This window comes from Bradyrhizobium ferriligni, assembly GCF_056837965.1.
In genome coordinates this window covers 1-44,849 of sequence record NZ_JBXEJO010000083.1, presented here as the reverse complement: position 1 = coordinate 44,849, position 44,849 = coordinate 1, and the positions used below count along the sequence as shown (strand labels likewise).

The window sequence follows — 44,849 nt, the reverse complement described above, 5'->3', positions numbered from 1 at the left end:
AGATGGGTATAAGAGACAGGTCTTTCCACGAGTCGTATCGCTGAGATAGCCCCCACCCGGATCGCATCTTCGATGCGATCCGGCCTCCCCCGCAAGCGGGAGAGGCCAACCGAATTCGCGGATAGACCCGCGCGCTTCATATGCGATTCCTCTCCCCGCAAGGGAAGGAACAGACCGAGTTCTCGTCATGCCTCTCCGCCTGATCTTCATGGGCACGCCCGATTTCGCGGTGCCGACGCTGCTGGAGCTCGTAGCCCATGGGCATGAGGTCGTGGCGGCCTACACCCGCGCGCCGAAGCCGGGCGGGCGGCGTGGCCTGCAGCTGCAGCCGACGCCGGTCGAGCAGGAGGCGCGCCGCCTCGGCATTCCCGTGCTAACGCCGAAGACGCTCAAGACGCCGGAAGCGCTCGAAGAGTTTCGCGCGCATGACGCAGACGCCGCCGTCGTCGTCGCCTATGGCATGATCCTGCCGCAGGCTATTCTCGACGCGCCGAAGCTCGGCTGCTTCAACCTGCATGCTTCGCTGCTGCCGCGCTGGCGCGGCGCCGCGCCGATCAACCGCGCCATCATGGCGGGCGATGCCGAGAGCGGCGTGATGGTGATGAAGATGGATGTCGGCCTCGACACCGGCGACGTCGCGATGGCCGAGCGGTTGCCGATCACCGACAGCATGACGGCATCCGATCTGCACGACGCGCTGGCGCCGCTCGGTGCCGACCTGATGGTGCGCGCGATGGGCGCGTTACAGCGCGGCGGCTTGCAGCTTAAGAAGCAGAGCGAGGACGGCGTCACCTACGCCGCCAAGATCGAGAAGGCCGAGGCGCGGATCGACTGGAAGCAGCCGGCGCATGCAGTGTTGCGGCACATTCACGGGCTCTCGCCGTTCCCCGGCGCCTGGTGCGAGCTTGCGGGCGAAAGCGAGCCGGTGCGGCTGAAAATCCTGCGCTGCGAACTGGCCAAGGGTTCGGGCGCACCTGGCGATGTGCTCGACGACAATTTTGCGATCGCCTGCGGCGTCGGCGCGATCCGGATCCTCGAACTGCAGCGCGCCGGCAAGGCGCCGATGAAGGCGGCGGACTTCTTGCGCGGCACGCCGTTGAAGCCGCCTGCGCGGCTTAGCTGATGCCCCGCTACAAGCTCACCATCGAATATGACGGCACGCCGTTCTCCGGCTGGCAGATCCAGGACACTGCGCCGACCGTGCAGGGCGCGCTGGAGGCGGCGGTCAAGGCGATCTGCGGCGAGGACGTGCGCGTCCATGGCGCCGGCCGTACCGACGCCGGCGTGCACGCGCGCGGCCAGGTCGCGCATTGCGACATCGCCAAGCATTTTCCGCCCGGCCGCTTTCGCGACGGGCTGAACGCGCATCTGCGGCCCAATCCGATCGGCGTGCTCGCGGCTGACATCGTGCCCGATGATTTCGAGGCGCGGTTCTCCGCGACCAGGCGGCACTATCTCTATCGCATCACCAACACGCGCGCGAACCTCGCGCTCGACGTCGGCCGGGTCTGGCGTGTGCCGCGCGCGCTCGATGCTGACGCGATGCACGCCGCCGCGCAGCGCCTGCTCGGCAAGCACGATTTCACCACCTTCCGCGACACCGAGTGCCAGGCCAAGTCGCCGGAGAAGACGCTCGATCAGCTCGACGTCACGCGCGAGGGCGACGCCGTCAACATCGTGACGTCGGCGCGCTCGTTCCTGCACAGCCAGGTGCGTTCGATGGTGGGCTCGCTGGTCTGGGTCGGCGAGGGCCGCTGGAGCGCCGACGACCTCGCGGGTGTGCTCGCCGCCCGCAACCGCGCCGCCTGCGGCCCCGTGGCGCCGCCGGACGGGCTCTATCTGATGCGGGTGGATTACTAGGCGGTGTGAATGATCTCGTAGGATGGGTAGAGCCAACGGGTCCGCGCAACGCGCGGCCCGATGATAAACTCCGCGAAACCCAGCACTTCGAATCCGCGGCGCCAATGATGGGTTTCGCTGCGCTCTACCCATCCTACGGATGTGAGCCTACCCGAAATACCACGCTGTATCTGGTGCGGGTGGATGGCTCGTAGCCCCAATCCCTACTGTGCATGGGGTTGTTTTCGCTGTTTTTGTCCAGCCGGCCGGCTGGCCTACCCGAAATACCGCTCCAACACACCCCGATAGATCCGCGTCAGCTTCTCCAGATCGGCCACCGGCGTGCGCTCATCGACCTGGTGCATGGTCTGGCCGACCAGGCCGAATTCGATCACCGGGCAATAGCTCGAGATGAAGCGCGCGTCCGAGGTGCCGCCGGAAGTCGACAGCTCCGGCCTGCGGCCGGTGACCTCCTCGATCGCGGCGACCGCGAGGTCGGTGAACGGGCCGGGCTGGGTGACGAACACGTTCGAGTTCGACGGTTGCCAATCGATATGGGCGCGGATCCGGTTGCCGCAGGCTTTCACCAGCCGTTCGTCGACCAGCTGGCGCAGGCTCTCCTGGGTGTGGTTGTCGTTGTAGCGGATGTTGAATTTTGCCCGCGCCTGGCCGGGGATCACGTTGCTCGCGGTGTTGCCGACATCGACCGTGGTGAATTCGAGGTTGCTGACCTGGAACTGCGCGCTGCCGAGATCGAGCGGCTCGTCGCTCAGCGCCACGATCAGCCGCGAGATGTCAGGCACCGGATTGGAGGCGCGGTGCGGATAGGCGACGTGGCCCTGCACGCCGTCGACGACCAGCGTGCCGGATTGCGAGCCGCGCCGGCCGATCTTGATCATGTCGCCCAGCACTTCGACATTCGAGGGCTCGCCGAGCACGCAATGATCGAATTTCTCGCCACGCTCGGCGCACCATTTCAACAGCTTGACGGTGCCGTTGATCGAGACGTCTTCCTCGTCGCCGGTGATCAGGAAGGAGATCGAGCCGTTGCCACTCTCTTGCGGCTTGCCGCCATGGTCCTGCAGATATTGCAGCACAGCGGCGACGCTGCAGGCGATGCCGCCCTTCATGTCGACGGCGCCGCGGCCGTAGAGATAGCCGTCCTTCACCTCGCCGGAGAACGCGCCGAGCGTCCACGCGGCTTCATCGCCGGGCGGCACCACGTCGGTGTGGCCGGCGAAGGTGATATGCGGCGCCGAAGAACCGGTGCGCGCATAGAGGTTGTCGATATCGGCGGTGCCGGGCTCGGAGAAGGTCACGCGGTGGACCTCGAAGCCTGCGGTTTTCAGCAGCCTTTCGAGCACGCCAAGCGCGCCGGCGTCGGCCGGGGTGACGGAGGGGCAGCGAACGAGATCGCGGGTAATCGAGACGGCATCACTCATGCGCCTCGCTTAACACGTCACACGGCGGGTGGACCAGCTTTGTGCGGCACGGTATCGAGCTCGCTCTGCTGATCCCAGCCGTGCACGGAGCGCGACCCGCTGTCGCTGCCTTGCCGCACATGGGATTTTCCAAGCGGATTGGGGCCGTAGCGATTGGGGTAGCGCGTGCCAGGCAGGAAGGCGAGCTCGATGAAGCCCCAGACATAGAGCACGAAGACGATCGTTCCCGCGGCCACCACCCAATAGGATTCATCGGGGAGCCGATCCGAGAACTGGCTCATGAGACCCGGGATCGCGAAAAACGGGACCATCCACCAGCTGCTCTTGTCGCGGTCGTGCAGGCGCTTGATCGAGACCGCGACATAGACCCAAACGAACAAGAACGTTCCGCAGGCCTTGACCAGCAATGCCGGCAATCCGGCCCAGCTCAGCGACTTGTAGCTGTCGGGGTCGAAGGCCCGGAAGATGTCGTCGACGTTGAAGCTGAACCCGTTCTTGCCGCCGAGGCCGGCCGAGACCGCCAGCAAAGCCAGGAACATCATCCAGCAGACGATGATCAGCCCTGCGAGCCAGAATTTGGCCCGGTTGACGCGGCCCTTGAAGCCGAACAGGTAATTGGCCCAGTCCATGAAAATGAACTCCGGGCTGCGGCAATTCTTCGCGGCCCGGAGATATGTCGGCGTCGGATCGAAATTGGTTCGATCAGTCCAGACCCGTCATCCTGAGGTGCGAGCCTTGCGGCGCAATTGCGCCGCTGGGCGAGCCTCGAAGGATGCACGGCCCCGCTGGTGGCCGTCGACCCTTCGAGACGCCTGCTTCGCAGGCTCCTCAGGGTGACGGTGACGGACTGATCTCGCGGCGCAAGAGCGATCAGTCCCGCAGCAGCTCGTTGATGCTGGTCTTGGCGCGGGTGCGCTCGTCGACGCGCTTGACGATCACGGCGCAGGCGGTGGCAGGTCCCGGCTGGCCGTTCTTCAGCGGCTTGGCCGGCAGCGTGCCGGGCACCACGACGGTATATTCCGGGACCTCGCCGACGAAGATCTCGCCGGTCTCGCGGTCGACGATCTTGGTCGAGGCGCCGAGGAATACGCCCATCGACAGCACCGCGCCCTTGCGCACGATCACGCCCTCGGCGACCTCCGAGCGCGCGCCGATGAAGCAATCGTCCTCGACGATCACGGGCTCGGCCTGCAGCGGCTCGAGCACGCCGCCGATGCCGACGCCGCCGGAGATGTGCACGCGCTTGCCGATCTGGGCGCAGGAGCCGACCGTCGACCAGGTGTCGATCATGGTGGCTTCATCGACATAGGCGCCGAGATTGACGAAGGAGGGCATCAGCACGACGTTGCGGGCGATGAAGGCCGAGCGGCGCACGATCGCGCCCGGCACGGCGCGGAAGCCGGCGTCGCGGAAACGGTTCTCGCCCCAGCCCTCGAACTTCGACGGCACCTTGTCCCACCACGATGCCTTGCCCGGGCCGCCCGCGATCTGGCCCATGTCGTTGAGGCGGAACGACAGCAGCACGGCCTTCTTCAGCCACTGGTTGACCTTCCACTTGCCGCTCGCCTCGCGCTCGGCGACGCGCGCCTCGCCCTTGTCGAGCAGCTCCAGCGCGTGGTCGACCGCCTCGCGGACCTCACCCTTGGTCGAGGTCGAAATGCCTTCGCGGGCGTCGAACGCGGTGTTGACGGTGGTTTCGAGGGCGGACAGCGACATCAGGACAATCCTTGGGCGTATCGGGGATATGGCGGGAATTTGCAGGGCTTTTTCGGAATTTGGGGCAGGAGAGTCAAGGCAAACTCACTGTCGTCCCGGCGAAGGCCGGGACCCATTACCACGTATGCCAGTGATGCGGCACGATGGGGCCACAGCGCGTCGCCACACAGGGATTGGTGGTTATGGGTCCGGCTTTCGCCGGGACGACACCTGTCGAGAGGCTACGGCTTCAGCCGCTGCAGGAATCCGGTGAGATCATCCGTGACATGGTCGACATAAGCGGCGTCGCGGCCTTCGAGCTCCCAGGTCTCGCGCACCACCTCCTGGCTGCCGTCGGGCACGACCAGCACGGTGGTCATGCCGAGCTCATGCGGCACCACCAAATTGCGCGCGAGGTCCTCGAACATCGCAGCCCTCGCCGGATCGACGTCGTGCAGCCTGAGGAACTTCTGGTAGGTCTGCGGCGCCGGCTTCGGCTCGAGATCGGCGGCGATGATGTCGAACACGCTGTCGAAATGGTTGCTGATGCCGAGCCGGCCCAGCACCGCATCGACATGGTCGACCGAACCGTTGGTCAGGATCAGCTTGCGCCCCGGCAGTTTTGCGATCGCGGCTCCCATCGCCGGATTGGGTTGTAGCGGCGAGTGGTCGATCTTGTGCACATAAGCGAGATAGTCGTCGGCCTGCACGTCGTGCTCGGTCATCATGCCGCGCATCGTGGTGCCGTAGCGCAGATAGTAGTCCTTCTGCAGCCGCCGTGCTTCCTCGGGCGAGATCTTCAGCCAGTTGCTGACGAACTCGCCGATCCGCGCATCGACCTGCTGCCACAGATTGACGTGATGCGGGTACAGCGTGTTGTCGAGGTCGAACACCCAGGTCTCGACATGGCCGAAGCTGCGGGCAGTTTTAGTCATGGCTTTCTCCGCGTGTCGGCGCGATCGCCCAGTCTTCCGCCGTCGTCCTGGCGAAAGCCAGGACCCATACCGCGGAATCTATCAATGTGGCACGATGCTCGTCGTTCTTCGCCAAACGCAATCCTGTGGTTATGGGTCCTGGCTTTCGCCAGGACGACGGTGATGTATGTAGCGCCGTTGTCTTCATCACGGCATCGCAAAGCGCAGCGTCTTGCCGCCGCTGGTCATGTCGACGGTGGTGAAGCCGAGCGCGGTGAGGCCGCGGCTGGCGCAGTCGCCCTGCTCGTTGACCTCGAACTTGCTGTCGCGGGTGCAGAGCTGCACCGCGCCGCCCCAGTTCAGCGGCTTGTCCTTGATGCGGATGGCGCGGTTGTCGTTGTCGACCGCTTCGGCAAACGAATAGATCTGCTTCGGCGTGCCCGACACGTCGGGATGCAGGCACTTGCCGGGGTCGATGCGATACCAGCCGCGGCTGGTCACCACCTTGCCGTCGTCGGTTGCAACCGCGGCCATCACCTTGTGCGGCGTGTCGTTGCACCAGGTCAGCCCCGATGGCGACGGCTTCTGCACGGCATCGATCATGGTGGCGAAGAAATTCGGCGACTGCACGATGTCGCCGGCGAGCCCGCGACTCCTGAGGAACGCCGACAGCGCACTCTGGGTCTTCGGCCCGTCGACGCCGTCGATCGGCGCCGCATCGTAGCCCGCGATCACCAAGAGGCGCTGGATGCCGGCGAGGCGCGCCTGCTCGTCGTCATATTCGCTGTCTTCGGCGAGATAGGCGACCAGATTGCCGTCGTCGGTCTTCGTCGGCGTGATCTGGGTGAATTGCGCGGGCATCTGGCCGGAGCGGCATTGCCGCGCGGCGGCGATCACAAAATTGTCCTGCGCCACGCAGAGCGTGTCGGTGCCGTTCTGCGGGATCGGCGATGCGCCGTAGACGCCGAGCGCCCGCGCATTGAGCAGCACGCGATCGGCTGTGAGCGCCCCCTGCACCACGACCCGGCAGGTTGCCGGATCGATGCGAAACCAGCCGCGTGTCGCGGTCGCGGCCTTGTCGTCGATGCCGATCGCGGCCTCGATCACATAGCTCATGCGGTTGCAGAGCTTGAGATCGGCATGCGCCGGCGCCGACGAGAACAGGAACGACACCAGCGCGGCCGGCAGCGCCATCGCGAGCCGCGCCGCCGGCGACCGGCGAGGGATCCTCGCCGTGTGTCCCGCGTCTGCCATTACTTATGGATCAGCGTGCCGGTGCCCTGGTTGGTGAAGAGCTCGAGCAGCACCGCGTGCTGCGTCTTGCCGTCGATGATCACGACGCCCTGCACGCCCTGTTCGAGCGCGTAGATGCAGGTCTCGACCTTCGGGATCATGCCGCCGGAAATCGTGCCGTCGGCGATCAGCTTGCGGGCTTCCTTGATCGACAGATCCGGAATCAGCTTCTTGGACTTGTCGAGCACGCCCGGCACGTCGGTCAGCAGCAGCAGGCGCTTGGCCTTCAGCGCGCCCGCGATCGCGCCGGCGAAGGTGTCGGCGTTGATGTTCAGGGTCTGGCCGTCCTGCGAGGTCGCAAGCGGCGCCAGCACCGGGATCAGCTCATAGCCGATCAGCTGATTGAGCAGCGTGAGGTCGACCTTTTCGGGATCGCCGACGAAGCCGAGATCGATGGCCTTCTCGATGTTGGAATCCGGATCGACCATGGTGCGCGTCGTCTTCGACGCCTTCACCATGTTGCCGTCCTTGCCGGAGAGGCCCACGGCCTTGCCGCCGGCTTCGTTGATATAGCCGACGATCTGCTTGTTGACCGAGCCCGCCAGCACCATCTCGACGATCTCGATGGTCGCGGCGTCGGTGATGCGCAGGCCCGCGGCGAATTCCGACTGGATGCCGAGGCGCTTCAGCATGGTTGCGATCTGCGGCCCGCCGCCATGCACGACCACCGGATTGATCGCGGTCTGCTCGAGCAGCACGATGTCGCGCGCGAACGCCTTCGCGGTGTCCTCGGCGCCCATGGCATGGCCACCGTATTTGATGACGATGGTTTCCTCGTCATATTCCTGCATGTGCGGCAGCGCCTCGGACAGGATGCGGGCCTGATCGAGCGGGCTGATGTGCTGGTCGGTCATGGGGCTGGTCTCGTCGTCAGCGGAGGGGTGGCGCGGTTCTATCTGATTGCCGGGCAGGGCGCAAAGCGGTCTTGACCCTCTCCCCTTGTGGGAGAGGGTGGCTTCGATGCGACGGCATCGAAGCCGGGTGAGGGGTCTGTCTCCGCGGATAGAGACCCCTCATCCGGCGCGGATTGCATCCGCGCCACCTTCTCCCACAAGGGGAGAAGGAAGTATGGCGGTCATCACCGCTTCGGCCACACCGCCGCGACCGCCAGTACCAGCCAGCTCAGGATCAACAGCGTTCCGCCGGCAGGCGCAGCCATCGGAAACAATCCATGGCCGGCATATTGGCGCAGCACGAGGTCGCCCGCGAACAATGACGCCGCGATGACGAATCCGGGCGCCGCCGCGACTGCGAGCTTCGCATGGATGATCGCGCGATCCGCGACCGCGATGGTCGCGACGACGGCGGGTGCATGGAACAGCAGCATCGAGGATGCCGCCGCCAGCCGCGTGGCGTCAGGCAGATGGGCCGCGGCCGCCGCCAGCATTACGCCGCAGGCGCCCATGATGGCGGCAAGGCCGATCAGGAGGCGGGATGCGCCGCTCATCAGCGCCGTTCCTCGATCAGGCGCACCATGGCGGCACGCAGCTCCGGCATGCCGTCGCCGGTGCGCGACGAGGTCACCAGCATTTCGGGGAAGGCGGCGGGATGCTTTGCGAGCGTTGCTGACGTGTCGGCGATGACGGTCTTGAGTTCGCCGGCCTTCACCTGGTCGGCCTTGGTCAGCACGACCTGATAGCTGACCGCGGACTTGTCCAGCGTCTTCAGCACGTCGAGATCGACGTCCTTGATGCCGTGGCGCGCGTCGATCAGCACGTAGACCCGCGCCAGTGTCGCGCGCCCGAGCAGGAATTTGTGGATCAGCGCCGTCCATGACGCCACCTTGGTCTTCGGCGCCGAGGCGTAGCCGTAGCCGGGCATGTCGACCAGACGGAAGCCCGCCTTCTCCGGTCCCTCGAAGAAGATCAGCTCCTGGGTTCGCCCCGGCGTGTGCGAGGTGCGCGCCAGGTTGCTGCGGCCGGTCAGCGCGTTGATCAGGCTCGACTTGCCGACATTGGAGCGGCCGGCAAAGGCGACCTCGAGGCCGGCCATCGGCGGCAGCGTCTCGATCGAGGGCGAGGCCCAGATGAAGCGCCAGTCGCCGGCGAACAGTTTTCGGCCTTGCTCGATCAGCGCCGCATCGGGTTCGGTGCTCATGCGAAGGATTCCATCTCGTGGCGGCCGGGCAAAGGCCCAAGGCGGGTCCTTGGCGTAGGACGACCCGGCCATCCAGGTCAACGTCTGGAGCCTCGGTTCTGATTGAATCGAAGCTCCAGCTGCTTGTCTTGACGCGTTTTCTTCCCGCGAACCGTCGCCCGCTTCGCTCGGAAACGCGCTGGCCGCCCTCCAATACGTCGATGCCCGGCACAAGGCCGGGCATGACATGGTGACGAAGCGCTGTTGCTGGAAGCTACGTCGCCTTCTTTGTCTCAGTCGTCACGCTTTTTTTTTGAAACGTCGACTTCAGATTGTCGAACAGCTCCACCTTCACGCCGTTGCGCCGCATGATGTAGCTCTGCTGCGCCACCGAGAGCGTGTTGTTCCAGGCCCAGTAGATCACGAGACCCGCCGGGAAGCCTGCCAGCATGAAGGTGAAGATCAGCGGCATCCAGTCGAAGATCATCTTCTGGGTCGGATCCGGCGGCGCCGGATTGAGCTTCATCTGGACCCACATCGTGATGCCCATGATGATCGGCCAGATGCCCATCACCAGATAGGAGCCGAAATGCGGTCCGAGCAGCGCGATCGGATCGAACGGAATGAGGCCGAACAGCGTGAACAGATTGGTCGGATCGGGCGCCGAGAGGTCCTTGATCCAGCCGAAGAACGGCGCGTGCCGCATTTCGATGGTGATGAACAGCACCTTGTAGAGCGAGAAGAACACCGGGATCTGCAAGGCGACGGGAAGACAGCCCGCGATCGGGTTGATCTTCTCCTTCTTGTAGATCTCCATCATCTCCTGCTGCTGCTTCACGCGGTCGTCAGGATAGCGTTCCTTCAGCGCCTGCAGCTGCGGCTGCACCGACTTCATCTTCGCCATCGAGGCGTAGGACTTGTTGGCGAGCGGGAAGAACAACAGCTTCACGATCACGGTCACCAAGAGGATCGCGATGCCGAAATTGCCGACCAGGCGATAGAACCAGTCGAGCGCCAGGAACATCGGCTTGGTGATGAAGTAGAAGTGGCCCCAGTCGATCAGGAGATCGAAATGGTTGAGGCCGAGCTGCTTGTTGTAGCCGCCGAACCCGACCAGCGGGAAGTTGAGGCCGACCGTGGCGGCCTCCTTCGCGCCGGCGAACAGCCGCCCGTTGGCGACGCCGGTGCCGCCGATCGGAATGGTCTGCGCGCCGAGCATGTAGTCGGTCTGGTAGCGCTTGTCGCCGGTGGTGAAGCGGGCGCTTTCGAGCGTTGCGGTGGTCTCCGGCAGCAGTGCCGTGGCCCAGTATTTGTCGGTGATGCCGAGCCAGCCGTCGGTGACCTTCGTGAACACGATGCCGCGCGAATTTCCGCCGGTCGAGGTCTTGGCCTCGTCGATGTTCTTGTAGCTGAATTCCTGCAGGCCGTGTTCGCCGAGATAGCCGATCGGGCCTTCGTGCAGGATCGCGTAGCCGGAGACCGGCGGCTTGCCGCCGCGCGAGATCAACCCGAACGGATACAGCGTCACCGGCGCGCTGCCTTGATTGATGACCTCGTCCTTGATGCTGAAGAGGTAGCGATCGTCGATCGAGATGGTGCGGCGGAAGGTCAGGCCCTGGCCGTTCTCGTATTTCAGAATCACCGGGGTGCTCGGCGACAGGCTGTTCGATCCCTCCTGCTGCCAGACGGTTTCGGCGTTCGGCGTCTTCACCGATGAGCCGTTGGCGGTCAGCCACAGGAACTCGGCATAATAAGGCTCGGCCGTGCCCGACGGCGAAAGCAGTACGACAGCCGGCGATTTGGGATCGACCGTCTCGCGGAACTGAACCAGCGCCAGGTCGTCGATCCGGGCGCCCTTCAGCGCGATGCTGCCGGTGACGCGCGGGGTCTCGATCTTGATGCGCGGGCCGGAGGCAAGCACCGTTTCGCGGCTTGCTACCGGAGCGTCAGCAGCAGGCGCGCCAGGGGCCGGAGAGGGGGTCGCCGCGGTTCCTGGAGCGGCGCCAGGAGTAGCACCCGGAGTCGCCTGCGGCGCCGGCTTCTGCAACTCCGCCTGGCGCTGCGCGTCGCGCTGCTTCTCCATCTGCGGCACATTGTAGAAGTATTGCCAGGCGATCAGGACGAGGCCGGACAGAATGACGGCAAGGATCGTGTTGCGGTTGTCGGACATCTCTTAGGGTCTCGTCATTCCATTCGGATTGGGCGCGCTCTTGTTACCCGCCTTGTTGGTACCCGTCTTGTTGTTACCCGTCTTGGGCGCAGGCCGGTCGAGGCGGCGCAGCGCCGACCGCAGGTCGTCAAGCATGGTCGCAAAGTCGCGGGTCAGCGCGTCACGACGGCCCACTAGCACATAATCATGGTGCGGCCGCATGAATACGGCGTCGACCTGTCTCATCACTTCGCGAAGCCGGCGGCGGATGCGGTTGCGCTCGGTCGCGGTGCCGTTCTTCTTGGTGACGGTATAGCCGACGCGGATCGGGCCTTGATCGTCGCGGCGGCAGCCCTGCAGCACAAAAGCTGTGGTATTCGCCCGTGCGCCATTGGCAACGGCGAGGAAATCCGCCCGCTGCCTCAGCCGATCCATAATGGGTATCTCCGGAGAGGAGACGTCCGGGCTCAGGCGCTCAGGCGCTTGCGGCCACGCGCGCGGCGCGCAGCGAGGACCTTACGGCCGCCGGCCGTGGCGAGGCGGGCGCGGAAGCCGTGACGGCGCTTGCGCACCAGTTTGCTGGGTTGATAAGTCCGCTTCACGGGTAATTCTCCGCCGACCGGGCAATTTGCCGTTGTATTGAGATGGAGTCCGGTGATGCTGGCGGGCCCAAACGAGCCGTTGACGGCCCCAAAGAGCCGCCCCCGGGTCAAGAACCGGGCCATCGCGGACAGTTGGCGCGGCTTATAAGGGAGCGCCCTGTTTTCGTCAATGTCACAGGCCGTCGCAAAAAGGCTTCTTCGAAACGTCGCAATTGGGGCGAATATATCTGATTTCGCGGGGTATTTGACGGTATGGAGACGCTTTGGGGCGTTCGGGGAACCGCCCACATTAGCGATCCGTAATTTGACCGGCTTGGGGGCCGGGCCCCATCTTCCGACCCCTAAGCCAAACAAGGCCTTATCTTGTGGCTCTAACTGACGATCAGGCGACCGCGCAGAAGCAGCGGCCCAAGCCGTCCCCCCGGCTCGGGCTGTCGGGCAAGCTTTTGTTGCTGACGATTCCCCTGGTGATGATCGCCGGGCTCCTGATCTACGTCCCGGCGATCGCCAACTTCCGCATGAACCGGCTCAACGACCGCCTGGCCGCCGCCAATACCGCGGCGCTGGTGCTCGATGCCGCCCCGTCCGGCCTGGTGCCGGATTCGCTGGCGCGGCAGATCCTGACCAGTATCGGCGCCCGTGCCGTTGCCATCAAATTGGGACAGCAGCGCCGGCTGCTCGCCAGCGCCGACCTGCCGGCCGCGATCGACCATGACGTCGACATGCGGACCATGACGGTCTGGTCGGCGATCGTCGATGCCTTCGAGATCATGCTGGAGCATGGCGACCAGACCATCCGCGTGGTCGGACCCGCGCCGGGCCAGGCGCAATTCATCGAGGTCGTGATCGACGAGAAGCCGCTGCGGCAGGCGATGTACCGCTTCTCGCGCAACGTCCTGGTCGTCGCGCTGTTGATTGCCGGCCTGACCGCCGGCCTGGTCTATCTGGCGCTGCATTATCTGTTCGTGCGCCCGATGCGGCGGCTGACCGCGAGCCTGGTCGGCTTCCACGAGAATCCGGAGAGTTCGGCGCGAATCATCGTGCCGAGCCAGCGCGGCGACGAGATCGGCGTTGCCGAGCGCGAGCTGTCGGACATGCAGCGCGACCTCGTCTCGATGCTGCATCAGAAGAGCCGGCTCGCCGCGCTCGGGCTTGCCGTCTCCAAGATCAACCATGATTTGCGCAACCTGCTGGCGTCCTCGCAATTGCTGTCGGATCAGCTCGCCAGCGTGCCCGACCCGCGGGTGCAGCGCTTTGCGCCGAAATTGTTGCGCTCCCTGGAGCGCGCCATCGCCTTCTGCCAGTCGACACTCTCCTATGGCCGCGCGCAGGAGGCGGCGCCTGATCGCCGCGTGATCATGGTGGAGCCCGCGGTTGCCGAGGTGCGGGAGTCGGCCGGGCTTGCGACCGATGTCTCGATCACCTGGATCAGCGCGATCGAGCGCGGCCTGACCATCGACGCCGACCCGGACCAGCTGTTCCGAGTGCTGCTCAACCTGGTGCGCAACGCAACGCAGGCGCTGGAAAGCCGGCCGGCCAGCGACGGCGGCGCGCAGCAGATCCGCATCACCGGCCGCCGCGAGGGGACGGTTGCGATCATCGAGGTCTCCGACACCGGTCCGGGCGTTCCGGCCAAGGCGCGCGAGCACCTGTTCGAGGCGTTTCAGACCTCCGGCCGCCCCGGCGGCAGCGGACTCGGCCTTGCGATTGCCGCCGAGCTGATCCGGGCTCACGGCGGCCACATCCATCTGGTCGAGGGCACCATCGGCGCCACCTTCCGGATTTCGATCCCGGATCGTCCGGTGGAACTGCTGTCGGTCCGCAGCGAGCGGGCGAGGGCGTAGGGGCCCTTCCGGTACTCCGGGGCGGCTAAAGCCGCGCCGAAATTGGCACTTCCAGACCTTGCCAACCGGACCCGGAGCCTGTAGCTAGAGCGCTCTTTCGCGACGTTCCGGGGCTCCCGGAGCCATGCGGGCTCAAGCCCACCCGCGAAAATGCGCCCGTAGCTCAGCTGGATAGAGCATCAGACTACGAATCTGAGGGTCGGACGTTCGAATCGTTCCGGGCGCGCCATTTTCGTTCAAAATCACGAACATTTCCGTTCTCGACCCGGTCGCCTGCGATGGTGGTCTGAGTCGAGGCGCCGGATCGCAAGCCGACGTTAAAGGATGGCCAGGACGTGGGGTGAGACCGGGCCGGGAATCGACTGTCGGTATCGGGCCCTTCAAGAGGATCTATTCGGGCATGCCGGACAGTCGCCAGGCCGCTGCGACCTTCTCGACATCCTCGCTGCGCACAAAGGGCGTCGTTCTCTTGTATTCCGCGATCGTCAAGCCCGGGCTCAATCGACGGACCTGATCGCTGCATCTGGCAGCTTCGTCTATCCGGCCCAGCATCGCGAGAGCCGCCATCATCTGACGATGGAGTTGAACAAAGTCAGGCCAACGCCGGACACCGTCGGACGCCCATACCAAAGCCTCGTCGTATCGTCCTGCCTGGAAGTGTGCACTCGCCAACCCTTGATAGGCGAGGAAAGTTCGTGGATCGAGCGGGCTCAATCGCAATGCAAGGTGCAACTGTTCGATCGCCTCATCATACTCGCCGAGGAAATTCTTGGCTCCGCCGAGCCATAATCGCGCCGTCGCAAGATTAGGGTCCAGATTGACTGCGCGCGAGAGGAGTGCCTCGCCTTCCGCAACCTTCCTCACGACATAGTTCAAGACTTGACCTGCTACAGCGAGCACTCGCGGATCGTCATCGCCCAGCCGCAATGCTTCGCGCGCGATTCGCTCGGCATGCTCTATCTCGACGCATCCGATGCTGACCCAGTCGAAGGCCTTGGCCGTGATGTACCATCCAGCTTGAACTGCGTGCGCAAGTGCAAAGCCCGGATCGAGTTCGGTGGCGCGCACAAAAAGAGGCAAGGCCCGGCGATGCGCCTCTCTTGTAAACAGATAAAAGGACGAGAGGCCGCGAAGGTAGTGGTCATAGGCGGTGAGGTTCGCAGGCGGCTTGCGAATCGCAAGCGCAATCTCCGCCTTTTCGATGCTGGGAAGGATCGCTCCGATTACGCTTGATGCAACCGTGTCTTGCAGCACGAAAATGTCGTTTAGATATCCGTCGAAGCGATCCGCCCAGATATGGGCCTGGTTTGTCACCTCGATCAATTGTCCCGTTATTCTTATTCGGTCGGCCGACCTTCGCACGCTACCCTCGAGGACGTAGCGCACTCCGAGCTCCCGTCCGACACGGCCTATGTCGATGGCCCTTCCCTTGTAAGTAAACGCAGAGTTGCGAGCGACGACAAAAAGGGCGCGACTGCGCGATAGTGCCGTCGTGATCTCCTCAACCATCCCGTCGGCAAAATACTCCTGCTCGGGATCGCCGCTCATGTTCTGAAACGGCAACACCGCGATCGAAGGTTTGTCAGGAAGAGTGAGCGGCTGCGGATGGGCCGCAGCCGAAGCTGACCTTTCGTCGGATGGCGTTTGAGTGCTCAACCGGGGTCGCCAAGCCTGAATTGGTTCGGCGATATTCTTCAGAGACTGCAGTCCCATATCTTCAAAGACAATGTCGACCTTGCTTCTGATCTGTCTGTAAGCGTCGTCGGATACGCAGATCCCGCCTGGTTCGGCGATGCTTTCGAGTCGAGCGGCGATGTTGACGGCATCCCCGAAAATATCGTCTCGATCGATGATGATGTCGCCGGCATGAATGCCGATGCGAAATTCTATCTTTTCATCCAGCGGCACGGCGATCGTCCGCGCCGCCAACGTGTTTTGAATTTCAACGGCACTGCGTATCGCGTCGACGACGCTCGCAAACTCGACGAGCAGGCCATCTCCCGTTGTCTTGACGACACGGCCCCGATGGGCGGCTATTGCCGGATTAACGATGGTCCCTACAAGGGTCTTCAGGCAAGTCAGCGTGCCTTCCTCGTCCCGTCCCATCAGCCGGCTGTACCCAGCGACGTCGGCCGCTAGCACTGCAGCCAATCGCCGCTCGATGCGATCGGAGGCCAAGGCATGCCCTCAAAATATTCTCAAAATAATGCCAGCGATCAAAGCACGGCGGGCTCCGCCTGAGCCAGCGAAAACTTGCGAAATGGGTCGAAAGGCGACACCGGTCGGCTTCCTCAGACCAGAAATGGGCGCCAGCGCCGTCTGGATGCAACCTGTCCCGGGGCCCCCACTCGGACCCGCCCCCCGTAAAAACCCTGCTTGCCCCCGCCGGAACGTTGAGAAAAAATAAGCTTTTTTAGCTTATAGGCACACAAATGTTTTTATTCTTATTGTCTGTCCTTTTGAACCGGCGAGTCATCCCTCATGCAGAGTGACATCGCAAACGCCGTATTTTATGCGGCCGTATTCCTGGGCATCGTCTACACCAGTCGCATCCTGGAAAAAAGATGGCCGATCGCGGACGTTCCCTACGGCGAGTTTCGTGATGATTGGCTCGCGGTGATCGTGAGCCTCGGGTTGTCGTCCATGCTCGCTCCGATCGCGGCGATCAGCGCGGGGAAAATTGCCAGCTATACCGGTCTCGGCTGGATCAAACTGCCGACCGACGGTTACTGGTGGTACATCTCTCTCGCAATCATCGTGGTCGCATTCGATCTCTACAAGTACGCATATCATCGCCTTCAACATGCGATCCCCTTTCTATGGGCGATGCATTCCTTCCATCACAGCGCGAACGGCGTGACGTTCATTACCGGCGGCCGGCATTTCTGGCTGGAGCGGGTGTTGTCCGACGCCTTTCTTCCGATCATGGCGATCCTGTTCCGCATCCCGCCGGACATGGTGATAGCGGTGGGATTTATCTTCTTCATGCCCGATGCGTGTGCCCATCTCAATGTCCGCATTCCGCTCGGTCGGTACGTGACATGGATCAACAATCCGCAATGGCACCGGATCCATCACTCGGTCCTTCCCGAGCACAGGGACAAAAACTTCGCTGCCTGCTTTCCGCTCCTCGACATTCTGTTCGGCACGGCCTGGATACCGAAGCCGGACGAATATCCTGCAACGGGCCTCGTGCCTGCCGAGCGCGTGGACATCATCAATAGTGTGATCTGGCCAATCCGGCATCTTCGGCATTACTGGCATCGGGAGTCTCGGAATGAATTGGGTTAAGGGTCTTCTGGTGCTCCTCGCCCTGCTGCTGGGTTACGCCGACCTCGTGTCGACGAATGTGATCCTGAGTCTCGGATTGGGTGAGTTGAACCCGTTCATGCATCTGGCGCAGACATGGTTCGGCGTATGGTGGCTGGTGCCCAAGCTTGGCCTGACGTTCGTGATCACGTGGCTGCTTTGGCGGAGCAACAACGTTTACAACATCGCTCTCGTCGTCGCCTTCTGCTCCACGCCTGTCCTGAACAATCTCGTCATCATCGCGGGCACGAACTGAATCGATCCCTTCGCCGGTTGCCGCAACGGGCGAAATCAGGAGGATCAGTGATGTCGGACAGGTTCGTCGTCGCCTGCATGGTCTGGTGTGCCCTGATCCTGGGGACTCCGGGGGCGACCGTGCGCGCGCAGACGCCGTCGAACTGCAAGGAGCCGCAGACCGGCACCAGCCGCGTCCCGATGCTGTCGCCGCCGCTGGCCAATGTGGTGACGGGCACGGGACGGCTGCAATTCTACTCGGCGCCGAACCTGCACTGTCCGATCCGCGGGGTGTTCGTCATTCCAAATGACGCACTGATCGCGTATGCGCAAACCAATGATGGCTGGTCGTCGGTGATGTACCTCAATCCGGGGACGGGCAACGATGTCTCGGGTTGGGTGAGGTCGGCGAGACTGAAGGTGACTGGAACGGTCGGACCAAAGTAGCACGCGACCGGGATCGCAGCAGGCGGCTTCCCGCACCGCACCTGCTTGAGCGATGCCTGCACGAATGCGCTGCGTGCGGCGAGCTGGCCGTGACGCACGTCCGCTGCGACATCAATGAATCGCCGCGTACATGATCTTCTCCTCGGTGGCTTCGAGCGCGGAGAATTCCTCGACCACCTTGCCCTGGCGCGAGACCAGGATGCGGTCGGACAGCGCCATGATCTCGGGCAGATAGGACGAGATCACCACCACCGCCTTGCCCTCGTCGGCGAGCTGGTTGATCAGCTCGTGGATCTCGACGATGGCGCCGACGTCGACGCCGCGGGCCGGCTCATCGAAGATGATCAGCTCGGGCTCCTGCACCAGCGATTTGGCGATCACCACCTTCTGCTGGTTGCCGCCTGACAGCTCGACCACCTTGGCCTCGTCGCCGATGGCGCGAACCTTGAGGCGCTGGGTCCAGGTCTTGCCGACCGAATTGGTCTCGCGCCGCGACAACATCATGCGACCCCCGGGAAACTTGGAAAGCAGGCCGAGATAGATGTTGCGGGCGATCGAGGCGGTCTCGAAGAAGCCCTCGACCTTGCGATCCTCGGTCACATAGGCGATGCCGGCCTTGACCGCCGGCGCCGGAACCCGGTAGCGCACCGGCTTGTCGTGCAGCAGGATCTCGCCGCCGTGGAAGAAGTCGCGTTTCAACACGCCGGATACGATCTTGAAGGTCTCGGTGCGGCCCGCGCCGACCAGGCCGAACACGCCGGTGATCTGCCCGGCGAACACCGACAGCGAATTGTTCTTCACCATCGGCGCCATCTTGAGGTTTTGCACCGTGAGCACGCGCGCCCCTGCCGGCCGGACGCTGGTCTTCCGCGCGCCATAGAGCGTGTTGGAGAGGTCGCGCCCGACCATCGCCTGCACAATCGCAGCGCGATCGAATTTCGCGGCGTCGTCGGTGATGACGTGCTTGCCGTCGCGCAACACGGTGATGCGGTCGGCGAGCAGCAGAGCCTCTTCCAGCGCGTGCGAGATGAAGATGATCGAGACGCCGCGCTTCTTGAGGTCCCGGACCAGGTCGAAGAAATACTTCTTCTCTTCCGGCGTCAGCGACGCGGTCGGCTCGTCGAAGATGATGACCTTGGCCTTGTGCAGAACCGCGCGCGCGATCTCCACCATCTGCTTCTTTGCGGCGCCGAGTCCGCTGACGGTCGCGGTCGGCGTCACGTCGAAATTCAGCGATTGCAGGAATTGCTGGGCGGCGATGTAGATGCCGCGCAGCCGGTTGTAGAATTTCTCCTGCCCGAGAAACAGATTCTGCGCGACCGTCATGGTCGGCACCAGGCTGTTCTCCTGGAACACCATGGCGATGCCGAGATTGCGGGCCTCGAGCGGCGTCCGCGGCGCGACCTCCGCGCCATCGACACTCATGCCGCCGGACGTCAACGTCACGACGCCGGCCATCACCTTGGTCAGCGTCGACTTGCCGGCGCCGTTCTCGCCGACCAGCGCGTGGATCTCGCCGCGGCGCAGATCGAAGTCGACGCCCTCGATGGCGGGCACGCCGGCGTAAAGCTTGGTGGCCTTGCGCAGGGAAAGCACGGTGTCGCTCATGAGCCGACCTCCTCTGCGAGCCCGCCGAGGGGCAGTTTCAGCACGCGACCCGGTCCCTTGGCGATCAGCACAAGGTCGCCGCCCAGCTCGAGCGCCGCGACGATGCCGTGATTGACGCCGTCGACCCGGCTGTGCAGCGAATATAGCGGCTTGCCGTCCTCGCTCAGCCGGATGACGAGGCCATAGGAGCGCGGCGGCGCCCACGGCTTGATCACGCCCATCGTCTTGATGTGGGCGCCCTGCATCGGCTCCTTGAACGAGAACCCCGAGCGCAGCCGCGGCGCCACCCAATAGGTCGGGTCGATCTCGGCCATCATGCGACGCCGGTAGGCCGGCTCGCGCAGCACGAACTCGATCAGCTGGGTGCGCGCGGTGAATGCGGTGAGCCAATAGCCTCCGCCCGCGGCCTTCGACAGCCGCGACGGATAGACGGGCAAATGACCGAGCACGACCTGCGGCGGCCTTCCATTGGAGACGAGGACGAGACGATGCCGCCAGCTCTCGCTGACCAACACGCCGTCGCCGCGTGCGCAGGCGCCGAAGGCGTAGCCGAGCTTCGAGGCCAGCGGCTGCACCGACCTGGTCCTGGGGTCGAGCCGGAACACGCGGCCGCTCCGGTTGAGCTCCATCAGGTCGCGGACCCAATCATCGATGCCGCAGGTCGCCGAGCCGTCGGTTGCGATCAGGGTCCCGTCGCCGGCCTGCGTCAGCGCGTTGATCGCGTTGAAGGCGGCGTCGCTGAACGTCACGCTCGGCTCGCCCGACGAGGGATTAGTATAGAGGCGCACCTCGCGGCCGCCGAGCGCGACCGCGATGCCGCCGCCGGTGAGCGCGCAGAGCGCCGAAATCGGCTGCTCGAAGCGGCGCAGCTCGGCCGCCCCGCCGCCGTCGAGGCGCAGCAGGCGCCGGCCGTCGGCGACATAGAGGTTGCGGCCGTCGGTTGCGAGATCCTCTAGTGCCTCGCATTCCAGCAAGGTGGTCGCCGTCTCCAGTTTTTGATTCGGCTTGAGCGCGCCGTCGAACGACGGCACGGTGATGGTGGCCTCGCCGCGGCCGAGAAAGCGGTTGGCGAATTCCCTGACGGCCGCGATCACGACAGCTTCCCCCAGCGTTTGTCATACTGCACGAAGTTCGGGTCCGCGTTCTCCAGCTTGTAGCGGCCGATCCGGTTGTTCATGATGCCGCCGAGATAGAGATAACCGCGATGCTCGCGCATCGAGGTGATCATTGGATGGTTCTCGCCGCGCAGGTCCCAGAACGATTCAAGGATCTTGCCCTGTTCGTTGAACTTGACCACGCAGCCGGTGTTGATGTTCGGGAACAGCCATTCGTCGACCGGGACGCGCTTGGCCATGCGGCGGCGGAAGCCCGGCATCTTCCAGGCAAGGTCGAGCGAGGGGCTGCGCATGCCGACCAGCGCCAGCCAGTAATTGCCGTCGGAGGCGAGGTTGATGTTATCAGGATAGCCCGGCAGATTGTCCATCACCACCTCGACCTGGCCCTTCTTCGGCCCCGCGAACCACAGCCGCTTGATCGAGCAGCCGAAGGTCTCGGCGAACAGGATCGACACCCCGTCGCTGGCGACGCAGATGCCGTTGGGAAATTTGAGGCCCCGCAGCGCCGTATGCGTCGCGCCGGTCTTGGTGTCGTAGCAGATGATGCGGCCGTTGCCGCGCGCCTCGAGGCCGTCGATCGGCCATTCGTCCATCTCGTAGCGCACGGTGGCTTCCGAGAAGAAGATCAGGCCATCGTCGGTGATGTCGAGGTCGTCGGCCAGTCGCAGGCGGCTGTCGTCGTTCACCGAATGCATGCTGCGGTTGGTCTCGTCGGTCGCCTTCTCCACGGTGCCGTCGGGCGTGATGCGGTAAAGGCCCATGCCGCCGATGCAGACATAGAGATTGTCCTGCCGGTCGAACGCCATGCCGAGCGGCTGACCTCCGATATGGGCGAACACCTCCATGCGCTGATAATCGGGCGCATGGAAGCGGATGATGTCGCCATGGCGCGAGCCGGCGTAGAGATTGTTGTTGCGATCGAGGATCACGTCCTCCGGCGCCTCGATGCGGCCGAGGCCGATCAGTTCGACGTCGCGCAGCTTGTCGTTCTGCTCGAACGGGCCGCCCTGGCCGATCTCGGTGGCCGGCGGCGGCGGCAGCGCGTGATAGGTCGGCGCGACATAGACCTTGCTGATGATGCGGGTGCGGTTCTTCTGCCAGCGGATGTCGACCATCGCGGCGACCAGCAGGATGCCCGCCAGCGCCATGCGGTTGATGCCGCCGCGTGCGTTGAGCGTGGTCAGGCCGTTGGTGATCAGGAGCACGATCAGCACGCCGACCAGCGATTTGGCGACCGAGCCCTTGCCGCCGCCGAGCGTGATGCCGCCCAGCACGGTCGCGGTCAGCACGATCACCTCGAGGCCGACGCCGATGTCGCCGCCGACGGTGCCGAGCCGGGCCGCGAAGAACAGCGCGGCGATGCTGGTCAGCACGCCGCTTGCGACATAGCAGAGCGCGATAGTGCGGCGGACCGGAATGCCGGAATTGTAGGCCGAACGGCGCGAGCCGCCGATCGCGGTGATGTGCCAGCCCGGGCGCAGCCGCGTCATGAAGATATGGCCGAAGATCGCGATCGCGATGTAGACCAAGGCGACGCTCGGAATGCCGAACACGTCGCCGCCGCCGATGAAATTCCAGGACGGGATGTCGGGGAAGGCCGCGGCGATCGAATTGGAGTAGCGCTGGATCAACAGATCGAACGCCGAGCGGTAGATGATCAGGGTGATCAGCGTGGTGATGAAGGCGCGGAGCCGCAAATAGCCGATCAGGACGCCGTTGACGGCGCCGAGCAGTGCACCGCAGATGAGGGTGGCGACCACCACTGCGGGAACCGGCCAGTTCAGCACGTCGAGCAGATAAAGCGCGCAGAAATCCGTCAGCGCGAAGATCGAGCCGACCGACAGATCGATGCCGCCGACGATGACGACCAGCGCCATGCCGAGGCCGATGAAGCCGATCTCGCCGGCCTGCCGCGCGGTGTCGGCGAGGCTCGACGGCGACAGGAAGTGATCGATGGAACGGCTGAGCGCGAAGCCGACGATCAAAAGCAGGATCACCGGTATTGCGGTCTCGGTCCAACGCTTGGACAGGATCTCGCCGAGAAGATGATCCGGCCAGTAGCGGTAACGCAGGCTCGTCAGGGTGTCGCGCATCGGCATTCCAGCAAGGCGTTCGATTTGGGAAGATCGACGTCCCGGGGTGAAATCGCCCGGGACGTCGAGCGGGAATGGCCGGACTATTTCTTCAGGTCGCTGAGATTCCAGCACGCGGTCTGGCTGTCCGCATTCTCCTTGGTGATCGGTATCAGCGTCGTGTATTCCGAACCCTTGATCGAGCCGGCCTTGGCGCCCGACGACAGCAGCCATTTGATCGTGCCGGCCATCTGCGCGGCCTGGGTCGGCACGTCGTAGCTCATGTTGAGATCGAACGCGCCCGACTTCACGAGCTCGCAGGCGCCCTTGCGCTCGCCGCCGCCGGAGGTCGCGACGAACACCTTGCCGGTCAGGCCGGCTTCCTTCACCGCAGCGGCGGTGCCGATGTCCATGCCGTCCCAGAAGCCGACGATGCCGCAAAGATCGGGATTCTGCTTCAGCACGGTCTGGGTGATCGCCTTGGCCTTCGCGGCGTCCCAGTCGGCCGCCTGGCTCGAGACCACCTTGATCTCCGGATGCTTGGCGAGCACGTTCTCGACGCCCTTGAGCGTGTAGGCGCTGGCGGCCGCCGAGAGCGCGCCCTGCACGATGGCGATCTTGTTCGACTTGCCCTGGCAGGCCTTCACCACGGCCTCGGTGTCCCGCTCGCCGATCTCGATCCAGTTGGCGCCGACGAAGGCCGAAGAGCGATAGGCCGACCCCATGTTGATCTGGATGACGTAGATGCCTTCGTTCTCGGCGCGCTGCAGCAACTTGGCGTAGGTCTGCACGTCCGGATTGTGGATCACCATCACAGCCGGCTTCTCCGAGATCAGCGAGGTCACCGCCTGCGCGCCGGCATTGGTGTTCCAGTTGGGATCGCGGATCTCGAACTTCACGCCGAAGGGCTCGAGCTCCTTCTTCATGCCGGCGTACCAGCCTTCGGTGAGATCGAAGTTCATGGCGACCGGAACGTAGGCCACCGTCTTGCCGGCGAGGGCTTCCCTGAACGGCTTCTGGAACGGCTCGTCCAGGCCCTGCTGGGCCAGAGCCGGGGCGGCGATGGCGGCAAGCCCGAGCGTTGCGGCGATCACCTTTGCAGTCCTGACAGCGTATTTCATTGCTTCCTCCTTGGTCGTGATTGAATGTTCTTGTGGCTTGGTTCAGATGTCGCCCTGCTGTGCCGTTTCTTCGTTGCGCGGATTCAGGAACGAATCCGTGATGACGGCGAGCAGCAGGACGACACCCTTGACGAGGTTTTGTCCGGCGTAGGAAATGTCCATGATGGTCATGCCGTTCAGCATGGTGCCGATCAGCAGCGTGCCGATGATGACGTTGTGCACGCCGCCGCGGCCGCCCGACAGGCCGATGCCGCCGAGCACGACGACGAGGATGACGTCGTAGATCAGGGTCGAATTGAAGATGCGGGTCGGCATCGAGTTGACCGATGCCGCCATCACCAGGCCCGCGAAGCAGCCGATCAGCGCCGCGACGACATATTGCAGCACGATGATCGGGCGCGAGGGGATGCCGGTGACGCGGGCCGCGTAGGGATTATCGCCGATCGCGTAGATATAGGCGCCCCAGCGTGTCTGGCGCAGCAGGAACGCGACCACGACGCAGGCGATCGCGAACATCACGATCGAGGTCGGTATGCCTGAAATGGTGCCTTGTCCGAGTCGCTCGAAGCCCTTCATGCCGTCGCTCCACTGCACGACGTCGAGCTGAAACAGCGCGGCCTGCCCGAGGCCGGCGAGCAGCAGGCCGGTCGCCAGCGTCGCAAACAGCGAAGGGACCTCGGCATAGGCGATCAGCCAGCCATTGACGAGGCCGAAGGCGATCGTGAGCAGCACGGCCGTCATCAGCGCGGTCGGCAGCGAGTGGCCGTTCTGCACCATCTGCAGCACGAGCCCCGGCGGCACCGCGAGCGCTGCGATCAGCGAGATGTCGATGCCGCGCCCGATCACGACGATCGCCATCGCAAGCCCGAGGATGCCGAGCACCGCGACGTTCTGCAGCAGCGTGAGCATGTTCTCCGGCGTCAGGAAGCCGCGCAGGAAAATCGAGAACGCCAGGAACAGCACGGCAAAGACGGCGAAGACGATCTCCTGTTGATTGAACCGCAATCGCTTCATTGCCTCGTCCTTCCTGCGGCTATGGGTGCGCCGTCTGCCTGGATCTTGTGCGGGCGCCGGTCACGACGCGGCCGGGCCGCGTCCTGGCTGCGACCGCGGCATCGACGAACGCGCCGACGACGTTGATGTAGGTTTCGATCGAGGTGCCGCGTCTGCGGTACTTCGCGCGTTTGACGTACCAGTCCTGCAGTAGCGGCTTGATCAGCGATGCCGTCAGCGTGACCTGGTCGATCGCAAAGACGCCGCTGGCGACACCCTGCTTGAGGACGCCGGCGATGATCTTCTCGGTCATCACCTCCATCTCGATGGCGCGCTGGCGCTCCGCGGGTGGAAACGACTTCGCTTCCATGAAGCAGAACACGAACCAGGGCTGCATCGCCTCGCTCATCCGGACATGGGTCGCGATGATCCAGTGCAGATGCTTGCGCGCATCCTGCTTCACGTCGGCGGGCGGCGAGTTGAGGACCTCCGCCACCGTCTCGGCGACCTCGCCGAGGATCATCGACAGCAGCGTCGGCTTGCTGTCGAAATACGTATAAAGGCCGCCCATGCTGAGGCCCGAGGCCTCCGCGAGCTGGCGCAGCGTGGTGGCGTGAAAGCCGTGCTTGTTGGAAAGCGTGAGTGTGGCGCCGATGATGCGCGTGAGATTCGGAACGGCGAGATGGGTTTTCTGGACCCGGATGGAATCGCGGTGACGTTCGAGGATGCGTGCGCAAAGCACGTCCATCGCGAACGCATTCGCCGTCCCCGGTCGCTGACGCGCGAGACCCACGTTGCCTCCCTGGCTATGCTCCCGGACCATTTCATTTTGTTGCTGGTCCGGGCTGGGCTTTACGCCCTTGCGTAATTCCTAGCCCACGAAATGGCGCCCGGAAAAGGGGGATGATGAAATTTTCTGAGAGAGCGCTCGCTCGTTTTTTGGGTTCGCGGCCGTGTTGCCAGCTTGGGCTCGGCGTCGTTCCGGCCATCGTCGGGAACTTTTCGCGCTGAAAGCACAGCACAAATTCCCGGCGCTCTCGTCGACCAGCACGCCGGTTAGACGGCCGTCACATTTCCGATCATGGGCGTGTGGGAAACTCGAGAGCGCAACGGCTTGCTGATTCGATGCGAAAATCTGACGTGACGTGCCCCCATTGCCAGGCCGGCTATCGCCGGATCGAATTGACGTCGAAGGGCGGCGTCGCTGGTGAGTTTCGTTGCCTGGTGTGCGACCACATCATCGAGCTGATGGATGGTTCGACCGATGTCGCCTTTCGGCTGACCGTGCAGCCGGGCAAGCCGTCCTACGCTTATTAGCGTTTTCGGTTCGCGTGACAGACGCGCGTCCAAACACAGGAGCGCCGGTCGGTGGCGCCACGATCAACGCTGCTGCGGCAGGTTGACCTCGCTCCTTCGCGCCTCCTGGCTGCGGCGCTCGGCTTCGCTGCCCGATCGGGACAGCATGCCGATCGCGACAATCGCGGCGGCAAAGCCGGCGGCGGCGCCGACGCCGAGCGCCCAGCGCGGGCCGAGGTGATCGGCGACCCAGCCGACGATCGGTGCGCCGATCGGCGTGCCGCCGAGCGCAACGCCGAGCCGCAGCGCCATCACCCGTCCGCGCATCGCCGGCTCGGTCGAGAGCTGCATCAGCGCGTTCGAGGTGTTGGTGACGGTCAGCGCGGCGACGCCGATCACGACCAGCGCCGCGGCGAACAGCCAATAGCCCGGCGCCAATGCGGCGAGCGTGCAGCCCAACCCGAAGATCGCGGCGCCCAGCATCAGCGAGCCGAAGCGCGGCTCCTCGCGGCTCGCGGCCAGCAGCGCGCCCGACATCGTTCCGAGCGCCATCATCGACGACAGCAGGCCGAAGCCGCGCGCATCGGTGTGGAACACGCCGACCGCCATGGTGGAGATGAAGATCGGAAAGTTCAGTCCGAAGGTCCCGATCAGGAACAGCATGATCAGCGTCGCCCTGAGATCGGGCCGGGACCAGACATAATGGAAGCCCTGCATCACGCTGCCCTTGGTGCGATGGGCGCGCGCGTTCGGACGCAACTCGGAGGTGCGCAACAGGGTCAGCGACGTCAGCACCGCCAGGAACGAGGCGCCGTTGAACAGGAATGCCCAGCCGGTGCCGACGGAGGCGATGATGAGGCCGGCAACGGCCGGGCCGATCATGCGCGCGGCGTTGAACGAGGTCGAGTTCAGCGCGATCGCATTCGACAAATTGGTATCGCTGACCAGCTCGGCGACGAAGGTCTGCCGCACGGGAGCATCGAGCGCTGCCGCGCAGCCGAACAGGAACGCGAAGGTATAGACATGCCAGAGCTGTACCAGCCCGGTGACGGTGAGAAGGCCGAGGATGAGTGCGAGCGCGCCCATCGTCGCCTGGGTCGCCATCAATAGCTTGCGCTGGTTGAAGTGATCGGCGGCAAAGCCGGTCCACGGCATCAATAATAGTTGTGGCCCGAATTGCAGCGCCATCACGATGCCGACGGCGGACGCGCTGTGATTTGTCAGCTGGGTGAGAACGAGCCAGTCCTGCGCTGCGCGCTGCATCCAGGTGCCGATGTTGGATACCAGCGCGCCGGCCGCCCAGACCCGGTAGTTGAAGCTCGCGAGCGATCGAAATACGCGTCTCATGTTCTCTGAGGTTCATTCCCGCCGTGAAACCGCCCGAACCGCCGCGCCAGGAACAGGCCGATCAGCAGGCCGCCGAGACCGAGCGCTGCGACGTCGCTGGTGGTTCGCAAGCCGAAGTCGCCGACGCGGCAGACCAGGAGATATCCGACCGCGAGGTTGAAGAAGCCCCACACGATGTTGACGGTCGATGAGGACAGGCCTTCGCCGGGCGGCTTGGCGAACGGGCTCTGGAACGCTTCGCCCATCATGCCGGCGACGACGTGGGGGATCGCATTGGTGAGAAAGGCACCGCCGAAGAAATAGGCGACGAGGTCAAGCCAGTTCATGCGCGTTGGTCCTTTCAACGAGATCGATGATCGCCTGCGTCGAGCCGGTTTCGCCGAGCCGTGGGAACACGTGCTCGACGCTGTAGGCATGCGCGTTCGGCCGCGCATCGGTCATGGCGTCGATCGCGAGCGTGACGTTGAAGCCCGCTTCATAGGCCTGTCTTGCCGTCGATTCGACGCCGCCGGCGGTGGCGACGCCGGCGATCACGACTTGCGTGACACCGCGCGCTCTCAGCAGGCTTTCGAGGTCGGTGCTGGCAAATGCGCCTCGCGTTCGCTTGGTCACCACGATGTCGCCGGGCTGTCGGTCGAGCTCCGGAATGAGATCGGTCCATCCGTCGGGAAGCGGGCCGCCGAATGGATTTCCAATTGGATTTCCATGGCGCGGCGCCTGCTCGGTTCGTCCCGGCGAGCTGCCGTCGACATTCACCAGCGCGACCGGCAGACCGCGCCGCCGGAAAGCAGCGCCAAGCGCGGCGGCGCGAGCCACGATGTCGCCGATCGGATGGGCGAAGGGCCAGCCCATGAGGCCGCTTTGTAGATCGATGACGATCAACGCGGTGATCGGATCGAGCGTCGTCAGGGCCATGGTCGTTACCTTTCTCGCAAACTGTCGCAGTGCAGCCGGCTCAATCCTCGACCAGCCGCTTCAGCAAGCCGACGGCGGCGGCGAGTTCGTCCTGCTCCCGCGCCGACAGCCGCGCGGCGATGGTGCGCGACAGCCAGTCCTGCCGCGCGGCGCGGCCGGTGCGCAGCCGCTCGCGGCAGCTATCGGTGAGAGACATGATGGTTTGCCGGCCGTCGTCCGGATCCGGCGCGCCGCGGACCAGGCCCGCAGCCTCGAGCGCCGATATCGCCGAACTCATCGACTGCGGACGCATGCCCTCCGATCGCGCCAGGCTGGACACGGTCGCAGGGCCGTCCTTTTCGAGGCGAAGCAGCACCGCGACCTGGGAAGGCGGTAGGTCCTCGCGCTGCCCCTGCTCGCGAAGCCGCCGCTTCAGCGTTCCAATCAACAGGCGAAGATCTTCGGCCAGCGCGGATGTGCGCGCCGAGCCGGGACGGGCCGGTACATTGCTCATGCCGGATCGGATAATACATATGAAGGTAAACTGTAAAGATTAACTTCGCAGTTTATCTGCATACGTGCCTTGCTGCAGCCAACCGGCTGGTCTGACGCTACTCGCGGCCGGAATCGGCGCGGCATCCGAGAGCGTCCGCGCGCATGTGACGCGGGCCAAGCCTCAGCGGAGAAATGAAATGGATGGTGAGGGCTTCGAGCGCCTCAGCGCAATGGCGCGCGCGCTTACTCGGGCGCAGCGTCGCTGCTTGCCGCGGCCTCGTACATCTCGCGCGCGCGCCTGGTCACGGCCGCATAGCGCGTCGTTGCGCTGAGGCTCATCAGGCCGGCGCGCACCAGTCCGAGAATGGCGCGTCGGGAGTGGAACGGTCCGGTCTTGCTCGCGGCATATCCGCGCGGATAGAGCTGCAGGCGGCCGGCGAGCGCTTCCTGCAATGCCATCTTCTGGGTTGCGCTCAGGCGCCGGCGCCGCGCGGGTTTGCTTGCTTCCGCCAGCATGCGCAGCTCGATGCCCGACGGTTTCCGTGGTGCGCCCTTCATTGTCAGCTCACATTCCGGCCGACTGGCGCGACCTTCCGCGAGGCCCGGCGCCCGGCCGGCATCGCCATGGACGCCGGCATGTGGCACATCATGGCTTGCGCTGTTGCTCATTCGTGAGACAGAACCGCATTTCGAGCAGCGGCGGCATCTGACGAAGGTCAGGACCGGTTGTGACGAAAGTCATATTCGTTTGCGACCGCCGCCGGCTTACGCCAGAGTGGGCTGCTCGCTGAGCTAATGGGCAACGCATGATCGATCTGAGCGCGGATTTGCTTGCGGCCGCAGAAGCCGACGTCATCGGTCTCGCCGTCATCGGCGCCGATCGAAGCATGCAGCGGAAGATCGGCCGGCTGGTCGAGTGGCTTCCCGCAACCGGCGTCGATTGCTGCGAGTGTGTGTTGCTGGTCGGCATGGAAGCCGAGCTGGCGGCGCTTGCCGGAGGCCAGCGGGACATGATTGCGCTGGCCGGTGTGCGTGGCGCGTCGCCTGACATCACGCAGCCGATGACGGCGGTCGTGCTGTGGAACGGCGCGCAGTCGCATTACTTCGTCATCGCCATGCCGGATTTTGCCGGCCGTCAGGTCGAAACGCTGCTCGGCAGCGAGCGCCGCGCCCGGCGCCTGATGGAGCAGCAACTCGAGGCGGCGAGCGCGGAGGTGCGCTTTGCCTCGCTGGCGCGGACGCGGCTGCGGCTGGCGCGCGATCTGCACGATACGCTGGTGCACTCGATCGTGGCGCTGCTGACCCAGATCCGGCTGATCCGGCATTATCTGTCGGCCGATCCCGGCCGTGTGGCGGACAGCCTTGCGACCGCTGAAGATGCGGCCGCGAGCGGCCTGAACCGCGCCCGCGAAGCCATCGATCGCCTGCGGACGCCCGACGATCTGAAGCTCGATCCCGACGTCGAGGGGCTGCTCAGCGACTTCGCCGCACGCAGCGGCGTCAGGGTGTCGATCCAGATCGACGAAGCGGCGCGCCCCGGCTTGCGCGATTGTGGCTTGACGGTTCAGCGCATTCTCAGCGAGGCACTGCGCAATGTTCAGACGCATGCGCAGGCGCGCCGCGTCTCCTTTCACGCCTTCGACGAACCGGCCGCGGTCGGCCGCAAGCTGATTGTCGAGATCCGCGATGACGGCCGCGGCTTCGATCTCGCGGTCCCGACGCCAGGACATTTCGGATTGATTGGAATGGCCGAATTTGCTGAACTTGTCGGCGGTAGCTGCGCGGTGGAGAGCGCGCCCGGGCAGGGAACGCTGGTCCGGATCTCGCTCCCCGTGGCGGTGCCGCCGGCAGCGTCTGCCGGCGTGCTGGCCGATTGAATTCGTTGCCGCGCATTCAACGCGTTTTCGAGAGGATGACGGAAAGCCCGTGAGCAGAATTGAGAAGATACGGGTGCTGATCGCCGAGGATCAGACCCTGATCAGGGAAGGTATCGCCACGCTGCTTGCCCAGCAGAACGACGATTTCGAGATCCTTCCCGGCGCGGCCGATGGCGAGCAGGCGATCGAATTCGCGCGGCGCTATCGGCCGGATGTCATCCTGATGGATTTGCAGATGCCGCGGGTCGACGGCATCGCCGCAACCCAGCGGATTCTACGCGAATTGCCGCAGACCCATATCGTGGTGCTGACGACGTTCGAGACCAACGATCTGATCTTCGAGGCGGTGAGCGCAGGCGCCAAGGCGTATCTCTTGAAGGACGCCAGGATGGAGGAGATCGCCTCGACGATCCGTGCGGTGATCAACGGCCAGTCCGGGCTTTCGCCCAGCGTCGCCGCGCGCATCCTCGACGAGTTCAAGCGGCTGCGCGGTCCGCGCGTCTCGGCGAAGCTGCCGGTTCGTGACGGGCTGACGGCGCGGGAGAATGAAATTCTTACGCTGATCGTCGAGGGCAAGAGCAACACCGAGATCGGCGAGCAGCTGCATTTGGCCGAAGGAACCGTGAAGAACTATGTCAGCACGATTCTGGAGAAATGCCAGGTCAAGAACCGTACAGAACTCGCAATAAAGGCAATAACTTACTAGAAATAATTGGCCGCGATCGCACAACCACGCGGTTGATCCGGCTGAGATTGCTCGCCTTTCTCTGGGCCGCGCCCGCAAAATTGGCTATAGGGTTGTTTCGGATTTGCTTTTTGACACCGCAAGTCCGGATTGCGCAGCTATGAGTAAGCAGGAAATGACCATGAAGGGTATCGAGCGCCAGACCAAAGGTACGGACGGACCGGCGGACGCTCCGGCGGCCGGCAACGGCGTGGATCCGGCGGCGCATGGCATGGCGGCGATCGATCAGGTCCGCGACCTGCTGTTCGGCGGCGCGCAACGTTCGCTCGAGACCAACCTCTCGGGCCTGCGCGAGGAGATGCAGGCATCGCTCAAGCAGATGCAGGCGGACTTCACCAACGAGCTCACCGCGCTTTCTGCGCGGCTCTCCGACCTCGAGCGTGATACCGAGCAGAAGCGGCTCGACTCGCTGAAGGATGTCGGCGCGGCGATCACCCAGCTCGGCTCGGTCATCAGCGGATTGGGATCCGGCCGCACGGGCAAATAGCATGGCAGCTGCTGCCGGCCAGAACCGCGAGATCGAGCAGCTCAAGACATTGCTGTTTCAGCCCGAGGCGACGCGTCTGACGTCGCTGGAGGCCGACCTCGACTCGCTGCAGCGCTATGTCGGCAACGCCGACCGCCTGGAGACGGCAACCGCGGGCATCCTGGTCGAGGCGCTGGAGCGCGCCGAGGTCAACCGGCCGCGCGAGCTCGCCAGCGCGATTGCGCCGGTCGTGGTCTCGGCGATCCGCAGCGAGATCAAGAATTCGCGCGAGCAGATGATCGAGGCGCTCTACCCGATCGTCGGCCGGCTGGTCAGTGCCGCCGTGGCGAATTCGTTCAGGGAGCTGGTTGCCTCGCTCGAGCAGCGCATCAATGCGTTGACCTCGGCGCAGTTGTGGGTCGGCCGCGTCAAGTCGCTGGTGACGGGACGCCCGATCAGCGAATTCGTGCTCGCCGACCAGCCGCCGCAGATCAACCGGCTCCTGATCATCGAACGCGGCAATGGCCGCCTGATCGCGGACTGGAAGCGCGAAGCGACCGCCGACGAACGCGCCGACCTGCTCAGCGCGATGGTCGCGGCGATCCTGGAGTTCTCCGTGCAGGCGTTGGCCGGCGAAGGCAATCTGCAGACGCTCGATTTCGGCGGACGGCAACTCGCGCTGCGCGCCTCGCCGCGCTTCATCCTGGCGGCGGAGTGCCTGGGACCGCTGCGGCCCGCAGACAACGCCAGGATCAACTCGCTGTTCTTCGATGCGATCGAGCGCATCGACCGCGGCGCGGACTGCGACGGGCCGATGCTGGCGTCGCTGGCAGCCGCGATCGAGACCGACGACACGCCACGGCGGATCGCGAGCCGGCGCGGCAAGGTGATCCTTCTCGCCTTGCTCGCGGCAGTGGCCGCGCTGTTGCTCTGGATTGCCGCGACCTCGGTGACGCGCGGCCTGTTGGAGCGGCGGACCCAGGCGGCGCTGGAACAGCTCGCCGCGAAGCAGCCGTTGCTGGCCTCGTTCCCGCTGCGGCTCGAGTTCGATCACGGCAGCCGAAGCGTGGCCGTTGCAGGCATCGAGCCGAGCCAGCTGGAGACCGCGCCGTTGATCGATGCGCTCGCCGCGGCCGCGGCACCGTACAAGATCGTCAACCGCATCGGTCTGGTGTCCGCACCGGAGCAAATCGCGGCCTCGCAGGCCGGCATCGCGGGCCTGCAGCAGAGCCTGACGCGCCTGCATGCGAGCCTCGACCAGATGCGCGAGGCGATCGGTGCGCAGGCGAAGTCGGGCGACCAGAAATATGCCGCCCTGACCGAGCAATATGACAAGCTCGGCGAGCAGTACGCCAAACTGGGCGAGCAATACGCGAAGCTGCAATCCGTCGTCGACGGCCCGGGGGCGCGGCTCGACCGCTTCATCGCCACGACCGCGATCTTCTTCGCGAACAATTCAGACGAAGTCCTCGACAACGACCAGGCCGAGCAGCAGCTGCGCGAGCTCGCCGGACTAATGGCGAACAACGATCTCAGGCTGCGCATCGTCGGCTATGCCGATCAGAGCGGCACGGAAGGCACCAACCGGACGCTGGCGCGCAAGCGGGCCGAGCAGGTCCAGCGCAGGCTGACCGCGCTGGGGGTCGATCCGTCGCGGCTGATTTTGGTTTCGCGCGCGGCGACGATGCCGATCACCGACCGGGTCGACGCCACCGTCGGCGGCAATCGCCGCGTGGCGTTCGAGACGGTCTATCGAGGCGAAGTGGCCCGCTGATGCTCACCGCGAAAGTCATGCTGCTCGGCGATATGGGGGTCGGCAAGACGTCGATCCTTTATCGGCTGATCTACAACCGGTTCGAGGGCCAGTACAAATCGACGCTGGGCGTCGAGATCCTGAGCCACGACGTGGTGCCGGCGGACGGCAGCGATCCGATGCGCCTCGTGCTGTGGGACACCGACGGTGATTTCGGCACGCAGATCTTCGACACCGTCTATGTCACCGGTGCATCCGCCGCCATCATCGTGTCCGACGTCACGCGGCCGCAGACGGTGACCCGCATGGTCGAACTGGTCCGCGGCTTCGAGGAGCGCTTCCCCGGCCGGCCCTACCGGGCGCTGCTGAACAAGATCGACCTGCCGGAAGCCGCGGGCAGCGCGGGCGCGATTGCCGAGCTTGCGAAGTCGAGCGTCAAATCGGTCAGCGCCAAGACCGGTGTCGGCATTGCCGAGAGCTTTGTCGAACTCGCCCAGACCATCCGCCGCCGCCAGCTTTAGTTAGCGACAACGCGCACACGTCTGTGTCAGCCGTCCCGACTTCTCGGGGCTGGCGAATCGGGCCGGGACGGCTGACTTCATCGCACGTGGGGCGTACGATGAAAGGCTCTCGCGCGGCCGCAGAAAGCCGCACGCTTTCCCCGCCAACAGCACCACGCCGTCCCACACTCCGATAGTGACGATGGTCATCTTCCGCTCGGCCAATGGCCTGCCTATCGTCCGCCCCGTCACTGGAAACAGCCACGGGACGAACGGTGTCTCGGGCGCATGGAGCGAGAGATCATGAGCATTTTTGGAAGCATCATGGGCGCAATCTTCGGCCACGGCGCCCAGGCCAAGACCGCTGAGAGCACGACGGCGGCAGCGCCCGGCGCGGCGCCATCGGCCTCTGCATCCACTGCACCCGGCACATCAGCCGCGCAAACCGTCGACGTCGCCGCGATCGTCGACAAGGCGGCCGCGGCGACGGGCGAGAAGCTCGACTGGCGCAGCTCGATCGTCGACCTGATGAAGGCGCTCGGTCTCGACAGCAGCCTTGCGGCACGCAAGGAGCTCGCGAAGGAGCTGCACTACACCGGCGACACCAGCGACACCGCCACCATGAACGTCTGGCTGCATCAGCAGGTGATGGCCAAGCTCGCCGCCAATGGCGGCAAGCTGCCGGACGACATCAAGACCTGACGTCCTGCCTCCAGCCGCGCGCGGCGCTCGCGCCCCGCGCGGTTCCGAACGATGTGTATTGCGTGAGGAGCAGTTGCGATGACCTCATCTCATCCTGCCATCATGAACCGGCAGCGGCCTGCCATGCTGCGGTTTGGCGCGGCGCTTGCTGCGGGAATTGGATTGGTTGCGCTGGCGCTTGGCATCCATGTCGCCATCGCCCGCGCGGACAATTCCGCCGACGAGTCCCACCCGGCCAATGCGAATGTGCAGCGCGCCGCGCAGAACCCGCCGCCGGCGCGGGTCATCCTGCCGGCGCCATGGGAGCAGGCCGCGCCTGCGCAGCCGGTCGCGGCGCCCGCGAAGCCGGCCGATCGCAGATAGTCTTTCGTCCCCTTGCAGCGGCCGGCGATCCAGTCGCCGCGCCGTGCCATCGCATTCATTTGGAAAGCAGGAGATCACATGCTGAAGGAATTCAGGGAATTCGCCATGAAAGGCAACGTCGTCGATCTCGCCGTCGGCGTGATCATCGGCGCGGCATTCGGCGCGATCGTCTCGTCGATGGTGGCCGATATCATCATGCCGATCATCGGCGCGGTCAGCGGCGGGCTCGACTTCTCCAACTATTTCACCGCGCTGTCGAAGTCGGTGACGGCGACCAACCTTGCCGATGCCAAGAAGCAGGGCGCGGTGCTGGCCTGGGGCAACTTCCTGACCCTGACGCTCAACTTCATGATCGTCGCCTTCGTGCTGTTCATCGTGGTCCGCCTCATGAACCAGCTCAAGCGCGAAGCGCCCGCGGCGCCGGCCGAGCCGCCGAAGCCGACCAAAGATCAGGATCTGCTCACCGAGATCCGCGATCTCCTCAAGTCGCGCGCGTAGCAATCGCTGCGAATGCCACTGCGTACAGCCCCCAGCTCTGGAGCCTAGCCATGCCAGATCAGGTCAAGCTGCCTCGAAAATTGTCGCAAGAGCCCGGTGGTGCAGAGCCGCTACGGCCGAGCCACCGGCGGGTCATCGAGGAACTCGATCGCTGGGCCAACAGCCCAGGCCTGCAGCCGCCGAGCGATGAAGAAACGCCGGACGACGACAAGCGCTAGCGCCGGCAGGGGACCGCGAACGTAGTCGGATCACGCCAGCTGCGGTCAAGCCCGCCGGGCCGTCGCGATCAGCGCGGTCGACGGAATCGCGAAGCTGTCGCCGACCCGCCTGCGTTCGATCTCGGCGCGGAAGGCGCGGGCGACTGCGGCGCTCTGTTCGGCATCGAGCCCGCTCCAATGCGGCATGAACTCGAACAATTGGTCGACGTCGCCGGGATTGGCGACATTGAGCTTGAAGTCGTGGGTGACCTCGGCAATCGCCGGATCGGAGAAGCCGGCGGCGATGAGCGCAGCGGCGAGGCGGCCGGGATCGGCGAGCTCGGCGAGGCCCGTGCAGGGCATCGGCGTGACGTTGTCAGGATAGAGCCGCCGGATGATCTGCGAGAGCAAGAGATGCACGGCGGCGCCATCGGCGCTTTTCCAGACCGCAATCGCCGCCGATCCGCCTGATCGTGTCACCCGCGCCATCTCGCAGAGGCCGGCGCGCCAGTCCGGAAACAACATCACGCCGAACACCGACACCGCCGCATCGAACGCGGCATCCGGCAGATCGAGCGCCTGGCCGTCCATCTGCCGCGCCTCGATGTTCGCCGCACCTTGCGCGCGGACCCGCGCCACCATGCCGGCGGAGAAGTCGATCGCGGTGACCTCGGCGCCGGTGCGCGCGGCGGCCAGCGCCGCGGCGCCGGTGCCGGTGGCGACGTCGAGCACCTTCGATGCGGGGCCGATCGGCAGCGTTGCGACCGCGGCGTCGGCGAACAATGTCGTGAACGGCTGCGACTGGGCCTCATAGGCGACGACCATTTTGTCCCAGTGCGCGGGATCGTTGTACGGCAGAGGTTTCACCTGCTCACTTGACTGCATGAATCTGGTCCTCGAGGCTTTGCTTGTGTTTGGCGAGCCGGCGCTTGAAATCCCTCGCGAGCGCATCGAGCGTCACCGTGCCGATCCGCTTCAGGAACAGCGCCTCGACCTCGCGAAACGTGTCTCCGAGCGCGTCGTTGACGGCCTGTTCGACCAGGCAGCCGGGATTTTCCGAGCGATGGCCCATCGCAACGATCGTGGGCGCGCCCACCGCGCGATAGATGTGGGCGAGCGTGATGTCGGCGGGATCGCGCGCCAGCGTCCAGCCGCCGCCATGGCCTTTCTCCGAATGCACCAGGCCCTGCTCGCGCAGCCCCGCCATCACCCGGCGCACCACCACCGGGTTGGTGGCCATGGCCTGTGCAAGTTGCTCCGACGTGACCGGCTCGCCCGCTCCGATCATGTGGAGCAGGCCGTGCAGGACGCTGGACAGACGGCTATCGCGGATCATGTAACTTCATATGTTACATGAAGCGGCGGCCGTCAAGGGGGCGATGGCGGGCTCCTGGTCGCCCTCTGACCTCCCCTTGAAAAGGGGAGGTCGCTTTGCTCGTCAGAGCAAAGCGGGTGGGGATCAGCTCGCTCCACTTGCAGCGTCGTCTGCGGCTGACCCCCATCCCGACCTTCCCGCTTTCAGGGGGAAGGAGAAGAGATCAAGGACCTGCACCTGGGCTTTGATTGTTCAACCGGGATTCGCGTGCCGGATTTCGCGGCGTCGCCCGTTTAATCCGCATCGGGGTTGTTGGCAGGGGCGGTATCGTGGGCAGTGTGGCGGTCGATCGGATGTTGCGGGATGCGGTGGCGCATTACGGCGCGGGCCGCGCGGCGGAGGCCGGCACGCTATGCGGCGACATCCTCACCGCCGATCCCGACCACGTTCCGGCGCTGCATCTGTCCGCGGTCATCGCCTTCGTGACGGATCGTGCCGCGGAAGGCGCGCTGCTGCTGAACCGGGTCTTGAACCTCGATCCGGACCATGCACCGGCCTTCGCCACGCTCGGCGACGCGCTTGCCGTGAAGGGCGAGCACGAAGGCGCGGTGGCGGCGTTTGAGCGCGGCGTGATGCTGCGGCCGCAGGATGCCGGTTTGCACATCAAGCTCGGCGTTGCGCTGTGCGATCTGTCGCGCTTCGACGAGGCCGAAGCCGCGTTCCGCCGCGCGATTGCGCTCGATGGTGGCCTGACGCGGGCGCGGTTCAACCTCGCCGTCGCGCTGGCCGGGCAGCAGCGGCCGGTCGAGGCGGAACAGGCCTATCGCGAGGTGATCGCGCGCGATCCGGTCTATCGCGGCGTCTGGCTCAACCTCGGCAATGTATTGACCGATCAGAAAAGGCACGAAGCGGCCGCCACGGCCTATCGCCGCGGGCTTGCCGCGGATCCCGACAATGCCGGGCTGCATTGCGGCCTTGGCGCGGCGCTCTATCGCCAAGGCTTGCTGGAGGACGCGATCCTGCACTACCGCCGCGCGATCGCACTCGATCCCGGCAACATCGCGCCGCAGCGCCTGCTGGCCATGGTGCTGCACGAGGCGGGCGAGCGCGAGGAAGCCGTGCGCATCTATCGGCAGGTCTCGGCCCGCGACCCGTCCGATCACGTCATCCTCAACAATCTCGGCGCCTGCCTGTTCGAGCTCGGAGAGGTCGACGACGCCATCGCCTGCGCCGAGCTCGCGCTGGCGTTGAAGCCGGACTACGCCGCCGCGCACACCAATCTCGGGATCATCTTCGAGGCGCAGAATCTGGTCGAGGCCGCGGTCGCCGCGCATCGGCGCGCCATCGAGCTCGACCCCTTCTATGCCAAGGGCCACGCCAACCTTGCGGTCGCGCTGCGCAATGCCGGCGAGATCGATGCGGCGCTCGTCGCCTCGCGCCGGGCCGTCGCGCTCGATCCCGAACAGCCGCTGGCGCATTACAACCACGCGCATTTCCTGCTGATGAACGGCGAGTTCGAGGAGGGCTTTGAGGAGTATCAGTGGCGCCGCAAGACCAGGATGCTCAGCGACGGCGATCCCGTGTTCGACGAGCCGGAATGGCAGGGCGAGCCGCTCGCCGGACGTACGCTGCTGCTGTTTGCCGAATACGGGCTCGGCGATGCCATCAATTTCGTCCGCTATGTGCCGATGCTGGTGGGCAGAGGCGGCCGCATCATCCTGCAGGTGCAGCCGGCGCTGGTCGCGCTGCTGCGGCCGATGCTGCCCGATGTCGCGGTGTTCGCGCGTGGCGAGTCGTTACCGCCGTTCGACCTGCAGCTGCCGCTGCTCAGCCTGCCGCGGATCTTCCGCACCACCGTCGAGACCATACCCGCAGCGATATCCTATCTGCGGGCAGATGCCGGCAAGCTCGCGCGCTGGCGCCAGGCGCTCGCCGGCGTGACTGCGCTGAAGGTCGGCGTGGTCTGGGCCGGCAATCCCAGGCACAAGGGTGACCGCCAGCGCTCGCTGCCGGCGGACGCGGTGCTGCCGCGGCTGGTTACATCAGGCGTGCAGCTCTACAGCCTGCAGAAGGAGCCGCGGCCGGACGATGTTCCGGTGCTGCGGGGTCTTGGCGCAGATATCGTCGACCTCGCGCCGACGCTCGGCGATTTCGCCGACACCGCGGCGGCCGTCTGCGCGCTCGATCTCGTGATCGCGGTCGACACCTCGGTGGCGCATCTCGCCGGCGCGCTGGGCCGCCCGGTCTGGATGCTTTGTCCTTATGCGCTCGACTGGCGCTGGCTGCGCGATCGCGCCGACACGCCCTGGTATCCGACCATGCGGCTGTTCCGCCAGGACAAGCCGCAGGCCTGGGACCGCGTGCTGGCGCGCGTGTCGGAAGAGCTTGCCCGCGTCGCGGCCGGCGAGGGCGCGCTGCTGCTGCCGCAAACGATGAAATGATCGGCCAGCCGTGCTGTCTGCTGCTTTGGCAGGCCTTATGCGGCTGAAAGCCGGATCTGGAACTTGCTGCCAGTCGCCTTGGCAAATCGCAGCAACGTTTTGGTGCTTGGAAGCGTCTGGCCGCTTTCGAGGCGGGCGATGGTTGATTGGCTGGTGCCCATCTTGGCCGCCAGCTCCGATTGCGACAGTCCCGCGCGCTGACGCGCCCTGAGCAACTCGGCAGCGATTTCGAACTCAGGCGCGAGCGCATCGTATTCCGCCCGGACCCTCGGATTGGCCAACAGCCGCGCCTTGAGCTTTTCGAACGGTACAGTCATGTGACTTCCTTTGCTCGCCGCAGCGCTAACTCGATCTCACTCGGTGGCGTCTTTTGAGACTTCTTCACGAACGCGCGGACGATCACAACGCCGGCCGAAGGCCGTCACATAGAGTGCCCTTGCGATTCCATCGCGCCCGGTCAATCGCAACTCCCAAAGTTTGCCGACCAAATGCTTCACATGCGGTTCGCCCAGGCTTTCGAGCCCAGCGGCAGCAATGCGCTCCGAAAGGCGGATGAAACGCGCCTGCATGTCGGCTGGCAGCGCCGCGATCTCTTCCACGACGACCTCGTTGAGGATTTCGACGCTCCAGGACATCGTGAGGATATCTCATTTTTGAGATAGAGAGAAGCAGCAAATCGGCCGGGAAGCGCAGCCATTCTGATCACCCCGCACTCATCCCCTGCGCGCCGCCGAGCAGCTTCACGTTGAGCCGGCCGCCGTCGAACAGCATCTCGTTCAGCGCTCCGTCGATGTCGTCAGCGGTGACATCCTGGCCTCCCCCGCGGGCGATGCTGGCCTGCGCGATGCGGCGCATCAGTTCCTTGATGAAGGCGGCGCTGACGCCGGCGGTGCGCTGCACCGCTTCGTCGATGATCGGCTGCTCCAGCGGCAGGCCTTTGCCGTACAGCCGGATCAGCTTGCCGCGTCCGGTCTCGTCGGGCAGCGGCACCTCGATGGCCTGGTCGATGCGGCCGGGCCGGCCGGCCAGCGCGCCTTCCAGCTCTTCCGGCCGATTGGTGGTCAGCACGAACAGGATGTCGCAATCCTCCTTCAGGCCGTCCATCTCGTTAAGCAGCTTGTTGAGCAGCGATTCCTCGCACGGTCCGCCCATGTCCTCGCGGTCGCGCGCGATCAGATCGACGTCCTCGATCACGACCATGGTCGGCTGCAGCAGCCGGGCAAGACTCATATAGGCGCCGAGCAGGCCGACTTGCTCGGCGGTGATGATCAGCGTTGTGTGGTTTGGCAGGTTGGTCGCGAGATAGCGGATGGTGTGGGTCTTGCCGGTGCCGGGCGGGCCATACAGCAGGATGCCCTTGCGGGTCGACTGGCCGAGCCCGCGCAGCAGATCGCGGCTCTCGACAAAACCGAGCACGTTGCGGTCGAGCAGCCGCAGCGTCCGGTCCGGCAGGATCACGTCATCGCGGGCGACCGTCGGCAGGCGATGCACGGTCAAGCCACGCGAACGTCCGCGATAGTTGGCGCCATCCTCCAGCGACAGGATCTTGCCGCGATAGGATCGCGCTGCATGCACGGCGGCCTCCAGCTCGGAGAAGGTGCGTTGCACGAAAGCATTGCCGGTCGCCCCGGCGGGCAACGCAAGCTCGATTCGTAGCGACGGCTCGTGATTATATTCGCGATGGAACGTCAGCAGCACGGCGTAGCGCAGTTCGCCGGTTCGGCACAGCCATAGTCCATTGGCAAGGCATTTTACCGGCTCGGCCTCGCCGATATCGACGTCGCGATATTGCGGCGGCGCGATCGCCGGTGCATTGCGGCCGGCCTTCATCAGCGCCGCGAAGTCGAGCGTCTCGTAGCGATATTCCTCATGGATGCCGAAGAAATGGATTGGATCGGTGAGCAGCTTGTCGATCGCGACCTGAACGTCGGCGCGCATGTGGCCCGGAAACTGTCGCGCCCGCGTCACGATCAGGTTGCGCGGAACGCCGGCGAAATGCCAGTCGAGCGCAACGTAAGCGGACCGAAACGTCTCGCCCGACAATTCTTCCGAGCTGCGGCGTGCGGCGAGCAGGCAGTCGCTGCACAGCGACGCAGTCGTACCGGGGATCAGAATCTCCGTCACGGCCCTCGGGGCTTCGCAGAGATCGCAGGGGCGGCTGGCGTCGGCGGATTCGGTAGTGATCATCAACGGCTGGCCGTTCGAGCGGATCAGCCACTTCGCCGAGTTGAAGATTGCCCGCGCGACCGGTCCCGGATAGGGGCCGCACGGAATGGCGCCCTTGGCCTCGATCAAGGCAGCGGATGCGATGGCTTCCTGCTCGGATTTCCCGAACACCGTGCGCAACAAATCCTGCACGAATTCCAGCGGGGTCTCGTCGTCGTCGTGAATGAAGAGCCGCACCGGACCGTCGTCGCTAAACACGTCGTGCATGAGACCCCCGAAACGCAATTGGGAACAAAAGAACAAAGTAAGAACATCACGGCGGCTCCTGCGCGTCAAGCGAAAGATTCTGCCGTCTCATCCCTGACGTGTAGTGAGCCGATCGGCCGGGAACGCGCAGTGGAAGTGTAAACGCGGCTCAACGCCTGTGACGATTGTGTTGCGGCAAATGCCAAGAGATGGCCGTCACAGCGGCAAACTTCCGACACACCATCGGGGCGAAAAGGAGTATCCGACATGGCGCGAGCGCGAGAGCAGATTCCTCCCAAGGGTTTGCGGTCGCGCAGTTATTTTATGAGGCCCTCGTGTCGCACAAACTTCGCCTTGCGCTGCTTCTCGTCTTCACTTTGTTCGTCTCTCCCGCGTTCGCGCAGCCGGCCGCCAAGCCGGCGCCGCCGCAACCCGTTACCAGCGACGCGCTGACGCCCGAGCAGGCCAAGCGCGCGCTCGACACGCTGCAGGACGACAAGAAGCGCGGCGAGATCATCAACACGCTGCGCGCCATCGCCAATGCCTCGCCGCAGGCGGCGGCGCAGCCGGCGCCCGAGCAGCCGCAGTCATCGATCCCGCTCACCGCCGACAGCCTCGGTGCGCAGCTGTTGCTGATGGTGTCCGAGCAGGTCGGCGAGATGTCGCGCGAGGTCGCCGACGTCGCGCGCACGCTGACGCATTTCCCGGCGTTCTATTACTGGTTCGTGCGCACCGCCAATGATCCGGTCGCCTATGGCCTCTTGATCGATATCGCCTGGAAGCTGGCGCTGGTGTTCGGCTGCGCGCTGGCCGCCGAATGGGTGGTGTTCCGCCTGATCAAGCGGCCGGTCGCGTTCCTGGAAGCGCGGCTGCCGCAGACCGCGCGCATGCCGGTGCAGACGCTCGCCAGCGTCGATCCGCCGTCGTCGGTTGCCGACGTGACGCCGGCGCCCGAGTTGCAGCGGCGCCGGCTCAGCCTGGCGCGGGCCTGGCAGTCGCTGGTCCGGCTGCCCTTCGTGCTCGGCCGCCTTTTGCTCGAATTGCTGCCGGTCGTCGTGTTCGGCGGCATCGCCACCGCGCTGCTCGGCACCGAGATCGGCGATCAATCGACCACGCGGCTCGTGATCCTTGCCGTCGTCAACGCCTATGTGTTCTCGCGCGTCTTGATCTGCGCGGTGCGCGCGCTGGCAGGGCCGTTCGGCCTGTTCCGCGTCCGTGCCGAGACCGCGGCCTATATCGAGATCTGGGCCCGGCGGATCGTTGCCGTCGGCGTCTCCGGCATCGCCTTTGCCAATGTCGCGCTGCTGCTCGGGCTGCATCGCGCCGGCTATGCCGCGCTGATCCGGCTCGTGATGCTGGTGGTGCATCTCTTTGTCGTCGTCATCATCCTGCAGTGCCGCCGCCAGGTCGCCGACGTCATCCGCGCGCCGGCCGATCGCACCGGGCTTGCGGCGCGGACGCGCAACCGGCTCGCGGCACTCTGGCATGTGCTGGCGATCGCGCTCGACCTTGCGCTGTGGGCGGTGTGGGCGCTCAACATCCGCAACGGCTATTCGCTGCTGCTGCAATATTTCGTCGGCACCATCGCGGTGCTGCTGGTTACCCGCCTCGTCACCATGGTGGTGCTGAGCCTGATCGATCGCGGCTTCCGCATCAGCCCGGAGCTGATCCAGCGCTTCCCGGGGCTCGAGACCCGCGCCAACCGCTATCTGCCGCTGCTGCGCAAGGTGGTCACGGCGGTGATCGCCTTCATTGGCTTCGTCGCGCTGCTCGAGGTCTGGGGCGTCGACGCCATCGTCTGGTTCTATGGCGGCCAGATCGGAAGCCGCCTGATCTCGGCGCTGGTGACGATCGGGATCGCCGCGCTGGCCGCGGCCGTGATCTGGGAAGTCGCCAATGCGCTGATGGATCGGCAGATCGACACCCTGTCGCGCGACGGGCATTACGCCCGCGCCGCGCGCCTGCGCACCTTCCAGCCGATGCTGCGAACCGCGCTGTTCTGCATGATCGTCGCGGTGGTCGGGCTCACGGCGCTCAGCGAGATCGGCGTCAATGTGGCGCCGCTGCTCGCCGGCGCCGGCATCGTCGGCATCGCGATCGGCTTCGGCTCGCAGAAGCTGGTGCAGGACCTCATCACGGGGCTGTTCCTCTTGATCGAGAACACCGTGCAGGTCGGCGACAACGTCACGGTGTCGGGGCTCTCGGGCGTGGTCGAGAACGTCTCGATCCGCACCATGCGGCTGCGCGCCGGCGACGGCTCGGTGCACGTGGTGCCGTTCAGCGCGGTGACGACGATCACCAACTCCAGCCGCGGCGCCGGCAATGCCGCGGTCAGCGTCAACGTGTCCTACAAGGAGGACACCGACCGCGCCGGCGAGGTGCTGAAGGACATCGTCGCCCAAATGCGCCAGGAGACGGCGTATCGCGCATTCATTCGAGGCGACCTCGAATTGTGGGGCGTCGACAAGGTCGACGGCTCGGTCGTGACCATCGTCGGCCAGATCCGCTGCACCGATAGCGGACGCTGGGCGGTGCAACGCGAGTTCAACCGCCGCATGAAACGGCGCTTCCAGGAGGAGGGCATCGAGATCGCCTCGATGGGTCAGACCATCCTGATGCAGCTTCCTCCACCCTCCGAGCCCGATACCAACGCCCAGCCGCGCCGCGCGGCGGGCTAGGGCAGGGTGGATCTTGCTTTACCTCTCCCGCTTGCGGGGGAGGTCGGATCGCATCGAAGATGCGATCCGGGTGGGGGCTTTTTCCACGAAGTCGCTGAGAGACCCCCGCCCCAGCCC

At 65.0% G+C, this 44,849-nt stretch carries 45 protein-coding genes, 1 tRNA gene and 1 pseudogene; 19 read left to right on the top strand and 28 right to left on the bottom strand.

Annotated features, from left to right (window positions below):
- Window positions 1-187: 187 nt before the first annotated feature.
- Both fmt and truA read left to right on the top strand, forming a co-directional pair.
- Window positions 188-1,123, top strand: coding sequence for a methionyl-tRNA formyltransferase (fmt, locus tag AC1VNY_RS35800; protein WP_482408694.1), 936 nt, complete (start codon window positions 188-190; stop codon window positions 1,121-1,123).
- Complete coding sequence (truA, locus tag AC1VNY_RS35795; protein WP_482408693.1) at window positions 1,123-1,860, top strand: tRNA pseudouridine(38-40) synthase TruA; 738 nt, start codon at window positions 1,123-1,125, stop codon at window positions 1,858-1,860. The genes fmt and truA overlap by 1 nt, the downstream gene beginning before the upstream one ends.
- 254 nt (window positions 1,861-2,114) lie before the next feature.
- Here the strand turns inward: truA and dapE are convergent, their stop codons facing one another.
- From dapE to rpmH, 11 genes are all read right to left on the bottom strand, one after another.
- A complete protein-coding gene (gene dapE / locus AC1VNY_RS35790) occupies window positions 2,115-3,281 on the bottom strand; it encodes a succinyl-diaminopimelate desuccinylase (protein WP_482408692.1) in 1,167 nt (388 codons plus the stop codon).
- A gap of 17 nt (window positions 3,282-3,298) precedes the next feature.
- Window positions 3,299-3,910: a DUF805 domain-containing protein gene (locus AC1VNY_RS35785; protein ID WP_482408691.1), complete on the bottom strand. Its 612-nt coding sequence runs from the start codon at window positions 3,908-3,910 to the stop codon at window positions 3,299-3,301.
- Between the two features lie 241 nt (window positions 3,911-4,151).
- On the bottom strand, window positions 4,152-4,997 hold the full coding sequence (dapD, locus tag AC1VNY_RS35780) for a 2,3,4,5-tetrahydropyridine-2,6-dicarboxylate N-succinyltransferase (RefSeq protein ID WP_482408690.1): 846 nt from the start codon (window positions 4,995-4,997) through the stop codon (window positions 4,152-4,154).
- Between the two features lie 221 nt (window positions 4,998-5,218).
- Entirely contained in the window at window positions 5,219-5,911 is a 693-nt protein-coding gene (locus tag AC1VNY_RS35775) for a pyrimidine 5'-nucleotidase (RefSeq protein WP_482408689.1), read from the bottom strand.
- Window positions 5,912-6,097: 186 nt separating this feature from the next.
- A complete protein-coding gene (locus AC1VNY_RS35770; RefSeq protein WP_482408697.1) occupies window positions 6,098-7,084 on the bottom strand; it encodes a DUF1036 domain-containing protein in 987 nt (328 codons plus the stop codon).
- A gap of 59 nt (window positions 7,085-7,143) precedes the next feature.
- Entirely contained in the window at window positions 7,144-8,037 is an 894-nt protein-coding gene (gene argB / locus AC1VNY_RS35765) for an acetylglutamate kinase (protein ID WP_016848093.1), read from the bottom strand.
- 224 nt (window positions 8,038-8,261) lie between these two features.
- Window positions 8,262-8,630: a DUF423 domain-containing protein gene (locus AC1VNY_RS35760; protein ID WP_482408688.1), complete on the bottom strand. Its 369-nt coding sequence runs from the start codon at window positions 8,628-8,630 to the stop codon at window positions 8,262-8,264.
- Window positions 8,630-9,280, bottom strand: a complete 651-nt coding sequence (gene yihA / locus AC1VNY_RS35755; protein WP_028340402.1) for a ribosome biogenesis GTP-binding protein YihA/YsxC — start codon at window positions 9,278-9,280, stop codon at window positions 8,630-8,632. Before yihA ends, AC1VNY_RS35760 begins: the two co-directional genes overlap by 1 nt.
- A gap of 253 nt (window positions 9,281-9,533) precedes the next feature.
- Entirely contained in the window at window positions 9,534-11,429 is a 1,896-nt protein-coding gene (yidC, locus tag AC1VNY_RS35750; RefSeq protein WP_482408687.1) for a membrane protein insertase YidC, read from the bottom strand.
- A 3-nt stretch (window positions 11,430-11,432) separates the two neighbouring features.
- Window positions 11,433-11,843, bottom strand: a complete 411-nt coding sequence (gene rnpA, locus AC1VNY_RS35745) for a ribonuclease P protein component (protein ID WP_482408686.1) — start codon at window positions 11,841-11,843, stop codon at window positions 11,433-11,435.
- Between the two features lie 32 nt (window positions 11,844-11,875).
- On the bottom strand, window positions 11,876-12,010 hold the full coding sequence (gene rpmH, locus AC1VNY_RS35740; protein WP_008542748.1) for a 50S ribosomal protein L34: 135 nt from the start codon (window positions 12,008-12,010) through the stop codon (window positions 11,876-11,878).
- Window positions 12,011-12,375: 365 nt separating this feature from the next.
- On the opposite strand from rpmH, the gene AC1VNY_RS35735 reads away from it, so the two are divergent.
- Both AC1VNY_RS35735 and AC1VNY_RS35730 read left to right on the top strand, forming a co-directional pair.
- Entirely contained in the window at window positions 12,376-13,854 is a 1,479-nt protein-coding gene (locus tag AC1VNY_RS35735; RefSeq protein ID WP_038385614.1) for a sensor histidine kinase, read from the top strand.
- A 152-nt stretch (window positions 13,855-14,006) separates the two neighbouring features.
- A tRNA-Arg gene (locus AC1VNY_RS35730) sits at window positions 14,007-14,083 on the top strand.
- 161 nt (window positions 14,084-14,244) lie between these two features.
- On the opposite strand, the gene AC1VNY_RS35725 is transcribed toward AC1VNY_RS35730, so the two are convergent.
- Window positions 14,245-16,032 carry an adenylate/guanylate cyclase domain-containing protein gene (locus AC1VNY_RS35725; RefSeq protein WP_482408685.1) on the bottom strand — a complete coding sequence of 596 codons (1,788 nt, stop codon included), beginning with the start codon at window positions 16,030-16,032 and terminating at the stop codon, window positions 14,245-14,247.
- A gap of 303 nt (window positions 16,033-16,335) precedes the next feature.
- Between AC1VNY_RS35725 and AC1VNY_RS35720 the strand changes: the two genes are divergently transcribed.
- From AC1VNY_RS35720 to AC1VNY_RS35710, 3 genes are read left to right on the top strand one after another with little or no spacing between them, the layout of a single operon-like run.
- Window positions 16,336-17,145 (top strand): sterol desaturase family protein, encoded by an 810-nt coding sequence (locus tag AC1VNY_RS35720; RefSeq protein WP_482408684.1) that lies wholly within the window; start codon window positions 16,336-16,338, stop codon window positions 17,143-17,145.
- Window positions 17,132-17,419 (top strand): DUF5658 family protein, encoded by a 288-nt coding sequence (locus AC1VNY_RS35715; protein ID WP_249167463.1) that lies wholly within the window; start codon window positions 17,132-17,134, stop codon window positions 17,417-17,419. The genes AC1VNY_RS35720 and AC1VNY_RS35715 overlap by 14 nt, the downstream gene beginning before the upstream one ends.
- Before the next feature lie 50 nt (window positions 17,420-17,469).
- Entirely contained in the window at window positions 17,470-17,844 is a 375-nt protein-coding gene (locus AC1VNY_RS35710; protein ID WP_482408683.1) for a hypothetical protein, read from the top strand.
- 111 nt (window positions 17,845-17,955) lie between these two features.
- Here the strand turns inward: AC1VNY_RS35710 and AC1VNY_RS35705 are convergent, their stop codons facing one another.
- From AC1VNY_RS35705 to AC1VNY_RS35680, 6 genes are all read right to left on the bottom strand, one after another.
- Complete coding sequence (locus AC1VNY_RS35705) at window positions 17,956-19,452, bottom strand: sugar ABC transporter ATP-binding protein (protein ID WP_482408682.1); 1,497 nt, start codon at window positions 19,450-19,452, stop codon at window positions 17,956-17,958.
- Window positions 19,449-20,546 carry an SMP-30/gluconolactonase/LRE family protein gene (locus AC1VNY_RS35700; RefSeq protein ID WP_482408681.1) on the bottom strand — a complete coding sequence of 366 codons (1,098 nt, stop codon included), beginning with the start codon at window positions 20,544-20,546 and terminating at the stop codon, window positions 19,449-19,451. Before AC1VNY_RS35700 ends, AC1VNY_RS35705 begins: the two co-directional genes overlap by 4 nt.
- The gene (locus AC1VNY_RS35695; protein WP_482408680.1) at window positions 20,543-22,666 is read right to left on the bottom strand and encodes an ABC transporter permease; all 2,124 of its coding nucleotides are present in this window, start codon (window positions 22,664-22,666) and stop codon (window positions 20,543-20,545) included. Before AC1VNY_RS35695 ends, AC1VNY_RS35700 begins: the two co-directional genes overlap by 4 nt.
- A 77-nt stretch (window positions 22,667-22,743) precedes the next feature.
- Window positions 22,744-23,760, bottom strand: a complete 1,017-nt coding sequence (locus AC1VNY_RS35690) for a sugar ABC transporter substrate-binding protein (RefSeq protein ID WP_482408679.1) — start codon at window positions 23,758-23,760, stop codon at window positions 22,744-22,746.
- 42 nt (window positions 23,761-23,802) lie between these two features.
- On the bottom strand, window positions 23,803-24,774 hold the full coding sequence (locus AC1VNY_RS35685) for an ABC transporter permease (RefSeq protein WP_482408678.1): 972 nt from the start codon (window positions 24,772-24,774) through the stop codon (window positions 23,803-23,805).
- A 19-nt stretch (window positions 24,775-24,793) separates the two neighbouring features.
- Window positions 24,794-25,501 carry a TetR/AcrR family transcriptional regulator gene (locus AC1VNY_RS35680; protein ID WP_482408696.1) on the bottom strand — a complete coding sequence of 236 codons (708 nt, stop codon included), beginning with the start codon at window positions 25,499-25,501 and terminating at the stop codon, window positions 24,794-24,796.
- 392 nt (window positions 25,502-25,893) lie between these two features.
- Between AC1VNY_RS35680 and AC1VNY_RS35675 the strand changes: the two genes are divergently transcribed.
- On the top strand, window positions 25,894-26,070 hold the full coding sequence (locus AC1VNY_RS35675) for an MJ0042-type zinc finger domain-containing protein (protein WP_311986722.1): 177 nt from the start codon (window positions 25,894-25,896) through the stop codon (window positions 26,068-26,070).
- 63 nt (window positions 26,071-26,133) lie between these two features.
- Here AC1VNY_RS35675 and AC1VNY_RS35670 read toward each other — a convergent pair whose 3' ends face one another.
- From AC1VNY_RS35670 to AC1VNY_RS35650, 5 genes are all read right to left on the bottom strand, one after another.
- A complete protein-coding gene (locus AC1VNY_RS35670) occupies window positions 26,134-27,396 on the bottom strand; it encodes an MFS transporter (protein ID WP_482408677.1) in 1,263 nt (420 codons plus the stop codon).
- The gene (locus AC1VNY_RS35665; RefSeq protein WP_016848133.1) at window positions 27,393-27,722 is read right to left on the bottom strand and encodes a hypothetical protein; all 330 of its coding nucleotides are present in this window, start codon (window positions 27,720-27,722) and stop codon (window positions 27,393-27,395) included. The genes AC1VNY_RS35670 and AC1VNY_RS35665 overlap by 4 nt, the downstream gene beginning before the upstream one ends.
- Window positions 27,709-28,311, bottom strand: coding sequence for an isochorismatase family protein (locus tag AC1VNY_RS35660; RefSeq protein WP_482408676.1), 603 nt, complete (start codon window positions 28,309-28,311; stop codon window positions 27,709-27,711). Before AC1VNY_RS35660 ends, AC1VNY_RS35665 begins: the two co-directional genes overlap by 14 nt.
- Before the next feature lie 40 nt (window positions 28,312-28,351).
- Window positions 28,352-28,804 (bottom strand): MarR family winged helix-turn-helix transcriptional regulator, encoded by a 453-nt coding sequence (locus AC1VNY_RS35655; RefSeq protein WP_028340417.1) that lies wholly within the window; start codon window positions 28,802-28,804, stop codon window positions 28,352-28,354.
- 224 nt (window positions 28,805-29,028) lie between these two features.
- Entirely contained in the window at window positions 29,029-29,454 is a 426-nt protein-coding gene (locus AC1VNY_RS35650) for a hypothetical protein (RefSeq protein ID WP_482408675.1), read from the bottom strand.
- A 137-nt stretch (window positions 29,455-29,591) separates the two neighbouring features.
- Between AC1VNY_RS35650 and AC1VNY_RS35645 the strand changes: the two genes are divergently transcribed.
- From AC1VNY_RS35645 to AC1VNY_RS35605, 9 genes are all read left to right on the top strand, one after another.
- The gene (locus AC1VNY_RS35645) at window positions 29,592-30,662 is read left to right on the top strand and encodes a sensor histidine kinase (RefSeq protein WP_482408674.1); all 1,071 of its coding nucleotides are present in this window, start codon (window positions 29,592-29,594) and stop codon (window positions 30,660-30,662) included.
- Window positions 30,663-30,711: 49 nt separating this feature from the next.
- Window positions 30,712-31,368, top strand: a complete 657-nt coding sequence (locus AC1VNY_RS35640) for a response regulator transcription factor (protein ID WP_018269507.1) — start codon at window positions 30,712-30,714, stop codon at window positions 31,366-31,368.
- Between the two features lie 139 nt (window positions 31,369-31,507).
- Window positions 31,508-31,894, top strand: coding sequence for a hypothetical protein (locus AC1VNY_RS35635; protein ID WP_482408673.1), 387 nt, complete (start codon window positions 31,508-31,510; stop codon window positions 31,892-31,894).
- A 1-nt stretch (window position 31,895) separates the two neighbouring features.
- Window positions 31,896-33,647 carry an OmpA family protein gene (locus tag AC1VNY_RS35630; protein ID WP_482408672.1) on the top strand — a complete coding sequence of 584 codons (1,752 nt, stop codon included), beginning with the start codon at window positions 31,896-31,898 and terminating at the stop codon, window positions 33,645-33,647.
- Window positions 33,647-34,147, top strand: a complete 501-nt coding sequence (locus AC1VNY_RS35625) for a Rab family GTPase (protein WP_028340422.1) — start codon at window positions 33,647-33,649, stop codon at window positions 34,145-34,147. Before AC1VNY_RS35630 ends, AC1VNY_RS35625 begins: the two co-directional genes overlap by 1 nt.
- Window positions 34,148-34,429: 282 nt before the next feature.
- Entirely contained in the window at window positions 34,430-34,828 is a 399-nt protein-coding gene (locus AC1VNY_RS35620) for a DUF3597 domain-containing protein (protein WP_482408671.1), read from the top strand.
- Window positions 34,829-34,906: 78 nt separating this feature from the next.
- The gene (locus tag AC1VNY_RS35615; protein WP_482408670.1) at window positions 34,907-35,191 is read left to right on the top strand and encodes a hypothetical protein; all 285 of its coding nucleotides are present in this window, start codon (window positions 34,907-34,909) and stop codon (window positions 35,189-35,191) included.
- A 78-nt stretch (window positions 35,192-35,269) separates the two neighbouring features.
- A complete protein-coding gene (mscL, locus tag AC1VNY_RS35610; RefSeq protein WP_411781012.1) occupies window positions 35,270-35,689 on the top strand; it encodes a large conductance mechanosensitive channel protein MscL in 420 nt (139 codons plus the stop codon).
- Between the two features lie 50 nt (window positions 35,690-35,739).
- Entirely contained in the window at window positions 35,740-35,907 is a 168-nt protein-coding gene (locus AC1VNY_RS35605) for a hypothetical protein (RefSeq protein ID WP_411781011.1), read from the top strand.
- A gap of 45 nt (window positions 35,908-35,952) precedes the next feature.
- Here the strand turns inward: AC1VNY_RS35605 and AC1VNY_RS35600 are convergent, their stop codons facing one another.
- Window positions 35,953-36,771: a class I SAM-dependent methyltransferase gene (locus tag AC1VNY_RS35600; RefSeq protein WP_482408669.1), complete on the bottom strand. Its 819-nt coding sequence runs from the start codon at window positions 36,769-36,771 to the stop codon at window positions 35,953-35,955.
- Window positions 36,758-37,222, bottom strand: a complete 465-nt coding sequence (locus AC1VNY_RS35595) for an Rrf2 family transcriptional regulator (protein WP_482408668.1) — start codon at window positions 37,220-37,222, stop codon at window positions 36,758-36,760. The genes AC1VNY_RS35600 and AC1VNY_RS35595 overlap by 14 nt, the downstream gene beginning before the upstream one ends.
- Before the next feature lie 332 nt (window positions 37,223-37,554).
- On the opposite strand from AC1VNY_RS35595, the gene AC1VNY_RS35590 reads away from it, so the two are divergent.
- The gene (locus AC1VNY_RS35590) at window positions 37,555-39,642 is read left to right on the top strand and encodes a tetratricopeptide repeat protein (protein WP_482408695.1); all 2,088 of its coding nucleotides are present in this window, start codon (window positions 37,555-37,557) and stop codon (window positions 39,640-39,642) included.
- Between the two features lie 35 nt (window positions 39,643-39,677).
- Here the strand turns inward: AC1VNY_RS35590 and AC1VNY_RS35585 are convergent, their stop codons facing one another.
- The 3 genes and pseudogenes from AC1VNY_RS35585 to AC1VNY_RS35575 all read right to left on the bottom strand — a co-directional run bounded on the left by AC1VNY_RS35585 (window position 39,678) and on the right by AC1VNY_RS35575 (window position 42,075).
- Window positions 39,678-39,959: a helix-turn-helix domain-containing protein gene (locus AC1VNY_RS35585; RefSeq protein ID WP_482408667.1), complete on the bottom strand. Its 282-nt coding sequence runs from the start codon at window positions 39,957-39,959 to the stop codon at window positions 39,678-39,680.
- A pseudogene (locus AC1VNY_RS35580) lies at window positions 39,956-40,211 on the bottom strand (type II toxin-antitoxin system RelE/ParE family toxin). The gene AC1VNY_RS35585 and the pseudogene AC1VNY_RS35580 overlap by 4 nt, the downstream one beginning before the upstream one ends.
- Window positions 40,212-40,344: 133 nt before the next feature.
- Window positions 40,345-42,075: an ATP-dependent Clp protease adaptor ClpS gene (locus tag AC1VNY_RS35575; RefSeq protein WP_482408666.1), complete on the bottom strand. Its 1,731-nt coding sequence runs from the start codon at window positions 42,073-42,075 to the stop codon at window positions 40,345-40,347.
- 314 nt (window positions 42,076-42,389) lie between these two features.
- Here AC1VNY_RS35575 and AC1VNY_RS35570 point away from each other — a divergent pair, with 314 nt between their 5' ends.
- The gene (locus AC1VNY_RS35570; protein WP_482408665.1) at window positions 42,390-44,732 is read left to right on the top strand and encodes a mechanosensitive ion channel family protein; all 2,343 of its coding nucleotides are present in this window, start codon (window positions 42,390-42,392) and stop codon (window positions 44,730-44,732) included.
- The last annotated feature ends 117 nt before the right edge of the window (window positions 44,733-44,849 follow it).

What these genes read in the sequence shown, in the direction of transcription:
- fmt (WP_482408694.1), top strand. Translation starts at nt 188, where the DNA reads ATGCCTCTCCGCCTGATCTTCATGGGCACGCCCGATTTCGCGGTGCCG.
- truA (WP_482408693.1), top strand. Translation starts at nt 1,123, where the DNA reads ATGCCCCGCTACAAGCTCACCATCGAATATGACGGCACGCCGTTCTCC.
- dapE (WP_482408692.1), bottom strand. Translation starts at nt 3,281, where the DNA reads ATGAGTGATGCCGTCTCGATTACCCGCGATCTCGTTCGCTGCCCCTCC.
- AC1VNY_RS35785 (WP_482408691.1), bottom strand. Translation starts at nt 3,910, where the DNA reads ATGGACTGGGCCAATTACCTGTTCGGCTTCAAGGGCCGCGTCAACCGG.
- dapD (WP_482408690.1), bottom strand. Translation starts at nt 4,997, where the DNA reads ATGTCGCTGTCCGCCCTCGAAACCACCGTCAACACCGCGTTCGACGCC.
- AC1VNY_RS35775 (WP_482408689.1), bottom strand. Translation starts at nt 5,911, where the DNA reads ATGACTAAAACTGCCCGCAGCTTCGGCCATGTCGAGACCTGGGTGTTC.
- AC1VNY_RS35770 (WP_482408697.1), bottom strand. Translation starts at nt 7,084, where the DNA reads ATGGCGCTGCCGGCCGCGCTGGTGTCGTTCCTGTTCTCGTCGGCGCCG.
- argB (WP_016848093.1), bottom strand. Translation starts at nt 8,037, where the DNA reads ATGACCGACCAGCACATCAGCCCGCTCGATCAGGCCCGCATCCTGTCC.
- AC1VNY_RS35760 (WP_482408688.1), bottom strand. Translation starts at nt 8,630, where the DNA reads ATGAGCGGCGCATCCCGCCTCCTGATCGGCCTTGCCGCCATCATGGGC.
- yihA (WP_028340402.1), bottom strand. Translation starts at nt 9,280, where the DNA reads ATGAGCACCGAACCCGATGCGGCGCTGATCGAGCAAGGCCGAAAACTG.
- yidC (WP_482408687.1), bottom strand. Translation starts at nt 11,429, where the DNA reads ATGTCCGACAACCGCAACACGATCCTTGCCGTCATTCTGTCCGGCCTC.
- rnpA (WP_482408686.1), bottom strand. Translation starts at nt 11,843, where the DNA reads ATGGATCGGCTGAGGCAGCGGGCGGATTTCCTCGCCGTTGCCAATGGC.
- AC1VNY_RS35720 (WP_482408684.1), top strand. Translation starts at nt 16,336, where the DNA reads ATGCAGAGTGACATCGCAAACGCCGTATTTTATGCGGCCGTATTCCTG.
- AC1VNY_RS35715 (WP_249167463.1), top strand. Translation starts at nt 17,132, where the DNA reads ATGAATTGGGTTAAGGGTCTTCTGGTGCTCCTCGCCCTGCTGCTGGGT.
- AC1VNY_RS35710 (WP_482408683.1), top strand. Translation starts at nt 17,470, where the DNA reads ATGTCGGACAGGTTCGTCGTCGCCTGCATGGTCTGGTGTGCCCTGATC.
- AC1VNY_RS35705 (WP_482408682.1), bottom strand. Translation starts at nt 19,452, where the DNA reads ATGAGCGACACCGTGCTTTCCCTGCGCAAGGCCACCAAGCTTTACGCC.
- AC1VNY_RS35695 (WP_482408680.1), bottom strand. Translation starts at nt 22,666, where the DNA reads ATGCCGATGCGCGACACCCTGACGAGCCTGCGTTACCGCTACTGGCCG.
- AC1VNY_RS35690 (WP_482408679.1), bottom strand. Translation starts at nt 23,760, where the DNA reads ATGAAATACGCTGTCAGGACTGCAAAGGTGATCGCCGCAACGCTCGGG.
- AC1VNY_RS35685 (WP_482408678.1), bottom strand. Translation starts at nt 24,774, where the DNA reads ATGAAGCGATTGCGGTTCAATCAACAGGAGATCGTCTTCGCCGTCTTT.
- AC1VNY_RS35680 (WP_482408696.1), bottom strand. Translation starts at nt 25,501, where the DNA reads ATGGACGTGCTTTGCGCACGCATCCTCGAACGTCACCGCGATTCCATC.
- AC1VNY_RS35670 (WP_482408677.1), bottom strand. Translation starts at nt 27,396, where the DNA reads ATGAGACGCGTATTTCGATCGCTCGCGAGCTTCAACTACCGGGTCTGG.
- AC1VNY_RS35665 (WP_016848133.1), bottom strand. Translation starts at nt 27,722, where the DNA reads ATGAACTGGCTTGACCTCGTCGCCTATTTCTTCGGCGGTGCCTTTCTC.
- AC1VNY_RS35660 (WP_482408676.1), bottom strand. Translation starts at nt 28,311, where the DNA reads ATGGCCCTGACGACGCTCGATCCGATCACCGCGTTGATCGTCATCGAT.
- AC1VNY_RS35655 (WP_028340417.1), bottom strand. Translation starts at nt 28,804, where the DNA reads ATGAGCAATGTACCGGCCCGTCCCGGCTCGGCGCGCACATCCGCGCTG.
- AC1VNY_RS35650 (WP_482408675.1), bottom strand. Translation starts at nt 29,454, where the DNA reads ATGAGCAACAGCGCAAGCCATGATGTGCCACATGCCGGCGTCCATGGC.
- AC1VNY_RS35645 (WP_482408674.1), top strand. Translation starts at nt 29,592, where the DNA reads ATGATCGATCTGAGCGCGGATTTGCTTGCGGCCGCAGAAGCCGACGTC.
- AC1VNY_RS35635 (WP_482408673.1), top strand. Translation starts at nt 31,508, where the DNA reads ATGAGTAAGCAGGAAATGACCATGAAGGGTATCGAGCGCCAGACCAAA.
- AC1VNY_RS35630 (WP_482408672.1), top strand. Translation starts at nt 31,896, where the DNA reads ATGGCAGCTGCTGCCGGCCAGAACCGCGAGATCGAGCAGCTCAAGACA.
- AC1VNY_RS35625 (WP_028340422.1), top strand. Translation starts at nt 33,647, where the DNA reads ATGCTCACCGCGAAAGTCATGCTGCTCGGCGATATGGGGGTCGGCAAG.
- AC1VNY_RS35620 (WP_482408671.1), top strand. Translation starts at nt 34,430, where the DNA reads ATGAGCATTTTTGGAAGCATCATGGGCGCAATCTTCGGCCACGGCGCC.
- AC1VNY_RS35615 (WP_482408670.1), top strand. Translation starts at nt 34,907, where the DNA reads ATGACCTCATCTCATCCTGCCATCATGAACCGGCAGCGGCCTGCCATG.
- mscL (WP_411781012.1), top strand. Translation starts at nt 35,270, where the DNA reads ATGCTGAAGGAATTCAGGGAATTCGCCATGAAAGGCAACGTCGTCGAT.
- AC1VNY_RS35605 (WP_411781011.1), top strand. Translation starts at nt 35,740, where the DNA reads ATGCCAGATCAGGTCAAGCTGCCTCGAAAATTGTCGCAAGAGCCCGGT.
- AC1VNY_RS35600 (WP_482408669.1), bottom strand. Translation starts at nt 36,771, where the DNA reads ATGCAGTCAAGTGAGCAGGTGAAACCTCTGCCGTACAACGATCCCGCG.
- AC1VNY_RS35595 (WP_482408668.1), bottom strand. Translation starts at nt 37,222, where the DNA reads ATGATCCGCGATAGCCGTCTGTCCAGCGTCCTGCACGGCCTGCTCCAC.
- AC1VNY_RS35590 (WP_482408695.1), top strand. Translation starts at nt 37,555, where the DNA reads ATGTTGCGGGATGCGGTGGCGCATTACGGCGCGGGCCGCGCGGCGGAG.
- AC1VNY_RS35585 (WP_482408667.1), bottom strand. Translation starts at nt 39,959, where the DNA reads ATGACTGTACCGTTCGAAAAGCTCAAGGCGCGGCTGTTGGCCAATCCG.
- AC1VNY_RS35575 (WP_482408666.1), bottom strand. Translation starts at nt 42,075, where the DNA reads ATGCACGACGTGTTTAGCGACGACGGTCCGGTGCGGCTCTTCATTCAC.